This is a genomic window from Myceligenerans halotolerans, assembly GCF_054782975.1.
Genome location: NZ_BAAGRL010000045.1, coordinates 126,522 through 183,450 on the forward strand (window position 1 = coordinate 126,522; position 56,929 = coordinate 183,450).

A 56,929-nucleotide genomic window follows, 5' to 3' on the forward strand; every position below is an offset into this window, starting at 1 on the left:
TTGTCGGCGTGTCGCTGCGGCTCGGCGACGGAAACCGTCCTCGAGCTGCAGTTCGGCCGACACCGGCGGACTCAGAGTGCGGTTCGGGTGGAGGGAATCGTTGCGCGGCTGCGGTTGGACCCGTGGGGTCGGCATGTTGTTGCGGTTCGCCGGAAGCAGCCCGGCGTGAGGTTGCGGTTCGCGACGAACCGCAATGGACTTCCACCACGAATCTCGGGCGCAGGACACTAGGTTCCGGCGTATGACGATGCTGAGGCTGATCGAGACCACCGCAGGGAAGTTCTCGCTGCTCCTGGGCGCGGGGACGACGCCGGTGGACGCGCTGGTCGAGGAACTGGGGCACGAGCCGAACGGGTACTTCTGGGAGGGCGTCGCGCGATGGCTGGTGTCCACCGAGGCACCCAGGCTCGACGGCGGGTTCGACTACGACCCGGAGGGCGACATGTTCTGTGCCCATGGCGCGGACCGGGCCGCGCTGGAGGCGCTGGGCGAACTGATGGAGAAGGTAGCCACGGACGGCGACCGGATGCGGAGCCTCGTGGCCGCCGCCGAGGCGGACGGGTTCGACTTCGACGACTGAGGCAGCGGCAGGCGCGGATCGTGCCTTTCAGCAGGACAATGTCGATGTCGTCGCTCCATCGGAGTACTGGTTGTACCTCGCCCCAGGATGGTGACACCCTTCTCTGGGATCACCGTCTCCGGGCGGTAGCTCGTGACCGCAATGGGGTCTCCGACCGCCCGCGGGATGTGTACGAGGTGGGGCTCGGGCACGATCGGATCGCCGGTTGAGTCGACTCAGGCGGTGGGCGTCGACGCGCCCTCGCCGCGGCGGGCATCCTGTACTCATGCCAAAGACTTTGCCCTCGGGCCCCACGGTGATCGACGACGACAGCGAGGTGCGCTTCGTCGCCGGGACCGACCAGTTCGCGATCCGTCTCAAGGACGGGCACCTCCACGTACGCGCTATCGACGCCAACGGCAGCGAGGCCCAGCTCGCCGTGATCCCGACGTCGCGCAGCACCCTCAACCTGCAGGTCGAGCACCCCATCGCACCCGGGCCGGTGGAGGTGGAAGGGCCGACGCTGCGCTGAGCGTCTCAATCTCCCGACGCTCTCACCCGGCTCGGAGCGGACGACGTCGACCAGTGAGCTGAGCGGACCGGATCATGGACCGAGCAGTGCCGCAGCGCGATCGCGTTCGATGATGAGATCGACCTCGTGGCGGCCGTCCTGTGTCCGCATGTCCGTCACGCGCGCATGGGCGGCCTGGGCGTAGGACTGGACCGACATGGCGACGAGGTGTTCGAACAAGGATCCCAGCAGTGAACCATCTCGCGGCAACTCAGACCTTGAGGACTGCCCGCGCAGGAGGCTGCGCTGATCTGCGCCCAAGAGCCGTGCGGCGATGCCCGGATCGGCCAGCAGGTGCTTCGGACCTCGCGCCAGCCGCGTGAAGTGATTCATTCCTGGGATCCACGCGTCGAGCGGGTCCAGGAGGAAGGCGCGCATCAGCACGGGCCTGGAAGCGGCCGGGCCGAGGCGACCGTTGTCACGACACCCGTCGCCCCGCGACGCTGCTCAAGGCCGCCGTGCTGGTCTGTGCACCGAATGCCGACTCGCGGGAGGATGAGGCCATGCGGAGACTGGCCTTTGGCATGAACGTGAGCCTGGACGGCTACATCGCCGCGCCGGGCGACGACATCGGCTGGAGCGTACCGAGCGACGAGTTGTTCCAGTGGTGGTCCGACCGGGTTGGTGCGACGGGCCTGGCGCTGTACGGGCGCAGACTGTGGGAGACGATGAGCTCCTACTGGCCGACCGCCGACCAGCAGCCTGGCGTCACACCGGCGGAGATCGAGTTCGCCCACCGCTGGCGGGACATGCCGAAGGTGGTGTTCTCCTCGACGACCAGCACGGTCGATGGGAACACCCGCCTGGTCACCGGCGACGCGGTCACGGAGATCACCCGGCTCAAGGCCGAGGACGGCGGCTCCATGGACATCGGCGGTGCCACACTTGCCGCGGCGGCCATGCGGGCCGGGCTGATCGACGAGTACGTGCTGGCCACCGTGCCGGTCTTGGTGGGTGGCGGCACGCCATTCTTCACGGCCCTGGACAACTGGATCACCCTGAACCTGGTGGAGACCCGGACGTTTCCCGATGGCGTGGTCCTGACCAGGTATGAGACCAGGCGCTGAGCTCCGCCGGCCATCCTGAGTCTCAACCGGTTCCGGGGTCTGGATGCCCGGCGATTGCCCGCCGGCGGTCCTCAGATCGGGGTCATGGTGCTGCCGCCTGGGACGGTCCGGATGAATCGCTATCCGTCCGCCGGAGAGCCCTCGGAGTTCAAGCCCTCAGACTCCAAAGGCCGCGGAAACCCTGAGTTTCCGCGGCCCATGAGTCGGGGCGACAGGATTCGAACCTGCGACCCTCGGCTCCCAAAGCCGATGCGCTACCAAGCTGCGCTACGCCCCGTGCGCCCGGCTGCGACCGGGCCAGAGCAAGTGTAGTGCCACTGGTCACGATGGCGAGGCCGTCGTGCCGTCTTCCCTCGTCGAGCGGGTGGGGGGTCCGACACGGTGACGGATTGCCTCCGGTCGAGGCGGCGCGAGGCGCTCCAGGTTTGCTATCGTGAGCGCGCGGTTCGACGGCGGACGGTGCGCTCGGAGGGGTTGCCCCAACCATGGCACATACCGTCGTCGGGACCCGCGCGGGCGTAGCTCAATGGTAGAGCCTCAGTCTTCCAAACTGATTACGCGGGTTCGATTCCCGTCGCCCGCTCCAAAGGGGCTCCGCCCCAGGCCAGATGCGAGTTTCTGACCTCGGGCGACCGTGGGCCACGCGCTGCTCACGGAGCTTCCGTCCCAGCCTTGGTCATGCGGTTTCTCGGCTCGCCGTGACCGGACCGGCTGCGGCGTTGCGGGAGCGTGCGCCGAGCGCCCCGGAGAGGACCACGGCGCGGCAGTCGGGCGGCACCGCTGACCCCGTGGATCTGTTCGACCAGGCTGTCGCCGCCGTCCGAGCCTGAGGCGGGGGAGAGCTGAGGCTGGTCTTCGCCTGGACGGACGCGGCATCGGCGAGCACCTCGTACTCGCCCGCCTCGGTGGCGTCGGACAATCCTGGCGATTTGCTGGCCTTGGAGTGCGAGGGTGGATAAGGTTCCCGGGACGTTGCCTGTGACCAGGAGAGACGTGCCATATGGCGGAACCGTGGACGTCGCGCACGGAGATCACCCGTGTCGATGATGTGGGAGCGGCACTCGCGCTCTGTGCTGCCGCCGGCCTGCGGCCGGTGGTCGACCTGGACGCGACGCTCGTCCCGACGGGTGCGGTGGTCGGTGAGCACACGCCGACGCCGTTGGTGCTGCGTATCGCGCTGCTGGTCGACGCCGTGATCGTGACGAACCGCCGGGAGGCTCCCGCGACGTTGTGGGGCATCCCGGTCGTCGCTCGCGCGGGCAAGCCGTGGACCCCCGCGTCGCGCCTGTCCGGTTCGCCGCGGCCGACGGCGGTGATCGGTGACCAGCTGCTGACCGACGGGCTGCTGGCCCGTCGCCTCGGGGCTCGTTTCATCCGGGTGGTGCCGCTGGAGGCGAGCGCGCGGCCATGGCGCACCCGGCTGGCCGACCGGCTCCTCGCCCCGTTCTTCCGGACGGCGGCGACCGATGGCTGAGGGGGAGCAGCCGGCCGCCGGCAAGCCCGAGTACCAGCTCGCGCTGCCCGGCGACAAGGATCGTGCGAGCTGGATCGAGCACCTGGGTTCGCTCTACAGCCTCGAGTCCACGCTCGTGAACGTGGCCGTCACCATCGCCGCGGCCGCCACGCCCATCCTCATCGGGTTCGTCCTCGAGCTTCCGCTGCACTGCGAGCGGGGAGCCGACACGATCGTCGGGGAGAACGGCGAGACCGAGAGGTGTCTCCAGGACGTGCACTTCCTGGCGCTACCGATCATGCCGATCCTGGTGCTGCTGGTCTACTCGTACGTGTTCTTCAACGGCCGCGTGGTGGGCAAGTACCTCAGGGCCCTGGAGCGCAGCCTGACAGCCGGCAATCCCGGCGCCCTGCGGGACGGCAGGCGGAGCCGGAAACTTCGGTTCCCCGCGCTCGGCCGGCTCAACGGGGCCTTGTACGGCGCGGAGACGAACTCGCTGGCGCCCCTCAGGTTCCTGTATCTCGGGCTGGCCGCCACGATCTTCACGGTCAGTACGGGTTCGATCGTGTTCGTGCTGTGGCAGGTCCGTGATGAGGCCCAGCGGATCGCCGGGGTGGCCTTCTACAGCCTCCTCCTGCTGCTCATCGTCGTCTCGTTCAGCCGCGGGGCGTCCCACGCGACGTTCGACAAGCTCATCGAGGCCGTGGCCCGGCGGGACCTCGCGAAGCAGAAACCCTATGCGCCGGTACTCTCGTGGCCCCTGTTCCTCCGGTTCGCCCTTGCGCCCCGGATCCTCTCGATCTTCAAGGGGCAGGACGCGGTGGTCGTCGCGGCGCTCGTCGTCGTCCTCGGGTACTGGTCCGGCGGGGCGTGGCCGACTGCCCTCGGGCTCGTCCTGGCGTACGAGCTGATCCTGTACCAGACCCGGTACCTGCTCAACGGGCTCCGCGAGGACCCGGGCGTGCTCCCGCTCCCGGGGAACATCCGGAACGACGAAGCGCGTCCGATGACGCCGTTCCAGCAGCTCGCAGGGCTGCTCGTCGCAGCCCTGCGCGTCCTGGCCTTCGTCGTCGTCGCGCGTCAGCTCGGCATGTCCGGGGAGGCGATCACGTGGTTCACCGGTGCCCTCGGCGCGGTCTTCCTGGCCTACGAGATCCCGCGTGAGCGCTGGCGCGAGAAGTTGCGAGCCATCGCGACGGACGCGGACCCGGCCGACGTCGGCGCGCGGGTGGCCACCGAGCTCGGGCGGCGGTCGACACGGGCCGCGGGCTGGTTCCTCTTCGTGGTCGTGGGCAGCGGCTATGGGCTACGGGTGGCGTTCGCCCTCTACGTCACGGCGCCGGACATGCTCTGGTCCCCGTTCGGGGCCGGGCTGATCGCGGCGGTGTGGGCCGTCGCGTCCGCGCAGGTGGCGGCGGGCTGGATGGTCGAGCTCCAGGGCGCGCGGCACGCGGACTCGCCGGCCCTGCACGCCGGGATCCTGGCCAAACCGCACCTGTACTGGGTGGCGACCAGACTGCGCGGCAACCGGCCGGCGGGCGTGCGGGTCTTCGACCTGGAGGAGTCGCGGTGGAGGGAGAAGGTCACCAGCTGGGACACGCGCGCTCTCGTCGCGCCGTGGGAGGCGGCCTCGGTCGTCTCCGTGTGTGCTCTCCTGCTCGCGATCGTGGTGAACTACCCGTCGTGGGTGCGCGCCGGGTGCGCGGCACTCGTGGCCGTCGCGATGCTCGTTCGTGCGTGGTACCTCTCGCACCACGAGGCGTCGCGGTATCCGTCGCTGCTCGGCTGGCCTGCCGTCGCAGGCACGGGCGTCGCGATGTTTCTCCTGGTGATCGACCAGGGGTGGCGGCCGGCGACGGCGTACGGCGTCGTCGCCGCATGGCTCGTCCTCCGGCTCATGGCGTCCCGGGACGGCAGGTTCGACCGGCTCGTCGACGCGGCGAGGAACATCTGGACCAGGGCGCGCGGCGTCGCGAGGACTCTCGGCGGTGTCCTGCTGCGGATCGCCGAGTACCTGCTCGGCCACACGATCGTCAGGGCCTTCGCGGACGCCGGGAAGAAGCGCCGGAACCAGTGGCTCGGCTGGTGATGTGCGGCGTGCTCGCCGGGCGCCGCGCCCAGCCGACGAAGAGCAGGGTGAGCGGAAGGACGAGGTAGCCGGCCCGGCTCGCCGGAGCCAGGAGGTACACCGTCGTGAACGCTCCGGCGACGCGGTAGGCCAGCGCGGTGTAGTCCGTCGTCGGCCGTCGCCAGGCATGGACCACCCAGGCCAGGGCCCCGGCCGACATCAGCGCGAACGCGAGCTCCTGCCCGCCCGCGGCCGCCAGGAGCACCCCGGGAAAGGGGGACTGCGCGGGCGACTCCACGTCCTCGAGCCCCGCGGGGAAGGACACGACACTGGCCCACAGCGCCTCCGGATCCGCAACCAGGACCGGCACCACGAGCAGGCCCGCGGTCAGCGCGGCCGGCAGCAGGTACCGCAGGGAACGCCCGACGCCGTGGGTACGGAGCAACTCCACGGCCAGCAGGACCACGAGCAGTCCCATGGTGGGCTTCATCGCCGTCGCCGCGCCGGAGGCGAGGGCCGCGAGTGCCCAGTTCCGCCGGCTGACGGCGAGCACCGCGAGCGTCGCGGCGGCGGTCATCGGCAGGTCGATGGCGCTGACCGCGAGCGTCATGGCCAGGAGCGGCATCGCGAGGAACAAGGGGAGGAGAGACCTGCTGCGATCCGGAAGATCTTGCGGACCGGTCGGCCTGGCGCCCACCAGCACGCTCGCCACGAAGGCGGCGGCGATCCAGAGGCGCGGGTCGCCGAGCGGCGAGTCGAGGCCGAGGGCCCGCGGGAGCCCGAAGGCGAACAGGAGCGGCAGGTAGGGCCGGTAGTCGTCCAGGGTCCCGGGCGACGAGTGGTAGGGCGTACCGGTCGCCAGCAGGGATCGCGCCCCGTCGGACAGGACGTGTACCTCGGGTTGCGCGACGTCGCGGGCGGCCAGGATCACGAGCGGGACGGCCACCGATCCGAGTGCGGCGATCCAGCCTGCGGCAGGCCTCGCGCGGGGGATGAGCGAGACGACGAGCGCCACGACGTAGGCGCCGATGGCGGCCTGCGCCCAGGCCCGGTGCGAGACGAGCGTCGTGATCTGGAGAAACGCCACTGTCGAGACGAGGTAGGCGGCAAGAGCGTAGCGGTCACCGTTTCGGACGAGGTGGGCCCCGAGCTGCCGCATGGTGACTGATGGTAGTGCCACGATCACGGTGGCCGGTGCGTGACACCGCCCACGGGATCGAGTCCGCCGTCGGGCGGCTCACCGTACCGGAGGTCACCCGGCCGGCCTCCGGCACGGGCTCGTTCACGGGCGCGGGGCCCTCGCCGGGATCCGGGTGGTGCGCAGGATGCCCTTGCAGACGGCCAGGCCGAACTCTCCGGCGAGCTTGGCGGCCTCCTCCAGAGTGAAGTTCTGGTAGCGGCAGCTCTCGGCGGTGGTGGCCGGGGCGACGAGGAGCGCGGCCACGCCGAGCGTGGCGGCGGCCGCGAGGGAGCGCGCGTATCGGATCATGTTTTCGGATCCAAGCGTGCGACGGCCGGTCCCGCATATGACAGGACCGGATGGCCCGGGCCGCGGCTCGCGGGATCGGCAGATCGTCACCGCCCGGCGCGGCCAGCCGGTCCCGGACGACGGCGATCGTGGCGTTCCACACGCCGTTGCCGTAGGTGGGGTACGGGTGAGTGGTCCCGGCGAGGTCGGTGGCGGTCAGGCCCTTGCGGATCGCGAGGGTGACCTCGGCGAGCGATTCCCCGGCCCGGGGACCCACGACCTACGCCGTGGCCACTGATTCCACTGCTGCTGCCGGTCCGAACTGCTCGTCCGGTCAGTGCGCGGCGCCGAGCCGTCCGGAGAGGCGGTCGTAGCGGGTGGTGGTGTCGGTGTTCATGCCGATGATGGTGACGTTCTTGCCCTTGCGTTCGTACTTGGTGCGTACGGCGTCCAGGGCGGCGACGCTGGAGGCGTCCCAGACGTGGGCCTCGGTCAGGTCGATGACGATGTTTCGCGGGTCGCCGGTGTAGTCGAACTGGTAGACGAGGTCGTTGGAGGAGGCGAAGAACAGTTCGCCCTGGACGGCGTAGACGCGCTGGTCGTCGGCGTCGGAGGCGTCCAGCCGGGTGACGGTGGTGAAGTGGGCGACGCGGCGGGCGAACATGACCATGGCGACCAGGACGCCGGCGATGACGCCGTAGGCGAGGTTGTGCGTGGCGACGGTGACCACGACGGTGACGAGCATGACGGCGGTCTCGGACTTGGGCATGCGGCGCAGGGTGCCGGGCTGGATGGAGTGCCAGTCGAAGGTGCCGACCGAGACCATGATCATGACCGCGACCAGGGCGGCCATGGGGATGATGGCGACGACGTCGCCCAGGCCCACGACCAGGATGAGCAGGAACACGCCGGCCAGGAAGGTGGAGATGCGGGTGCGGGCGCCGGAGGCCTTCACGTTGATCATGGTCTGGCCGATCATGGCGCAGCCGCCCATGCCGCCGAAGAATCCGGTCACGACGTTCGCCACGCCCTGGCCCCAGGCCTCGCGGGTCTTGTTCGAGTGGGTGTCGGTGACGTCGTCGACCAGCTTCGCGGTCAGCAGGGATTCCAGGATGCCGACCAGCGCCATCGCCACGGCGTAGGGGGCGATGATGCGCAGGGTCTCGAACGTGAGCGGCACGTCGGGGAAGAAGAGGGCGGGCAGGGACTCGGGCAGCGCGCCCTCGTCGCCCACGGTCGGCACGGCGATGCCGGCGGCGATGACCACGACGGTCAGCAGCACGATGGAGACCAGGGGTGCGGGCACGATCTTGGTGAGCCGGGGGAAGAGCACCATGATCGCGATGCCGGCGGCGACCAGCGGGTAGACGGCCCAGGGCACGCCGGCCAGGTGGGGTACCTGGGACAGGAAGATCAGGATCGCCAGGGCGTTGACGAAGCCGACCATGACCGAACGCGGGATGAACCGCATCAGCTTGGCCACCCCCAGCACGCCGAACACGACCTGGATGACCCCGGCCAGGATGACGGTGGCGATGAAGTAGTCGATGCCGTGGTCCCGTGCGACCGGTGCGATGACCAGCGCGATCGCGCCGGTCGCGGCGGAGATCATGGCGGGGCGTCCGCCCACGAACGCGATCGTGACCGCCATCGTGAACGACGCGAACAACCCGATCCGCGGATCCACCCCGGCGATGATCGAGAACGCGATCGCCTCCGGAATCAGTGCCAGTGCGACGACCAGCCCGGCCAGCACCTCGGTCCGCAGCACCCGCGGGGAACGCAGGGCGGCCAGCGTGCCACGCAGGCTCCCGTCCACCTCCGGAGCGCCCGTCGACGGGGTGGGACGAGGGGCAGGATCGGGCAGGTCGGTCAGGGTCTCGTTCGACACGCAGTTCTCCGCATGATTCGGGGGACCACGCTGCCTGGAGGACGCGGCCCCAGGGACAGGTCTGGGGGCACGCGGCATTGCGTGAAACATCTGGTGAGGGGGAGCCGGGTGGTATCGCGTCCGTACGAGGCCGCAGGAACCCGGCGCCACCGAACTCTACCCTGACGTTACGGAAGAGTCGAATCGCTGCGCATCGATCCCGGCGGCCCGTCCTGGCCCATACCGCGAGGAGGGCGCGGTGTCCAGGGCGTGTCGGCAGGCGAACGACACCCTCACGCGACGTCAGAGTTGCCCGGGAGGAGGTATCGGCTGAGCCTGCTATGCAGGCGTCGTGGCGAGGTACACGGTGTTGGTGGAATCGCGCTGCTGGAGCGGGTTGTCGAACCGGATGACCTCGCACCGTGCCGTCGCGAAGACCTGTTCGAGCGTGGCGGTGAACTCCTCGTCCGGGGGGTCGTTCGACCACAGCGCGAACACGCCGCCGGGGTGCAGTCGCCCGGCCAGCCGGCGCAGACCTTCGGGCCCGTACAGGTCGGCATGGCTCGGGTGCAGGTGATGGCGGGGCGAATGGTCGACGTCGACCACGATCGCGTGCCACGACCGATCCGGCGCCGAGGTGTCCGGGTGCGGTTCGAACCTGGCTCCCGACCGCACCATCTCGAAGAAGTCGCCGGCCACGAACGAGCATCTCGGATCCGCCGTCAGTTCCTTGCCGAGCGGGATCAGGCCGCGTTCGTGCCAGTCGATCACCGTCGGCAGCGCGTCGACGACCACCAGGCGACGAACGGCCGGGTCGTCCAGGACGGCCCGGGCCGTGTAGCCGAGGCCCAGCCCGCCCACCACGACATCCGCGACCGGGACGGCCCGCTCGGCCAGCGCGAGCCGTCCCAGCTCCACCTCTGCGGCGGTGAACATGCTGGACATGAGGAACTCGTCGTTCAGCTTGATCTCGTGCACGTCCTTGCCGGTGACAGGGTCCCGCCGGCGGCGCAACGTCAGCTCGCCGAGGGGTGTGGCCTGCCAGTCGAGTTCCTCGAACCGCGCACTCATCGGCGCCTCATGTCTCGGGCTCGACGGGGGTGTCCGGCAGGTGGTCCCACAGGTCGCGCATCGTCGCGAATCTCCGGTCCGGAAGGCGCTCCAGCTCCACGAGCAACTCGGGCGGCCCTCCGCCCTTCACCGCGGCCGCGAGGATCTCGGACCGGTGAGCCCCGGATGGTCCGAACGCATCGGCGACGAGGTCCGCGACCTGGACTCGAGCCACGTTTCCCAACTTGCCTCCCCGGATGGATCACGTCGACCGCCACTCTACCGTGGCGGAAGATTCTGCCGAGAGCCCGCACGGGATTCCTCGCCGCAGAATGCTGCCATGGAGGTGCCGAGGAGGCTCTCCGAAGCGGGCGCCCAACCTTCCCTCACGTGAGGGTCGGACAATTCGCGGCGCGCCCCGACGCCGTCCAGTTGCGCCCGGTGCTCGAAGCCGCCTTCGGCGATCTCGGGCCGGACGCGACGCTTCTCGACCTCGGCGCGGGATCCGGTGTCGGTACGCGCACTCTCGCGGCATGCACGCGGGCGCGGATCATCGCCGTCGAACCGTCGCGGACGATGCGGTCGGTCCTGCTCGCGCGCATCGCCGACGACGGCGCGCTGGGCGAGCAGGTGAGCGTCATGGCCGGCGCCGTGCCCCGGGCCCTCGAGGAGTTGCCGGGTGAGGTCGCCGGTTTCGTCTGCGCGCACATGCTGGGCCACCTCACGGCGGCGCAGCGGACCGAGACGTTCGCCGTGGTGCGGTACGTGCTGGAGGTCTTCGGGCGCTGTGCGGACTGCGCGGACGTGCTGGAACGTCGTCGGTAGAGGGTGACTCTCGTGCCCGGAAACCGCGCACATCTGTGGGAGGTGTTGTCGTGGCCTGCCGGATCGGCCGTCGTCGGCCATAACCTCGACCGCAGGACGGCGGCGCCGGCAGCGGCGTCGCGCGGATCGACTGGTTCCCCCGACCATGGAGACGCATCATCACTGTGCGAGCACCGACTCAGGCCGCTGTCCTCGCGACCGCGCTGCTTCTGGCCGGCTGCAGCCCGAGCGCAGAGACGTGGCCGCCGGAGCGCGGCTTTCCACCAGCACCGCACCAGCAGGTGCCCGAGTCCGCGGTGGACGAGTCCGTCGTCGACCAGGTACCTATCGCCGAGCTGGCCCGGCCGGCCTGGCTCCGGGAGGTCTCCGAGAGTACGGAGATCCCGCCGCGCGCGCTGGCCGCCTACGCCGGCGCGTCCCTCCGGCTGGCTCGGACCGAGCCGCAGTGCGGGCTGGGATGGAACACGCTGGCAGGTATCGGCGCCGTCGAGTCGGTGCACGGCAGCTACGGCGGGGCCCGCACCGACGACGACGGGACGGTGAGCCCGCCGATCATCGGCATACCGCTGGACGGCAGCGAGGGGGTCATGGAGATCCGTGACACTGACGGCGGCGAGCTCGACGGCGACCCGGAGTGGGACCGCGCCGTCGGCCCGATGCAGTTCATCCCGACCACCTGGGAGAGCTACGCCCAGGACGGGAACCTCGACGGCGAGGCGGATCCGCATCAGATCGACGACGCGGTCCTGACCGCCGCCCGGTACCTGTGCCGGAGCGGTGGCGACGTCACGACCGACGACGGGTGGACGGCGGCGCTGGTGACCTACAACCGCTCGATGTCGTACGCCCACGAGGTGGCCGACCTCGCCGAGTCCTACGCTGCTTAGCCCGCCTGCTCCGCGACCCATGCGTCGCTCGCGCGCTGGATGTCGGCGGCGGTCACGGCGTCGTCCACCGTGACGAAGTACCAGCGGTGGCCGAACGGGCAGCGCACGGCGGCCTGCCGGAATCCCTCGAACCAGTCGGCCGGCTCGGTGAGGCTGGTCGCCCCGGCGCCGATCGCCCGCGCGTAGGCGGCGTCGGTGTCCGTGACCGGCACGGTGAAGCTCGCGTGCGTCGGCGCGCCGGGCTCCGGTGCGACGGAGTCGGGCGGGAACGCGGCGGCGACGGTGAACGTGGACTCGCCCGCGGCGGACCGCAGGACCAGGTCGGAGTGGATCACCGCGTCGCCGGCGGTGACGACGTCGAGCGTCTCGGCGCCGAGGGCCGCCTCGTAGAAGGCGATGGCCGCGCGGGCGTCGGACACGGAGATGTTGGGGTGCAGGGCTGAGTTCCTCATGTCGTCGATGCTCGCGCGGCCCGCATGTGCGAGGCTTGGAAGAATGCGACAGGTGTTCGAAGGCGGATCGCGCCCGGGAGGCGTTCTCGGCTCCGGGCCCACGCTCGGCATCGTGGACCCCGTACGCGCCCGCGACCGTTACACGCTGGTCCGGGTCCCGCCGGCCCCGGACCTCGCCGACCTGATCGACCGGCACTGGGTGATCACCTGGGACCTGCCACCCGGAGAGACCTTCACGCAGACGGTCGTGCCGCACCCCGTCGGCAACGTCGTCGCCGAGGACGCCGGCCTCCTCGCCCACGCGATGCCCGCCGGACTCTTCCTGCGCACGCTCACCGGCACCGGCAGCGTGGTCGGCACCAAGTTGCACCCCGGCGGCTACCGCGCACTCCTCGGGCTCGCGGACGCCGGCCGGCGTGGCGCCGTCGAACCGGTCGGGAATCCCGGCCCGACGGCGGCCCGCACCGTCCGCGAGGCGCTCGGCCAGGCGTCGTCCGGCAGGGCGGAGGCCGCCACCCGGACGATCACCCCACTGCTCCGCGCCGCCGCCGACCGCACCCGGACGCCGCGCTCCACCGCCGCGCTGGCCGCGCTCCGCGAGGCCTTCGCCGCGATCGCCGACGCCGCGCCGGGCGCCACCGTCGTGGCGCTCGCAGCCGGGCTGGGCACCACGCCGCGCACGCTGCAGCGCCTGTTCGCCGACTGGGTCGGAGTCAGCCCCAAGTGGGTGCTGCGGCGGCACCGGGTGCACCTCGCCGCCGAGCTGCTGGGACGGGACCCGGCGCGGGACCTGGCGGGGCTCGCGGCGGCCGTCGGCTACTACGACCAGGCGCACTTCACCGGCGACTTCACGCGCGTTGTCGGCGTCGCGCCGGGGGGGTTCGCGCGCAGGTGCGCGAGCGTCGGATCTCCTGCGGGCTCGTAGTTGCCGCTCAGTCGCGTGCGAGCAGTTCCGGCGTGTCGAGTCGTTGACAGACCGTTCCGGCCGTCCGCTACCCTCGGGCGATTCGGTGCTTCGAGAAAACGATATCGAAGCCTCGGGCCGGTACGACAGCGTCGACGCCTTCATCGCGGACCTGGAGAAGCTGAGGAAAGCCGGCATGGAGGCACCGCTGGCGCTCGGCACCACGTGGACACAGGTCCACCTCTTCGAGACCGTGCTGCTCGGCAGCCTCGGCGCCGAGGCGTACACCGGCCTCTGGGACGGCAGTACGGACTGGAACAGCCCCGAGGTGACCGCGGCGCTCGAGGACTTCAAGACCGTCCTGGGCTCCCGGCCCGCGCGGACATCGACGAGAACGAGTTCACCGAGTACCAGAAGATGGCGATCGCGTCCTTCAAGGAGGACGCGATCGTTTCCTCCATGGCTCACGGGGCGGCCGTTCCCATTGCCCACCTGAACGCGATCACGGCGGCTACGACAACGTTTGACGAAGAGGTGCTGAAGCGCGGGGGAGGCGTCGCGGCATTCCAGGCGGAACTCGCGTCCGCAGCGGGATAGGCCGCCACGGCGATCCCGGCGCGGAGCCTGACGAGGGTCCCGCGCATATAGTCCGGTAGTGCAGGAAAGTACAGGGAGTGACACGTTTCACATGGGCGCGCCCCGACGAGCTCTCCGGGCTGTGCGTGGCGAATTCCTGCCGGAAAAGGACGGCGTGCTGCCGCACGCCGTCCTTTTCCGATGAACCGCGAAATGCGCTCCGTGGCCGACCATTCCATTCCGCACGTCGTGAGGTCTACGCTCTGATCCGCGACCACCGTCGCACGTCATTTGTTCATCGCCAGATCCCGGAGATCTGCGGCCCACCGGTTCGCAGAACGATGCCTACGACGACACCGCTATCCGGAATGGAAAGGCAGAACCACATGAAACGACGATCACTTCTCCTGGCCGCTCTCGCGGCCCCCGTCGCCGGAGCCGGAGCCGCGCTCGCCACCCAGACCGCCGCCCAGGCGGCCACCTGGTGGTCCTCCGACCGCTGGGGCTCGTGGCGCACCGGCGAGTACACCCTCTACAACAACATCTGGGGCGACGGCCACGGGTCACAGACGATCTGGGCCAACTCCCACAGCAACTGGGGCGTGTGGGCCGACCACCCGAACACCGGCGGCATCAAGTCCTACCCGAACGTGTCCTACACCCTCGGACGCGACGTGTGGGGCATGGGCGACGTCAACAGCTCCGCCGACGTCGCCGTCCCCTCCGGCTCCGGACTGGCCTACAACACCGCCTACGACGTGTGGGGCAACGGTCACGACCACGAGATCATGATCTGGACGCAGTGGACGTCCAACGTCGGCCCGATCGGCAACTACCGTGCCACCGTCGACCTCGGGGGGCGCCGATGGCGGTACTACCAGGGCCACAACGGCGGTAACCACGTCTACAGCTTCCTCGCCGAAGCCCAGAGCACCAACGCGTGGGTGAACATCACCGCCCACTGTCAGTGGCTGGTCAGCGGGGGCTACATGCCGCGGGTCCGGATCGACCAGATCCAGTTCGGCTGGGAGATCACCTCGTCCTCGGGCGGCCGTGACTTCCGCGTGAACTCCTACTCGCTCAACCGATAGATCGTCCACCACCCTCCCGGTGGGATCCGCCCCGGCGCGGCCGGGGCGGATCCTGCCATGGGTGAGGGATGGCACAGTGGAATCGTGAGTGTCGAGGTGCGCCCGGCCACCGTGTTCGAGGACGTCCGGACGCTCGTCGGCCCGAAACGCCCGGACGCCAGCGTGTGCTGGTGCCTGAGCTACCGGATCGGGTCGGCGCTGAACGCGCAGTTGCGTGGTCCGGCCCGGGGCGAGTGCGTCGCCGAGCTGATGCGCGACGGGCCGCTCGGCGTCCTCGCCTACGACGATGGCGAGCCGGCCGGCTGGGCCGCCGTCGCGCCCCGGGCGGCGACGTCGTTCGCGCGGAGCCGGAAGATCCCGCACCTCGACGACCTGCCGGTGTGGTCGCTCTGGTGCATCCGGGTCCGCCCCGGCCACCGGGGGCGCGGACTGTCCCACGCGTTGATCGCCGGGGCGGTCGACCACGCACGCGACCAGGGCGCGCCGGCCGTGGAGGCGTACCCGGTCGACAACCGCGGTGAGAAGGTCGACCTGACCATGGCCTATGTGGGCACCCGCAGGGCGTTCGAGGCCGCGGGATTCGAGCACGCGGCGGACACCACGTCGGTGCTGGCCGGCTTCCCGCGCGTCCTCATGCGGCTCGACCTGCGCTGAGCAGGCTGGGCGCCGGTCCACTCCACGAGGGTCCGGGTCGGGTCGGTCCTGCGGTGCGACGCGTGGTCGGCCGGTTGTCGCACGGTCGGTCCGATGTCGTGAAATCGGTCGCTCGAAGGACCGACCTCGCGACATCGGACCGACCTCGCGGCAGCCGAGCGTCAGGAGAGTCTGATGCTGTCCAGCTCCGCGTAGCCGGTGCCGCCCTCGAAGTAGGGGGAGCCCTTGGCGAGGCGGATCATGTTGTACCCGGCGTCGAGATCGACGGTGACGTCGACCTCTGCGAACTGCGCCCATCCCGCCGTCGGCGGGTAGGAGACGGTGGACCAGGCGCCGCCGTTGTACGCGAGCCCGTGGGTCGACGTCGCACCGGTACCGTTCGCGTAGCGGATCGTCATCGTGTAGCTGCGGGCGGTCGGCACGTCGACCGCGAAGTCGACGAAGCTGTCCGAGCGCATGTCGGCCGAGCCGTCGATGCCGCCGACGTAGTAACCGTTGGAAGCGCCCGCCGACGAGCGGGTCTGCGCGTTGACCACCGACGCGTTCTCCGCCTCGTAGGTCTGCTGCCAGGACGACGTCGGCCCGCCCGCCGGGGTGATCTCCACCTGGTAGGCGCCCTCGGCGGTCATGCCGTTGACGGGAACGGTGACGCTGCCGCCGGAGACGGGCATCGTGGAGGCGGACATGACGGTCGGGGACGGGACGTGGGTGTGGCGGCCGGAGCCCGGCACGGACCGGACGGTCACGTCGACCGAGGAACCGAACGACGACAGGCCGTCGACCCGTACCGCGTTGTCGCCGCTGTCGCCGCCGAGGACCACGTTGACGATCTGGCGGCTCGAGTCGTAGGACGCGACGCCGTCGAGCCAGCTCTGCGGCGTGGTCCGCACGACGTTGCCGGCCATTGCGCCGTACCAGCGGTAGGCCCAGTACGACGCCGTGGGCTCGCCCTCGAGAGTGAACAGCCCGTCGAAGGTGCCCGCCTCGAACCAGTAGGCGCGGTGCGCCTCCCGCGCGCCGTACCGCTCGAAGACCGACATCCAGTGCACGGCGACGCTGGGGATGTCCATCTGGTTGTACGAGTTGTACTCGTTGATCGCGATCGGGCGCGGGCTGATACCGAGCTGGTTCTCGATCGCCCGGTAGTCGGCGACGTGGTCGTCGAACGAGTTCCAGTCCATGTCACCCAGCTCGTGCCAGACGATCACGTCCGGAAGCGTGTTCGTGTCCCGCGCGTGCGTCAGGAACGACAGCATCCGGTCGTGGCTGTAGTGGGAGTCGCCGGGGCCGACGATCGGTGTCACCGTGTCCATGGTCCGGATGAGCCGGTGGGTGCGGGTCCAGCCGTCGTGCCAGCTACCCGCCGCGGTGTCCCAGGTCCAGTCCGGTTCGTTCCAGATCTCCCAGCCCTGGATGTTCGTCGCCCACGTGGCGTCCAGGCGGTCCTGGACCATCGTGCGGACCTTGTCCTCCCAGTCCGCCCAGCCCTGCCACTGGTAGGGGAACGACGGGTAGATGTCCGGCATCCGGATGAACTGCTGCGCGCCGGCGCGGGTGATGTTGCCGGCCACGTCGAGGGCGTCGCAGCACGGCTCGGTGGCTCCGTTGCCCAGGTGCGTGGTGCCGGGCGGGGGCTGCGTGAAGCTGATCGGGCTGAGCGGCAGCAGCTGGTCGGTGGTCGGCTTCGAGTCCGAGCCGACGCCGTACAGGCCGCCCGCCGCGACGTGCGTGACGGGCCGGACGACGTCGCCGACGTCCACGGTGAGCGTGTTGCCCGCGGCCGACGCCGGCAGCGCGGGGGTCAGGGAGGCGCCCACCACCAGGGCGAGCGCGCAGGCTCGGGACAGGATTCTTCGCATGGCATCTCCTCGTCGAGAATGGGCAGAGCGGATGTGAACCGGTTCGACTCGCGCGGCTCGATCCGTGACGCTAGCTTCGAACGCCGTTCGCTGCAATACCCCGGATTCCCGCGGTTGAGGGTGTCCGGGGAGGGAGCTGATCGAGGAGATCCCCGAACCGATTCACATCAGAATGTGGCCGGCTCTTGTGCGTCATGAGGTTGATTACGGGAATGGCCCTCCGGGCGTAAGGAACCTCCTGGCTCGACGGCTGCCACGTAGCTGCCTTGGGTTGCCTGCGCCGTCGGGGAATAGCTCGCGCCTCTTCGTGGCTCCGGTTCATGTGGACTGGGAGATGACGGCGCTGCGGCGCGAGCGGCTGCCCGCGGAGGCGGTCCTGGACCGGCCCGGAGCGCTCTGGGCCCTGGTCGTGTCCGGCGCAGTGACGCTCGAGACGGCGAACGACCGGCGGACGGTGCTGCCCGGCGACGCGCTGCTGGTCGACGCCCGCACGGCGCACCGCCTCACGGCCGACGTCGAGACCGACCTCGTGCACGGGGACCTGCGGCGGACCGTCCCGGCCATGCCGCTGCCGGGACCGCTGGTTCTGCGCGGTTTCGGCGAGGAGCATGGCGGCATCGTCGCGCTCGTGACGACTTGCCCGCTCACGGTGCAGTGCAAAGCCGACCTGTTCGCGGCGGCCTACGCGAGCCTCATCGGTGCGGCGATCTCGTCGGTGTGGCACTCGGCCGAAGGGCTCGGCGGCCGGGCCGACGGACCCGACGGGCCTGCCGGCCCGGGCGCGGAGACCGGCGCTCCGGCCGATGACGCGCAGGTCGCCGAGGTGGTCGCCGCCCTCGCCGCCGAGCCGGGCGCGCGGTGGACTCTCGACCGGATGGCGGGCCTGGTGCACCTGTCGCGTTCCTCGCTGACCGAGCGCTTCCGCCGCGCGACCGGGCACAGCCCGATGCGGATGCTGCGCGAGGTGCGGATGAACCGGGCCCGCACGCTGCTCACCCAGCAGTGCCTGCCGGTGACGCGGGTCGCGTTCGAGGTGGGGTACGGCTCCCTGGCCGCGTTCAGCCGGGCGTTCGCCGCGGACCACGGCGTCCCGCCGCTCACGTGGCGTGCCGCACCCGACGCCGGACCGGGGCCGTCAGCCGCGGGGTATCCGCAGCAGCGCCCAGCCGATCCCCGCCGCCACCGCGGCTCCCGCCCCGACCACGAGCAGCGGCCCGACGCCGTACCGGTCCAGTAGCGTCCCGCCCAGCGTGGCGCCGACGGTGATCGCCACCTGGAACGCCGTGACGGTGAGCGCCATGGCCGACTCCGTTCGCTCGGGCTCGACCCGCGCACCCCAGAGCTGGACGATCACCGGGACCATGTTGAACGTGAAGCCCCACAGGACCACCGCGACCGCCAGCACCGGCACGGAACCCGCGGTCGCCGTGAGCACCAGCGCGGCGCCGAGACCGATCGGCGCGACCGCGGCCAGCGGCCGCAGCCGGCGCGCGAGCATCCCGGCGACGACGGTCCCCGCGACGGCGCCCGCGCCCCACGCCAGCAGCATCCACGTCGCGGCACCCGGCTCGACCCGCTCGATCGCGATGCGGATGTACGGGTAGGCGGCGAAGTTGCCGAACGCGACGAGGACCACGCAGCCGATGCCGGCCATCAGCCGCCGGTTGCGCAGTGCCTCGCGCAGCATCCGCAGGCCCGCCGTCGGGTGGGCCGGGACGGCGGGGAAGGTCGCCGCGAGCGCGACGGCGCTGAGCGCGCAGAGTGCGGCCGCGCCCCCGAACGCCGTCCGCCAGCCGACGGCGTCGCCCACGAGCGACCCGAGCGGGACGCCGAGCACCGTCGCGATGCTGACGCCGAACGAGATGGCCGACGACACCACGCGGTCCCTCCCGGGGACGGCGTGCGTGCCGGCGCTGAAGGCGAACGACCAGTATCCGGCGATGGCGACGCCGAGCAGGAGCCGGCCGACCAGCAGCACGGCGAAGCTGGGTGCGACGGCGACCGCCAGGTTCGACAGCGCCGCGGCGGCGAGCAGGCCGAGGAGCACGGTGCGCCGGTCGGTCCGGGGGAGCAGCACCGCGATGCTCGGCGCCGTGAACGCCCCGGCGATCGCCGTCGCGGCCACGGCCAGTCCCGCGGTGCCCTCGCTGACGCCGATGTCGGCAGCCAGCGCGGGCAGGACACTGGCGGGCAGGAACTCGCTGGCGACGAGGATCGCGATGCCGGAGGCGAGTGCGATCACCGGCGTCCAGGTCGCGCGGGGCGGGACGGTGGGTGGGGCGCTGGTCGGGGCACCCGGCGGGGAGGTTCGTGCGGGTGCGCCGGCCGGGGTGGTGCTCTGTGCTGACATGTCCCCAGCCTCGGCGGGGGCCGGGCGCGGTGGTTGATCGTGCGGCGGGCGTTGTTGATCGTCCGGCCGCGCGGCCGTTCATGCCGCGGCGGATCACGCCTCGGGTCGGTCCACCACGCGCGACATCACGATCGAGGTGCGGGTCTTGACGACGTGCGCGGCGGCCCGGATCCGTTCCACGGTGCGCTCGATGCCGGCCATGTCGGCGGCGACGACGTGCACCATGGCGTCGGCGTCGCCGGTCACCGTGGCGACCCGGACCACCTCCGGGATCGGCGACAGGTCGCGTCGCAGCACGGCCGGGGCGACGATCCCGTCGCAGAAGATCTCGACGTAGCCCTCCAGGGTCCAGCCCATCGCCGCGGGTGTGACGTGCACGGTGAAGCCGGCGATCTCCCCGCGCGCGAGCATGAGGTCGACCCGCCGCTTCACCGCCGGGGCCGACAGCCCCACCGCGTTCCCGACCTCCTGGTACGTGGCGCGCCCGTCGCGCAGCAGGCGCTCGACGATCGCCCGGTTCAGCTCGTCCATGTGCGCATCGTGTGCCGCTCCGGGGGAGCGTGCAAACCCGCTGCCGTCGTCGCATTCGGCAGGAGACGCCGTGAGGCGTAAGATAATCGGGATTGCCGTGCATCTGTCGCACGATTCTGCATCCCCGCGCCCGCCAGGTGGCTCCTGCCGTCGTGAGTTCCTCACGTCCCAGGTACCGGGTGAGCGCACCCCCGATCATCTGGAGACCAACGAAGTGAAGAGCGCCGTCGAGACCCTGGACCCCACCAAGGTCAAGCTGACTGTCGAGGTGGACTACGACGAGCTCAGGCCGAGCATCGACCACGCCTACAAGCACATCGCGGAGCAGGTGAACATTCCCGGCTTCCGCAAGGGCAAGGTCCCCCCGCGCATCATCGACCAGCGGGTCGGCTGGGGCGCCGTCGTGGAGCACGCCGTGAACGACGGCCTCAACGACTTCTACCGCCAGGCGCTCACCGACAACGAGCTGCGCCCGCTCGCGCAGCCGTCCGTGGACGTCACCGAGGTCCCGGCCAAGGCCGGCGAGGGCCAGCTGAAGTTCACGGCCGATGTCGAGATCCGGCCGGAGCTGGACCTCCCCGAGCTGAACACGCTCGACCTGATCGTCGACCCGGCCGAGGTCACGGACGAGGACGTCACCGAGCGTCTCGATGCGCTCCGCGAGCGTTTCGGCACCCTGGTCGGCGTGGACCGTCCGGCCGCCGAGGGCGACTACGTCGTCATCGACCTGAACGCCAAGATCGGTGACGAGGAGGTCGACTCCGTCTCCGGCGTCTCTTACCAGATCGGCTCGGGCAACATGCTTGAGGGTCTGGACGAGGCCCTGACCGGCCTGTCTGCCGAGGAGACGACGACGTTCCGCGCCCCGCTCGCCGGCGGTGACCACGAGGGTGAGGACGCGGACGTCACCGTCACCGCCACGAGCGTGAAGCAGCGGGACCTGCCCGAGGCGGACGACGACTTCGCGCAGCTCGCCTCCGAGTTCGACACGCTCGACGAGCTCAAGGAGGACCTGCGGTCGCAGGCCGCCCAGGGCAAGGGATCGGACCAGGCCGTCGCCGCGCGTGACGAACTCCTGGAGAAGCTCCTGGAGGCCGTCGAGGTGCCCGTGCCGTCCGGTGTGGTCGAGGCCGAGGTGCACCGTCACCTCGAGCAGGAGAGCCGCCTGGAGGACGACGAGCACCGCGCCGAGGTCACCCAGGACGCCACGAAGGCGCTGCGGAACCAGATCCTGCTGGACACGCTCGCCGAGAAGCTCGAGGTCAAGGTCGGCCAGGGCGAGCTCGTGGAGTACCTGGTCAGCATGTCGCGCCAGTACGGCATGGAGCCGGGGGAGTTCATCCAGACGCTGGAGCAGGGCGGCCAGATCCCGCAGATGGTCGGCGAGGTCGCGCGTTCCAAGGCGCTGGCCGTGGCGCTGCGCCAGATCGAGGTCAAGGACTCGGCCGGCGCCGTCGTCGACCTGAGCGAGTTCATCGGCTCGGACGAGGTCGACGAGCAGCAGTCGGCGCTGGAGCAGGCCGTGGCCGACGCCCAGGCCGCCGCCGGCGAGGCGGACGGGACCGCGGACACGCAGGAGCCCGCCAAGGCCTGATCCGGCCACAGGCTGGTTCAGGGACGACGACGGCGCCCGGGGTGGCCTTCCGAACGGAGGGTTCCCTGGGCGCCGTCGTCTCTTCCCGTTACGCCGAGGGCAGCGCCCGTGCGCTGTCGGCGAAACGAGGCCCCACGAGGGAGTTCCGGCGGCTGCGGGCGCGTTAGGGTCGATCGACAAGCTTGCAGGAACCTGCCGGACACTGAGGAGTGAGACGTGAACGATCTGCGGACAGACGCTGGGCCGGTAGCACGGTCGGAGGGGTCGAACCTCGGCCTCAACGACTCGATCTACAACCGGCTTCTCAGGGAACGCATCATCTGGCTCGGCTCGGAGGTGCGTGACGAGAACGCCAACGCGATCTGCGCCCAGATGATGCTTCTCGCGGCGGAGGACCCGACCAAGGACATCTGGCTCTACATCAACAGCCCCGGCGGCTCGATCACCGCGGGGATGGCGATCTACGACACGATGCAGTTCGTCCAGCCGGACGTGGCGACCGTGGCGATGGGTATGGCGGCCTCGATGGGCCAGTTCCTGCTCAGCTCGGGCGCGAAGGGCAAGCGCTACGCGACCCCGCACGCCCGGGTGATGATGCACCAGCCCTCCGGCGGCATCGGCGGCACCGCCACCGACGTGCGGATCAACGCCGAGCTCATCATGCACATGAAGAGGGTGCTCGCGGGGCTCACGGCCGAGCAGACCGGCCACACGCTGGAGGAGGTCGTCAAGGACAGCGACCGGGACAAGTGGTTCACGGCGCCCGAGGCGCTCGACTACGGCTTCATCGACCACGTCGTCGAGCACGCGGCCCTCGCCGGCGGCGGCGGCATGAACACCGCGTCCTGACGACGCCCGCATACTTCGAGGATCGAGGAGATCACAGTGAGCCCTGAAGCCCAGTTCATGGCGGCGGCCGAACGCCTCGCCGGGTCGTACGCCCGGCCCGGCGGCATCGGACTGCCGCACGGCGCGCCGTCGAGCCGCTACGTGCTGCCCCAGTTCGAGGAGCGCACCGCCTACGGATTCAAGCGCCAGGACCCGTACACCAAGCTGTTCGAGGACCGCATCATCTTCCTGGGCGTCCAGGTGGACGACGCGTCCGCCGACGACGTCATGGCGCAGTTGCTCGTCCTGGAGTCCCAGGACCCGGACCGCGACATCATCCTGTACATCAACAGCCCCGGCGGCTCGTTCACCGCGATGACGGCGCTGTACGACACGATGCAGTACATCAAGCCGCAGCTCCAGACGGTCTGCCTGGGGCAGGCAGCCTCCGCGGCGGCGGTGCTCCTCGCGGCGGGCCAGCCGGGCAAGCGGCTGGCGCTCCCGAACGCCCGCGTGCTCATCCACCAGCCCGCGATGGAGGGCGGCGGCTACGCGCAGGCGTCGGACATCGAGATCCACGCCAACGAGCTCATCCGGATGCGTGAGTGGCTGGAGGACACCCTGTCGCGGCACTCGGGCAAGACGGTCGAGGAGGTGCGCGACGACATCGAGCGCGACAAGATCCTCACGGCGGCCGAGGCCAAGGACTACGGCCTGGTGGACCAGGTCCTGGAGTCGCGCAAGATGCAGGTCGTGCCGGCCTCCTGAGCGGACGGCCCTCCTGTGCGACGGACGCCGGGGTAGCGGGTGACGAGCAGGATCCCGCTGCCCCGGCCGCCTGGGCGGTCCGGACGGCGCCGGACCGCCGGAAAAACGAGACACGCCGTTGAAATCATGGCAATCTTGCCAGTGCTGGCGAGAATCACACCTGGACGACCCGCCGTGCGACCGGCTGACAACCCGGCCCCCGGTGGTGTGCAATGGGAGACAGAATCGCCCGACCAGAGCCCGACCGCTCGGAAGAGCGCAGGAGCGAGGAGACGAATACGTGGCGCGTATCGGTGACGGCGCTGAGCTGCTGAAGTGCAACTTCTGCGGCAAGTCCCAGAAGCAGGTCATCAAGCTGATCGCGGGCCCGGGCGTCTATATCTGCAACGAGTGCATCGAGCTCTGCAACGAGATCATCGACGAGGAGATGAACGAAGCGGCCGAGGTCGGGCTCACCGACCTGCCCAAGCCGCGCGAGATCTTCGAGTTCCTCGAGCAGTACATCATCGGCCAGGAGCCCGCCAAGCGGGCCCTGGCCGTCGCGGTCTACAACCACTACAAGCGGATCCAGGCGAGCGGGGGCCCCAAGGCGCCCGGCAGCCAGGAGGACGCGGACCAGGTGGAGATCGCGAAGTCGAACATCCTGCTGATCGGGCCCACGGGCACGGGCAAGACGTATCTCGCCCAGACGCTCGCCAAGATGCTCAACGTCCCGTTCGCCATCGCGGACGCCACGGCCCTCACGGAGGCCGGGTACGTGGGCGAGGACGTCGAGAACATCCTGCTCAAGCTCATCCAGGCCGCGGACTTCGACGTCAAGAAGGCCGAGACCGGGATCATCTATATCGACGAGGTCGACAAGGTCGCCCGCAAGGCGGAGAACCCCTCGATCACCCGTGACGTGTCCGGGGAAGGGGTGCAGCAGGCGCTCCTGAAGATCATCGAGGGGACGAGCGCGTCGGTCCCGCCGCAAGGCGGCCGCAAGCACCCGCACCAGGAGTTCATCCAGATCGACACCACGAACGTGCTGTTCATCGTCGCCGGCGCGTTCGCGGGGCTCGACGACATCGTGGCCTCGCGATCCCGCAAGCGCGGCATCGGGTTCGCCGCGCCGATGGAGACCGGCGGCGACGAGGACCTGTTCGCCGAGGTCCGTCCCGAGGATCTGCAGAAGTACGGCCTGATCCCCGAGTTCATCGGGCGCCTGCCGGTCGTCGCGTCGGTGTCGCCGCTCGACCGGGGCGCGCTGGTCCGCATTCTCACCGAGCCGCGGAACGCGCTCGTGAAGCAGTACAAGCGGATGTTCCAGATCGACGGCGTCGAGCTCGACTTCGAGGACGGCGCCGTGCAGGCGATCGCCGACCAGGCGCTGCTCCGGGGCACCGGCGCGCGTGGCCTGCGCGCCATCATGGAAGAGGTGCTGCAGCAGGTCATGTTCGACGTCCCCAGCCGCGACGACGTCGAACGCGTGGTGATCAGCCGGGACGTCGTGCTGGAGAACGTCAACCCGACGGTCGTCCCCCGCCGCACCGCGGTCCGGGGCCGTCAGCCGCGCGAGAAGTCGGCCTGACGGCCGAGGCGCCCCGCGCGGCGCCGGGAGACGGTCACGCCGGGGCGGTGGCCGGGTTCCTCTCGGCGTAGAGCTCGTCGACCACGTGGGCGAAGTCGGCGATCACCTTCGCGCGCTTCACCTTGATCGAGGGCGTGAGATAGCCGTTCTGCTCGGTGAAGTCGACGTCGAGCACGCTGACCTTGCGGATCGACTCGGCCTTGGACACGGCCTCGTTCGCGTGCTGCACGGCGGTGTCCAGCGCCTTGAGCACCGCGGGGTGCACCCGCGCCTCGGGAATGCTCAGGTTCGGCAGCCCGCGGCTCGCGCACCAGCCCGGGAGCATCTCCGCGTCGAGGGTGACGAGCGCGCCGATGAACGGGCGCTGGTCGCCGACCACCACGACCTGGCTCACGATCGGGTGCGCGCGCAGCCGGTCCTCCAGGAAAGCCGGGGCGACGTTCTTGCCGCCGGCGGTCACGATGATCTCCTTCTTGCGCCCGGTGATGCGCAGAAACCCGTCCTCGTCGACCGAGCCGAGATCACCCGTGCGGAACCACCCGCCGGCCAGGGCCTCCTCGGTCAGCTGCGGCTGATGGTGATATCCCCGGAAGATGTGCGGCCCGTGGAGCAGCACCTCGCCGTCGTCGGCGATGGCGATCGACGTGCCGGGCAGCGCCGTGCCGACGGTCCCGATCTTCGTGTGACCCGGCCGGTTGACCGACGTCGGCGCCGTGGTCTCGGTGAGCCCGTAGCCTTCGAGGATCGTGACGCCCACCCCGCGGAAGAAGTGCCCGAGCCGCTCGCCGAGCGGCGCGCCGCCGGAGACCGCCCACTGCAGGTGTCCGCCCATGGCGCCGCGAAGCTGGGCGTAGACCAGCTTGTCGGCGACCTTGTGCGCCAGGCGCAGCCCCGTGCCCGGCCCGGAGGCCGTGTCCACGGCCCGGGAGTGCGCGACGGCGACATCGGCAGCCCACGCGAAGATCCGGCGCTTCAGGCCGGAGCCCGACGCCTTCGCCTCGGCGGAGTTGAACACCTTCTCGAACACGCGCGGCACGGCGAGCAGGTAGGTGGGCGCGAACGTGCCGAGGTCGGCGGCGAGGTTCTTGATGTCCGGCGCGTGGCCGAGGACGGAGTTCCCGGCGAACACGGCGACCTCCACGAAGCGCGCGAAGACGTGCGCGAGGGGGAGGAACAGGAGCGTGCGTGACCCCGGGGTGCCGAGCATCTCGGGGATCGCCACGGCGGCGTTCATCGTCAGGTGCGCGAAGTTGCCGTGCGTGAGCTCGACGCCCTTGGGGCGGCCGGTGGAGCCGGACGTGTAGATGATCGTGGCGACGTCGTCCCGGCGGACGGCGTCCCGCCGCTCCGTGACGGCCAGCAGCGGCAGGTGCGAGCCGGCGGTGCGCAGCCCGGTCACGGCGCCGGCGTCGATGACGAGCACGTCCTCCAGCGCGGGGAGCGCGTGCCGCGTCCGCCCGATCGTCTCGGCGTGCGCCGCCGTCTCGGCGAAGATCAGCCGGACCCCGGCGTCGGAGCAGATCCACTGGACCTGGTCGGCGGACGACGTCTCGTACACCGGCACGGGGACGGCCCCGGCCGCCCAGATCGCGAAGTCGAGCAGCGTCCACTCGTAGCGCGTACGGGACATGATGCCGACCCGGTCGCCGGGTCCGATGCCGTGGGCGATCAGGCCGCGGGCCACCGCCAGGACGTCCGCCTCGAACGCGGCGGCGGAGACCGGGATCCAGGGCCCGTCGGGCGTGTCGCGGCGCTCGATCAGCGTCTCGCCTCCGGCCCGGGAGACACGGTCCCGCAAGATCGTGTTGATGCTGGTGCCCTCGGGCACATCCACCAGGACCGGCGTGGAGACGACTGTCATTGTGCTGAGCTCCGAGTATCCGAGGGGACGGGACTCGGAGACTGTACCCCCGCCGCCGTGCGTGACAGAATTCGCGTACCTGTCACTGTCGGCAGGCCGGCGGCGCCCACCGGGTTAGCCTCGTGTCCATGACCTCGGATCCTGCTGCCTCCGCGATGCCTTCGGCGATCCTGCGCCTGCGCGAGAGCATCGACAACATCGATGCCGCCCTGGTGCATCTCCTGGCAGAACGTTTCAAGCTGACCCGCCAGGTGGGAGAGCTCAAGGCGATCGGCCACATGCCGCCCGCCGACCCGACGCGCGACGCCCAGCAGATCGAGCGCCTCACGGCGATCGCCGAGGCGTCGGGTCTCGACCCGGACTTCGCCGTGCAGTTCCGGCAGTTCATCGTCAGCGAGGTCATCAGGCGTCACGAGCTGATCGCGCGCGAGCACGCGGGCGAGACCCTGCCGGAGCTCGACACCTACGCTTGAAGGGATGTCTTCTGACCGGGCGGCAGGTGGCGCAGGCCTTCCCGGTCGTGGTCTTGAGGATTCCGGGAGGGAATCCTGGTCCAGGGGTGGCGTTCGCCAGGGATTCGTCGGAGGCTGGAGGGATCGAGCAGCACCCTCGGAACCGGAGGCGGGAATGAAGATTGACTGGCTCAGGCCACTCCTCGGACATCCAGGACCATTCGCCACCGTGTATCTCGACGCGACCCCGTCCGACAAGGCGGTCGCCGACCGCGATGTCGCGAACCGGTGGCGGGCGGCGCGCAAGTCGCTGGCGGCGCAAGGCGCTCCGGACGACGTCCTGGACGGCATGGCGGAGGCGGCCCAGCGGCCCACGTGGGAGCAGGGCCTGCATGGCAGGGTCGTCATCGCCGACGACACCGGGGTCCTGGTGGACCGGGTGCTGCACGAGGCGCCGACGGCGGACCTGGCCTCGTGGTCGAACGTGCCCGAACTGCTCCAGGCGGTGCGTGCCGCGGACGAGTCGGTGGAACTGCTGGTGGTCGTGACCGACCGGAAGGGCGCGGACTTCACGCGGACCGGCGTCGGCGGCCGGGAGTACGAGGAGTACACGGCGCCGGACGACGAGATCGCGAAGACCGGGTCGACCGGCGTCAAACGTGCCCGGATCGAGTCGCGCGCCGAGGACTCGTGGGGGCGGAACGCGACGGCGATCGCGGCCGAGGTGGAGCGTTGGGTGGACGAGTCCGCTCCCGAGCTCGTGGTGCTCACGGGTGACGTGCGCACGGTGCCGGCGGTGCGGGAGGGCATCGGCCGGCCGGTCGCGGAGATCTGCGTCGAGATTCCCGGCGGGGTGCGGGGCGCACCGGCGGAGGTCGGCGGCGCGTTCGCCGACCGGGTCGCGGAGGCGCTCGACAGCTACCGCGAGCGGCGGCGCGAGCGCGTGCTCGCCGCGTTGCGCCAGAGCCTCGGGCGGGACGAGGGCGCGGTGTCGTCGGTGGACGACGTCGTCGCCGTGCTCAGCCGGGCCCAGGTGGCCGAGCTCGTGCTGTCCGAGGAGTACGGGACGGGCAACGGGCAGGCGAACGGCCGCACGCTCTGGATCGGGCCCGACCCGGTGCACATCGCGGCCGACCGGGCCGACCTGGAGGCGCTGGGCGTGCGGGACGGGCTCGAGGAGCTCCCGGCGGCGGTGGCGCTGGTGCGGGCCGCGATCGCCCAGGACGCCGGGCTCACCTTCGCCCCCGAGGGGTCGGTCCGTGTCGGCGCGGGCGGCCTCGTCGACGGCGTGGCGGCGACGCTGCGCTGGCACGACGGGCACACCCCGCACGAGTTCGCCGCCACCATGTCGGGGGACGACGTCCGGCTTCGCGGCGAGCGGATCCGCGGCTGACAGCCGCCTGACCGGTTGGTCCGGTGTGCGTCCTGTGAAGGTGATTCGCAAACGAACCCGCATGTTACGACCTTGTAAAGTCTGTCGGCGTTCAGAGGTGGTGCGGTTGGGTCTGTTCGTTATGCCCGACCCACCGGGCGACGGGAGTCGCTAGCGTGCCCGGCCATGGGGAATCACGAGGGGTACCGGCCGAGCCTCACCGCGGCGCTGAGCGGAGTCCACTGCGAATACGCACGACTCGGCGCGGACGACGCGGTCAGGGCAGCAGACGACGACGACTGGGCGGCTTCGCACGTCGAAGCTCTCGCCGACGACTGGGTGGAGCGCGACGTGCCGCCCGGCGAGGCGCAGTACTTCACCATCGGCCTCGCATGGGGCGGGCTGCACGGACTCCTGCGGGAGCACGGCGGCCTGGCGGTCGACGTCGTCCAGGGGGGTGAAGCACTGGGCGTGCCGGGGGCCATCGGGCACGCCCGCCTGCTCCCGTCCGCCGACGTCGCCACCGCGGCGGCGTTCCTGACGGGGACGCCGTTCGAGGAGCTGGCGCCGCTGTACGACGCCGCCGTCTGCGACGGATGCCCCGACCCGACCGAGCACCCGCCGGAGGAGCGCCTCGACACGCTCGCCGACGCCTACGAGGAACTCGGGCGGTTCCTCACCGGCGCCGCCGACGCGGGTGACTCGGTCGTCCTGATGCTCAACTGAGATGTCGGTGCTGCCCCGGTCACGCCACGATGACGTGGTGTGACCGGGGCGCCGGGCGGCGACGTCGGTCAGCGCCGGGCGACGTCGGTCAGGAAGTCCGTCGTCGCTCCGACGAACTCGGGGGGAGCATCGCGGCGCACGAAGTGGTCGGCGCCCGGTACGACGACGAGGCGGGCGCCGCTGTCGACGATCACCCGGCGGGATCCCGGCCGGGGTGCTCCGACCGGCCCCGGGCGACGAGGCCCGACAGGGTCATCGCCTGCCGGTCGAGCAGGTCGCGGTGCCCTCGCACCGCCACCGCCCGGTCCTGGTGGCGCGTCACCGGGAGCCGCCAGAACGGGTCCTCGAGCACGACCGCACGGACGCGGTCCGCGCGCCGGGCGGCTGCCGCCGCGGCCACCCCGCCGCCCGCCGAGTGTCCGAACAGCACGAGCGGGCCGTTGCCGTCCGCGCCGGTCGGCTGCTCGTCGAGCAGTTCGACGACGTCTCGCGTGAGCCGGTCGCCGGCGTGCAGCGCGTCCGCGGGGTCCCAGCGCGGGGAGCGGCCGTGCCCGCGGAGGTCGGGAGCGATGACGGACCATCCGGAGGCTGCCCACGCGTCGGCCGCCGACCGGAGGGTGGGCCCGCTCTCCATCATGCCGTGGACCGCGAGGATCGTGCCTCGGGCCGGGGGGTGCGCCGCGGTGCGCGTGACGTGCAGGGTGCTCACGGCGGGCAGGCTACACGCGCCGTGAAAAGTTTGGCAACGCCGTGAAACGAGTTCCGGATCTCGACGGGAGTACCGTTGCCGCCAAGACGGAACGCGCTTTCAAAAGTTTCTTGACAGCGACCGGACGAGCCCCATAGCCTCCCGGTCAGCGCCAGCACCCGCCAGCCTTCGACGACGAAGAGAGCCCGCCGTGGAACCACGTGAGCACGACACCGCGTCGCCGCTCCGCCTCCGGTCAGGAGGGGAGCGCGGATGACCACAGAGCTCGGCACCGCGAGTGAGGACCTCGCGGACACCGGCACCACCTCCCGCCGGAGCGGGAGGCGGCGCACGCCCACCTGGCGCGGGCGGGACTACGGCCTCGTGATCCTCGCCGCCCCCGCCGTCGTCCTGCTCGTGATCTTCGCCTACGGCCCGATGGCCGGGCTGGTGGTCGCCTTCCAGGACTTCAACGTCGCCGACGGCGTCTTCGGCTCCCCGTGGGCCGGCCTGAGCAACTTCGAGTTCTTCTTCACGTCCGGCAACGCCGGCCGCATCATGTGGAACACGCTGTTCCTCAACGTGCTGTTCCTGGCGGCGACCCTCGGGGCGGGCATCCTGCTCGCACTGATGCTCAACGAGATCCGCGGGCGCGTGACGAAGCGCTTCTTCCAGTCGGTGATCTTCATCCCGTACTTCGTCTCGCCGATCGTGGTGAGCATCTTCCTGCAGGCGTTCCTCGCCGGACCGGGCGGCCGGGGCGGCCTGGTCAACGACTTCCTCGGCACGTTCGGGCTGCCGGAGCTCGCCTGGTACACCGAGCCCGGCCCCTGGCCGTGGATCCTCACGGTCGTCAAGGTGTGGCAGCTCGGCGGCTACATGAGCGTCATCTTCCTCGCCGCCATCACCGCGATCCCCGAGGAGGTCTACGAGGCCGGGGTCATCGACGGTGCCAGCCGGGCCCAGATGGCGCTGCGCATCACCACCCCGCTGCTCAAGCCCACCGCCGCGATCCTGCTCGTCCTCGGCGTCGGGCGGATCTTCTACGGCGACTTCGGCACCATCTACGCGATCGTCGGCGACAACGGCACCCTCTTCGCGACGACGGACGTCATCGACACGTACGTCTTCCGCGCGCTGCGCACGTTCGGGGACTTCGGGACCACCGCCGCCATCGGGCTGTTCCAGTCGGTGGTGGGGTTCGTCCTCGTCGTCATCGCCACCCTGGTCCAGCGGCGCTATGCGAGGGAGACATCGATCCTGTGACCACCACCGAGAGCCCCCGCGTGAGCACCCCGCGCCTGCCCGACCTGCCGCGCCGGCCGGCCGACGTCCGGCGGCGCAAGGCCCCGCGCCCCGAGCCGTTCACCGTGGCCAGCTACATCGGCGTCGGTGCGTTCGGCCTCATCTGCCTGATCCCGTTCTGGATGGTCATCGCGGGTTCGCTCACCGCCGAGTCCGTGCTCTCCCAGCGCGGCTACTCCTTCTGGCCCGAGCCCATCTCCGTCGACGCGTACACGACGATCTTCGCGGGATCGCGCGTCTGGCTCTCCTACGGCGCGACGATCTTCATCACCGCCGTGGGCACCACGATCGCCGTCGCGGCCACGTCGGGCATCGCCTGGGTGATCGCCCGCGGCCTGCCGTGGGTGAGCCGGCCGCTCGCGATCTTCGCCTACATCCCCATGCTGTTCACCGGCGGCCTGGTGCCGATGTACATCCTCATCACCCAGGTGCTGCAGCTGCGGAACTCGCTGTTCGCGGTCATCCTGCCGCTGGTCATCGCGCCGTTCCTGGTCTTCGTGCAGGTGAGCTTCTTCCGGGGCACGCCTCAGGAGATCCTCGACGCCGCCCGCATCGACGGTGCCGGCGAGCTGCGCATCTTCTTCCAGATCGTGCTGCCGCTGTCGAAGCCGGTGATCGCGGTCATCGCCCTGTTCTACGCGGTGACGTTCTGGAACGAGTGGTTCCATGCCCTGCTGTTCATCAGCGAGCCCACGAGATACCCGCTGCAGCTCGTCCTGCAGAACCTGATCACGAGCGTCGCCAACGCGGCAGACCTCGGCACGACGGCGGCGGCCCCGGTCTACCAGATCCGGCTGGCCATGACCGTCATCACCATCGGACCGATTCTCCTGGCCTACCCGTTCGCCCAGCGCTACTTCGTCAAGGGACTCACGCTCGGCGCCTCGAAGGGCTGACGGCGCCCGCTACGGGCCACCCGTCCATCACGATCCGACCTGAAAGGAAACACCATGGCACAGCTCATCGACGCCGCTGGACTGTCATCGCCATTCTCCCGCCGAGGATTTCTCGCCGGGGCGGGGGTGCTGTTCGGCACTGCCACCCTCGCCGCCTGTGCCCCCGGCGGGGGAGGGCCGAGCGGCGGCAGCGCCACCTACAGCCTCCTGCTGCCCGGCGACGTCCCGGCGCAGTGGGACCGCGTCCGCGCCGCGGTCAACGCCAAGCTCAAGGCCGACCTCGGCTTCGAGTTCCGGCCCGAGTTCATCAACTGGACCAACTACGGCTCGCAGTCACTGCTGAAGTTCACCGCGCAGGAGGACTTCCAGACCGCGCTGTCCGCCCGCTGGCTGAACATCGCGCAGCTCATCGAGTCCGGCGCGCTCCAGCCGCTCGACGAGGCGCTGGAGAGCGGCAGGTACGAGAACCTCGTCGCGACCGTGGACCAGAGCGCCTTCGACGCCAACCGCTGGCCCGACGGCTCGCTCTACGGCATCCCCGCCGTCAACAGCGCGGCCCGCATCCACCACCTCATCGCCCGCGGCGACCTCGTCGACAAGCACGCACCCGGGGGCATCGAGACCTTCGACCAGCTCGAGCAGTTCTGGTACGACGTGCAGCAGAAGGAAGGACTGCCCGGGTACGTGAACCGGAACTCGCCGTTCGACGTGCTCGGCGCCCCCACCGGCGCGCTCTACGCCCAGGGCTGGGAGACGCCCGACTTCCTCCCGCTGTACTTCTCCAGCGACTCCCTCCTGTTCGTCCCGTCCCGGGGCGCCGCGTCGACCGGCTCGACCGACGCCGTGCCGTTCTGGGAGTACGAGCCCTACCTGGAGTCGTTGCACCGGGTCCGGAAGTACTACGAGGACGGCATCGTCAACGCCGACCGGCTCAACGCGGACCCGAACACCATCAAGGCGCTGTTCGACGGCGGCGGCGCCGCGACCTGCTGGGGCATCACCGACGGCGGTGACACGTCGTCGCACCTCGACGTCCTGGAGAAGGCGGTCCCGGGCGCGTCCCTGGTCAGCCTCCTGCCGTTCCGCGACGGCCGGGCGGCGAAGCCGAACCAGACGTTCCAGGCCGACAACCTCGTGGTCGTCAACGCCGGTGCGGCCGACGCGGACGCCGCCATGCAGCTCCTGGACTGGGTCTCGATCCGGGAGAACCACGACCTGCTCCAGTACGGCGAGGAGGGCACCGACTGGACGGCCGTCGGGGACGACGCCTACGAGCCCATCGGCGAGTACGCCAACTTCCCGGGCTTCGCGCTGAGCTGGCGCATCCCGCTCGAGCGCAGGTACTCGCGCATGAGCGAGAGCGAGACCGACTGGTTCGAGTGGTCGAAGGACTACGAGAACTTCACGCTCGACCCGTTCGCCTCGTTCATCCCCGACCTCAGCGAGATCGAGACGGAGCACGCCCAGATCACGGCCGCCGTGACCGAGTTCGGCAACCCGCTCTTCGCCGGCGCCGTCGCGGTGGAGGAGGGGCTGGACAAGCTGAAGCAGGCCGTCGACCAGGCGGGCCTCGCAAAGGTCCAGGAGGAGCTCAACAAGCAGGCGGACGCCTACCTGGCGGCGCAGTAGTCGGCGCGGCGAGATACCGCTGCCGAGCAGTCGGCCGGTTCGTTTCGTTGCCGTGACGCATGGCATCACTGACTGGTCGGCAGCGAGGTCCGGAACCGGATGACGGTTCGGCCGGCCCTCGCCCGTGCTGTCACCACCCTGGAAGGAGCATTGTGATCGAGTACGCAGTGGCGGTCGGATCCGACCGATTGGCCGAGCGGCTGTTCGGCCCGGAGCTCGAGGCCCTGGCCGACGTCCCCGCAGTGCGGGTCGGCGGCGTTCTCACCGAGTTCGGGTCCGACGCCGCTCGCAGCGCGCTGTCCCGGGCCGAGGTGCTGGTCACCGGCTGGGAGACACCGCGGCTGCCCGCGCCGGTGCTGCGCCGCGTGCCGCGGCTGCGCCACGTGATCCACGCGGGCGGTGACGCCCTCGGGCTGTTCCCGGACGGCGCGGACGGGATCTCCTTCGCGGATTGCGGCGTGGCCAACGCGATCCCGGTCGCCGAGTTCACGCTCGCCATGATCGTCCTGGCGAACAACGATGCGTTCCGGTCGCGTGACCTGCTCCGGGAGCGCCGTGCGTTCATCGACCGCGAGGAAGAGTTCGTGACGGCGGGGAACTACGACCGGACCGTCGGGCTCGTGAGCGCGTCCCGTACGGGCCGCGCCGTCATCGAACTCCTGCGCCCGTTCCCCAGCCTGCGGGTCCTGGTCCACGACCCGTTCCTCACGGAGCAGGAGGCGGCGTCCTTGGGGGTCGAGAAGGTGGACCTGCCCCACCTGATGCGGCACAGCGACGTGGTCAGCCTCCACGCGCCGGTGGTCCCGGAGACGATCGGCCTGCTCGACGCCGCGTTGCTGGGTCTCATGTCCGACGGCGCTACGCTGATCAACACGGCCCGCGGCGTGATCGTCGATGCGGCCGCGCTGGAGAAGGAGCTGGTCAGCGGCCGGATCAACGCGATCCTCGACGTCACGGACCCCGAGCCGCTGCCTCCCGCGTCGCCGCTGTACGACCTGCCGAACGTGTTCCTGACGCCGCACATCGCCGGCTCCATGGGCACCGAGCTGCGACGGATGGGCGACGTCGTCGCCGCGGACCTCGCCCGCTTCGCCCGGGAGGCGGCGGACGGTGCGGGCACGTGAGTGCCCGCAGGCCAGGGGATCGGGGGCCCCGATACGATTTCGTGCACGACCAGGGAGGCGAACGACGAGATGAGTGACCCGGAACGGCCCGCACGGCTGGCCGATGTGGCGCAGCTCGCGGGCGTCTCCGCCGCGACGGCGTCACGCGCGCTGAACGGTAGCGACCGCGGTGTTCGTGAGGCCAACCGGGAGCGGGTGCTCAAGGCGGCGAAGGCGCTCGGGTACACGACCAACATCGCGGCGCAGGCGGTGGCACGGGGCCGGTCGCGCGGTGTGACGCTCCTGGTCAAGGGGCTGCCGGACGACTACGCGAACCCGATCGTCGCGGGCGCGGTGGCGGCCACGCAGCGGCGCGGCCTGCCCTTCACCATGATCTCGGCCGGCACCGACCCGGCCGACCTCGTCGAGGGGGTCAATCTCGCGCGCGGCAACCGCGCGGAGATCCTCATGATCACGGGCGGGCGGGCGACGGACGACGTGACGATCCCGGACCTCGTCGAGGCGCTGCAGCGGTACGAGGCGGAGGGCGGACGCGTCGTGCTCGTCACCCAGGAGGGGCTTCCGTTCGACACCGTTGCGTACGCCAACCGCGAGGGCGGGTACGAGATGGCGACGACTCTCGTGGGGCTCGGCTACCGGGACTTCGCGGTGATCTCCGGTATGAGGCACGGCATGACGCAGCGGGACCGGACGGAGGGATTCGTCGCGGGTCTGGCCGACGCGGGCATCGAGCTGCCCGCCGACCGCATCCTCATCGGCGACTTCAACCGCGACGCGGCATACGCGCTGACGGGGGACCTGCTGCGCCGCAACGTCGCCGTGGACGCGATCTTCGCCGTCAACGACTCGATGGCCCTCGGCGTGCTGACCTTCCTGCGCGACACGGGGGACCCTCGCCGGGTGGCCGTCGCCGGGTTCGACGACATCAAGGCGCTGCGCGACGTCACGCCGTCGCTCACCACCGTGCACCTCTCCTGGGAGCAGGTGGCGGAGGAGGCGCTGACGCTCGCGGTCAGCCCGCGGACCGAGGGGCTCCGGACCCGGGTGGTCAAGGGGCACGTCATCGTGCGCGAGAGCACGCCTGCCGTGGCCCGCTGACGGGGCCCGGCACGGTTGCCGGCCGGGAAACGGGTGCGTTGCGGGGCCCGTCGTCGGCAGCAGACACCTTCCGCGCAAGGTGCCCCACCCGCCCGCGCGCGCGGAGGGTCGCTTCTCATGACGTACGGCAAGCGCGTTCCGTAGGATGCCGTGTTCTTGTCGCGCGGAGTCGGCCTGTCGGGCAGCCCTTCCTGAAAATCAGGCCTTTTCCGGCCTGATGCCCCTCTGCTACGTTGACGGCAATCGCTTTCCGTTTGTGAATGCACCCAAGGAGATCGCAATGTCGCGACCCATCCGGTTGTCTGCCGCACCCCACCAACCACCGCCTCGCCGACGGGCAGGTCCGGCGCCGCTGGTCGGAATGGCGCTCACTCTCGCTGCCGTCGCGGGAGGCCTCGTCGTGCCAACCGCGCACGCCGACGTGCCGTCGGCCGTGGCCGTGGATGCGCCCGCCGGGGCCCTCGACCACCTGGCGCTCGGCGACCCGGCGTCGGAGGACGCGCACCGCCTCGATGCCGACGGTTCGTCCGTGATCACCGGAGAGGGCGACCGACCCGCGCGCGTCGCGGAGCCCACCGACCCGCCCTCGCGGTACCTGGCCGACCTGACGTTCGAGATGACGGTCGACCCGGCGGAGCAGAACTACCTGTCGCTCACGCTGTACGGCGGTGACGCGTCGTCGTACAAGACGATGCTGCTCGTCGACGGCGAGCAGGCGCAGTACCAGAACTCCGGCGACTACCAGGCCCTGGACACCGGGACCCGGGGCGGGCTGCCCGGCAGGTTCTTCCGCACCACCACGATGCTCCCCCTGGTCTCCACGCAGGGCCACGACCGCGTGCAGGTCACGCTGCGGACCTACCACCCGAGCGTGGGGGCGACGGCGTCCACTTCGTCGCGGCCGTACCACGCCGTGACGACCCATCTCGAGCCGGAGCTGCTCCCGCGGACCGCCGACGGCGAGCTGGACACGGGCTACGCGGTGACGACGCAGGCCCGCGCGCCGATCGGCGCCGACGAGCAGCAGGCGAAGATCGACGCCTACCGGGACCGGCAGATCGCGGACTTCGACGCCCTGACCGCCAAGGCGGACGCGTCCCCCACCGCCGTGCTCTCGATCACGAGGTACGTCGAGGAACTGCGGTTCTACGCCGAGTGCCTGTCGATGGACTGGTGCCCGGCGGACACGCCGGCGGAGAAGCGCGCGGCGATCGACCGCATCCTGCGCTCGGTCGACAACTTCACGCGCCAGTACTACGGCGACGTCCGCAGCCTCGCGTCGGGCGGCCACCAGTCCGACTGGGGTGGCTACTACCGCGCGCTCGGCGAGGCGCTCTACATCGTGGAGCCGCTGCTCGCGGACCCGGAGATCATGGGGCCGGACGCGTTCGAGGCGTTCCTCGACGAGCCCTTCGTCACGAGCACCACCGACACGGCGAACAGCATCGCCGGCGTCGACCGGTCCGGCGGCGAGCTCTCCCGCCGCGAGGCGTACGAGCGGGTGCTCAAGGCGAACTACGACTTCGCGCGCTCGCGCCTGTCGTACATCTCGAACCAGGTCTACTACACCTACGAGGGCGCCTGGGAGGCGCACGAGGGACTGCGTGTCATCGGCTCGAAGTTCTTCGAGGGCACGGAGCGGAGCCACCAGATCCTCGGTGAGGCGCTCGGCATACGCCCGTTCCGCGGCGAGGAGGTGCTCGTCGGGCCCGACGGCGAGGACCTCGATCTCTACCACTCGCTGTTCTTCCACGACGGCACCGCCCAGCTCACCGACGACTACCTGCAGGTCGTGATGCGCGGCCTGGCGCGGAGCAAACTCGGCGCGGACGGTACCGTCGAGCGCCGGCTGCCCTACGGCGAGCACTACCCGATCGTCACCGCGGCCGGCCTCTACCGCGAGAACGGCTACGTCGGCAGCTACGGCGAGACGCCGAACTACAACCCGTCGTGGTTCTGGCGGCTCGCCGACCATCCCGCCGACGCGGAGTTCCGTGACGAGCTGCTCAGGCTCGCGCTGCGCAACCTGCACGCCCGCGGCCAGACCCGGTACCAGGGGACGGACGCTCAGGGGAACCGCGTGATGACGATGGACCAGGTCGTCGACTGGCGTAACCCCGCCTACCCCGGCAAGGTCGCCTACTCGACCGAACCGAACACGCCCCAGATCTTCGCGTACGCGGGCCTGGAGAAGTACCTCGCCGAGAACGCCGAGGACTACTCCGGCGACGAGTGGGAAGCCACCTGGGAGCACGCCCGCGAGGCCACCGGCTGGCTGCAGCAGGCGCTGGTGGACAACCAGGTCTTCCCCTACTTCGACGAGATCCTCTCGGAGCGCAGGTACGACCTGCGGCTGAGCGAGGAGTACGCGTTCGTCACGGGTGGCCGCGCGGACCACGAGGCGCTCGGCGAGGCCGCCGCCGGCCGGGTCCTGCCCAGCACGGAGCTCGACCGCTACACGGACGAGGAACTCGCGGCCCTCGGCGTCGACCGCGCGAGCACGCCGGACTACGCGTGGGTGGATGTCGACAACCTGTTCGTCGCGTTCCGCGACGGCGACACCCAGGTGAGCGGCACGCTCAACTTCCGGAACATGGGTGTGACCTCCTCGGCGCGGCTGCATGCCCGGACTCCGGCCACGGCGCAGCACACGCAGGTGCGCACCGAATCCGTGGTCGCGTACGAGGACACGTTCCTGCGGCCGCACAGTGTCGAGGACACGATCTTCCAGGACCGCTACACGGCGACCGGCGATCAGGTGCTCGCGATGACGGGCGAGCTGTCGCCGGTGAGCCACCAGCCCGGCGTCGGCCCGATGAACCGCGACAACTTCGCCGTGGATACGCCGTTCAGCAACTATCCCGACGTCGTCACCGCCCGCTACGGCCCGTACCTGATCGCGGTGAACACCACCCGGGAGGAGTACGGCAATGCCGCCCGGCACCGGATTGCCCTGCCCGACGACGTCGACGGGAGGGTGCGGGACCTCGTGTCCGGCAGGGACGTCAAGGTCGTCCGTGGGAGCTACGGGCTGCGGCCCTCCTCCGCCGTCGTGCTCGACCTGGGCACCGCCGCCGGCCGTCCCGAGCCCGGCCGGGTCCTGGCGATCGACGCGACGTCGGGCGCAGGCGTCGTCGGTCTCACGTGGGGCCGTTCGGCCGGGGCCACGTCGTTCGACGTGTTCCGCGGCAGCACCGCGGCGATGACCGACGCCGTCCCGGTCGCGTCCGGCGTGACCGGGCAGTCCCTCGTCGACCCGGTCCCGGAGCCCGGGCGCTACTACTACGCGGTGCTGGCGCGGAACGAGCACGGCTATGCGGGCGCGGCGCGGAACGAGCGCGGTCACGCGGGCGCGGTGCCGGATGAGCGCGGGCAACCGGGCGGTGCGGCCCGGGGCAGGTGGGCCGCCATGCGACACGTCGTCCCGGTGGCGGTGGAGGTGTCCGCTCCGGTGACGCGGGGACTGCCCGACGGCTGGCGTGACAACCGGGTCGGCGAGACCGCCGGGTCCGCGGCCGTGGACGGCGACACGGTCACCATCGCCGGTGCCACCGGGGCCGGGTTCGCGAGCGGGGACGAGGCGATCACGCCGCGCTGGAACGGCATCGGCCGCTACCAGCCCGACGGCCTGGTGCTCGCGAGCCGGCTGGTGGGCGGCAGCGTACTGGCCTCCGCGGACCTCGGGGCCGAGCCCGCCGCCGGCGCCGGCGTGGCGATCCGTCAGGATGCGGCTCCGACCAGCGAATACGTCTGGCTCGGCGCCGAGGACGGCAAGATCGTGCTACGCACCCGAACCCTCGACACGCGCGCCCACATCGGGGTGGGCATTCCCGGTCACAACTCGGGAGGCGGGACCAGGAGCCCGTACCGGGTGCCCGGTCCCGACCTCGACGCGGGGGAGTACCGCTACGTGAAGCTCGTGCGCACGGCGCACAGCCACCAGGTGGTTGCCTCCGCGTCTGCGGACGGCGAGACATGGACGGTCCTCGGCTCGGAGATCGTTCCCATGCTCGACGCCGTCCTGGCGGGCGTCAGCGTCGCCTCGGGCGAGTCGACGTTCGAGGACGTCACCGTCGAGGAACTGCCCGCGACGGCACAGGCGCTCTGGATCACCGAGGGCGAGCGCGGCGCGCACACCGTGCGCTGGACCAAGCCCGTCCGGGCCGTCGAGTACGACGTCTACCGGACGTCCGATGCCGCGGCCGCCGGGCTTGACCCGCAGGTCTCGCCCGACGGCTGGGAGAAGGTGACGACCACGCGCGGGCTGCGCCACGACGGCGTCGTGCTCGCGGGCAGCCTCACGTACGCCGTGGTGGCCCGCACCCTCGACGGGACGGTGACGACGTCGTCCACCGCCCGCGTCGAGGCCGCCGGGATCGAGGCCGTCATCGCGGACGCCCGGGCGCTCGACCCGGACGACCACGCGCCACGGAGCTGGGCCGCCTTCGTCGCCGAGCTGGACGCCGTCGAGGCGGCGTGGAACGAGGGCGACACCGACGAGGCGGCGCTCGTCCAGCGGGTCTACGACGCCGCCGAGCTGCTCCTGCCCGTGTTCCGGCACTCGTTCGAGGCGGACGAACCCGACGTCTGGCAGCTCGGCGGCCGTGCCCCCGGCACGTACACGTCGGGCATCGCCGACGACGGCGGGCACACCGGTGCTCGGTCGCTGCTGTTCACCAGCACCGACACCACCGGAGACGCCGCACACAACCTCTGGGCGCATTCGCGCAGGCAGGGCGGCGTGTCCGCGGTGACGGCGAAGCCGGCGACGGAGTACCGCGTGACCTTCCGGTACCAGCTCACCGACTACACGCCCGGCTTCCGCGTCGGGGCGTACGCCTTCTTCCGGTCGTTCTCCGGCGGGGCGGGGGTCGGCGTCGAGCAGCGCAACTGGCTGCCGGCATCGGCCGCGACCGCGCCGGGGGAGTGGGCCACGTTCGAGCGGGTCTACACCACGGAGGACGGCACGGTCGACAACATCGAGGTGCTCATCGGCCTGCGCGGCTCCGAAGGGGTGTTCCGCGTCGACGACGTCCGGGTCGAGCCGGTGGAGCCGCCCACGCTGGCCGATCAGATCGCCGGTGCCCGTGCGCTGGAGGCGTCCGGGTACACCCCGGAGAGCTGGGCCGCGTTCACGGCCGAGGTCGACCGGATCGAGGCCGCGGCGAACGCCGCGGACGCGGACCTCGAGACGCTGGCGGTCGAGCTGGAGGCCGCGCACAGCCTGCTGCTCAGCGTGTGGACCCACGGGTTCGAGGCCGACGACGCCGACGTGTGGCGGCTCGGTCGAACCTCGGAGACACCCGACACGTACACCCAGGAGATCGTCACGGGCGGCGCGTTCGCCGGTGCCCGCTCGCTGCTGTTCACCAGCGCGGACACCACCGGGTCGCATGCCTACCGGGTATGGGCGGACTCGCGGGAGCAGGCGGGCGTCTCGCCCGTCGCCGCGGAGCCGGCCACGACCTACCGCATCTCGTTCCGCTACCAGCTCACGGACTACACGCCCGCCGACGGCGTGGGAGCGTACGCGTTCTTCCGGTCATTCCTCGGGAGCAGCGGGGTCGGGACGGAGCAGCGCAACTGGTTCCCGGCGTCGGCCGCCACCGCACCGGGTGAGTGGAAGACGTTCGAGCGTACCTACACGACGGTGGACGGCGATATCGACAACATCGAGCTGCTGCTCGGGCTGCGGGGATCGTCGGGTACGTTCCGGGTCGACGACGTGCGCGTGGTCGAGACGGCCGGCTGAGACCGGCGCCGCGCGGCCGGTGGTCGGGCCGGCCGCGCGACCGGCTCGGGGGCCGGTCGCGCGGCGTTCGCCGTGGGCGCGCATCAGTGGGAAGGCGGGGCCTTGGTCGGACTGGTGTTTTGACCGGTCAGCGTCCGTGATCGTCATACGTGTGTGGTAGGCCCGCGTGCTAACCTGCTGCGGTCAACTGTTGAGCATCCGCCGTACCTGTGCGTGCCGATCCGGGCGGGCGGGATGCACGCAAACGCTAGCGAGAGAGTGTCAACCATCGTGGAAGAAGTGGGCCAGATTCCCGATCGCCCAACCCTCGACGGGTTGGAGACGAAGTGGGGGAGTCGGTGGCAGGAGGAGCGCACCTACGCGTTTCGACCTGGTACCGACCGTTCAGAGGTGTACTCGATCGACACACCGCCTCCCACCGTATCGGGTTCGCTCCACGTCGGGCACATCTTCAGCTACACGCACACGGATCTCATCGCCCGATTCCAGCGGATGCGTGGGAAGAACGTCTTCTATCCGATCGGATGGGATGACAACGGTCTGCCCACGGAACGCCGTGTCCAGAACTACTACGGTGTGCGGTGCGACCCCTCGTTGCCGTACGACCGTGAGTTCGTTCCGCCCGCGAAGCCTGACCGGAAGAAGCAGGTTCCCGTCAGCCGACAGAACTTCATCGAGCTGTGCGAAAAGCTGACGGCGATCGACGAGAAGGCGTTCGAGGACTTGTGGACGCAGGTCGGACTGAGCGTTGACTGGTCGTATTTGTACGCGACCATCTCTGACGAGTCGCGACGCATTTCCCAGCTTGCCTTCCTTCGCAATTTGGGGCGTGACGAGGCGTACCTTTCCGAAGCTCCGTCGCTGTGGGACGTCACGTTCCAGACCGCCGTTGCGCAGGCTGAGGTCGAGGCCCGGCCGTACCCTGGCACGTTCTTCGGGATCCGGTTCCGGGGCAAGGACGGCGCTCAGGACGTGACGATCGAGACCACCCGGCCCGAGCTTCTTCCGGCGTGCGTCGCCCTCCTGGTGAATCCTGCCGATGACCGGTTCAGCCACTTGGTCGGTAGCCGTGTCCTGTCTCCGCTGTTCGGTGTGGAGATTCCAGTCCTGGCGCACGCTGGCGTCGACATGGAGAAGGGCGCCGGCATCGCGATGTGCTGCACCTTCGGCGACATGTCCGATGTGCAATGGTGGCGCGAGCTTGCACTTCCGACTAGGACGATCATCGGGCGCAACGGCAGGCTCTCGCAAGAAGTGCCGGAGTGGATCCCGGAATCGGGGCACGAGAACTTCCTCAGCCTTGCCGGCAAGACCGTTCACTCCGCGCGAGAGACCATCGTGTCGCTCCTGACTGAGGACGGCAGCCTGGTCGGGGAGCCGCGGAATACCGAGCGGATGGCGAACTTCTTCGAGAAGGGCGACAAGCCCCTTGAGATCGTGTCGTCGCGGCAGTGGTACATCCGGAACGGTGGAACGGACCCGGAGCTGCGGAAGAAGTACCTCGACCTCGGTTCGGAAATGGAGTGGTCGCCGCCCTTCATGCAGCAGCGCTACGCGAGCTGGGTCGAAGGCCTCAACGGCGACTGGTTGGTCTCACGGCAGCGCTACTTCGGGGTTCCGTTCCCGATCTGGTACGCCGTCGACGAATTCGGTGAACTCAAGTACGACCAGGTTCTGACGCCGAGCGAGGACAGGCTTCCGATCGATCCCACCATCGATGTGCCGGAGGGCTACACCGCTGAGCAGCGGGGCAAGCCCGGCGGGTTCAGTGCCGACCCCGACGTGATGGACACGTGGGCCACGTCGGCAATGACCCCACAGATCGTCACCGGCTGGGAGCGCGACCCGGAACTCTTCGCGAGTACGTTCCCGATGGACCTGAACACTCATGCGCACGACATTATCCGGACCTGGCTTTTTGGACGGGTCGTCCGCTCAGTTCAGGAGAACGGGGTGCTCCCGTGGAAGCACCACATGATCTCGGGTTTCGTCGTGGACCCGGACCGCAAGAAGATGGCGAAGTCCGTCGGCAACGTGGTGGTGCCGTCTGAGGCGCTCGACAAGTTCGGTGCGGATGCTGTCCGCTGGCGTGCTGCGATGGCGCGCCCCGGCCTGGACTCTCCGTTCGACGAGTCGCAGATGAAGGTCGGCCGCAGGCTGGCGGTCAAGATCCTGAACGCGGCGAAGTTCGTGCTGACGATGAGTGCGGGTGCGAGTGGACGAGTCACCGAGCCGCTGGACCGCTCCATGCTGGCCGGGCTCCGGGCGACGATCCAGGAATCCACCGCGGCATTCGAGGCCTACGACTACACGACGGCCCTCGAGCGCGCCGAAAGGTTCTTCTGGACCTTCTGCGACGACTACCTCGAGTTGGTGAAGGAGCGCGCCTACAGCTCCCGACCGGAGGCCGATTCGGCGCGGAGCGCCCTGGCAATCGCGCTTGACGTACACGTCCGGCTCCTCGCGCCGTTCATGCCCTACGTGACGGAAGAGGTGTGGTCCTGGTCGCACGACGGCTCGGTCCACCTGGCCTCCTGGCCGACTCCGGACGAGGTCGGTGAGGCTCTGGAGGACCCCGAGCTGTTCTCGGCTGCAGGCGTCGTTCTCAGCGGGATCCGTGGCGTCAAGTCGCGGGCCAAGGTGTCCATGAAGACTGAACTTACGGAGGTCCGGGTTCAGGGCCCCGCGAAGACGCTCGTCCTTGCCAAGCAGGCAGGGGGCGATCTGGAAGAGTCCGGTCGGGTCATCGAAGGCATCGAGTGGATGGAGATCGAGTCCACTGAGATCGACGTCCAGGGATCACCGGCTGTTCCTGCCGAGGTCTCGCAGCAGGGAGAAACGGCATAGCGACCTCTGTGCCAGATCTCAAAGCGTCAACGCCCTGGGGCGGCGAAACTTCGACGGTTTCGTTCGCTCCAGGGCCGACCATGCTTCCGGCTTCGGTGAAGGAACATTTCGCGGAGTCTGTTGCCAGCTTCCGAGGTCTGAAGGTGGGCGTCCTTGAGGTTCCCCACAGGTCTGAGGCCTTCTTGGAAGAGATGGCTGACGTCCGAGCGCTCTTCAAGGACCTGCTGGCAATCCCCTCCAGCCACGAGGTGCTGATGCTGCACGGCGGCGCGCGTCGCCAGTTCGCAATGATCCCGCAGTACTTCCTCCCTCCGGGCGAAGGGATTGCCAGCTACATCTCCAGCGGCCACTTTTCCGAGTACGCGATCGCCGAAGCGAGAACCTTTGGCAGGGTCGACGTACCGGCCTCGGGCGCGGCGGACGCGTACGGAAAGCTGCCAGACGTCGAGAACCTCCAGGCTGCGGCTGGCACGCGCTACGTGCACTACACCTCGAACAACACCGAGTTCGGAACGCAGTTCGCTCATGCCCCCGCACCGTCGGATGGTGCATGGCTCGTGAGCGACGCGTCCAGCGACCTCCTGACGCGTCCTGTCGACTGGGTGTCGCACGATCTCGTGTACTCGACGACGCATAAGAATCTGGGGACGCCAGGTTTGGCGGTCGTCGTCGTTCGCCGAGATCTTCCGGATCCGGTCCGACCTGTGCCTCAAGTCGACGACTACAGGGTCCACCTCGCCACGGAGTCGCGTCACAACACGCCACCGCTGGCGACCGTCCACGTGCTGCGACTGATGCTGGAGTGGAGCGTCGACCAAGGCGGGCTCGAGGTCCTTGCCCAGCGCTCGACGCAGAGGTCTGCGGCGTTGTACGACCTGATCGACCGGTCAGAAGGGTTCTATCGGGGTCTTGCCGCTCCAGGGTCCCGATCTGCGGTGAATGTCACCTTCGCGCTGGCGACTCCCGAACTGGAGCGGCGTTTCGTGGTGGAGGCGGAGGCGTGCGGCATGGTCGGTCTCCTTGGCTACCGGAGGGTTGGCCATCTGAGAGCGTCTCTCTTCAACCCTGTCCCTCAAGCCGGCGTGGACCGGCTTATCAACTTCATGAAGGAGTTCCGCCGGGACCATGGATGAGCGTCGGAGGACGAACCAAGTGTCTAGCTCGGCTCAAACACATCCCCCGACGAGAGGAGCGCAGCTCCCTCCCGGGCTCCGGGTTTCGGAGATGCTCGAAACGCGAGTGGTCGATCCAGAAATGGTACGGGAGCTGACTCGCGCTTTTTCTCCTGTGCCGGCCGCGATCGGCGCAGTATTGATGGGAAGTCGGTCGCGGGGCTACGTGCATCGCAACAGCAATGCAGATGTTGTTCTGTTGCTTGACAAGCTGACGGAAGATGCAGCGGTCGCCATCCAACGCGCGCGCGACTCCGCGCAGCAGGTTTTGGGATACCCCATCAGCGTCAACTGTCATACGCTCGGTGACGCCGATCCGTCACTGGCGGACGATCATCTCTTCATGCACAAGAATAGGGCTTCGCTCTACATCTTGCAGGCCAGCCGCACTGCGATACCGCTCTTTGGGCGAAACATCTTCAGCGAGTTTCCTGAGCCTGAACCGCGCGAGACGCGTGCCGAAGCCATCAGGGTCGTGGCATCCTTCCTTTACCTGATGCGCAAGTTTGTCTTTGACGAAAAACTCGCACCGCATGGTAAGGCGGAGTTCGTACGCGGACCACTCATCTGCATGGAGTATGTCGCCATCTTCTATGGCTTCTTGGCGTTGGGGTGGCGCGATGCACTGGACTTTCTTACGGAGCGGGCGCTATTGCCGCACGAGACGCTCACGCTCCTCGAACAGCTCGGCGAGCGGAAGAGGGCGTCCGCCTACGCGGACCTGACTGTCACCGACGTCGTCCAGGGGATCAGTGCGATGGAGGGGATCCACCAGCAACTCGTCGACGACTATCGGACCTCGGGCCGGACCGACATCCGTTGGGTCGATGGACATGCTGGCCTGCACTGGGACCTGGCAGCCCCGCGCGTAGGCATGGTCCTCAGCGACACGGGAAGGATCTTCCTGAGGCCGCACGGTGAAGTGCAAGCCTCGCAAGAACGGATGAGCCTGGTCTTGGGCTTCGCCGAGTCAGCTGACCTGAGCGTGAACGCAGCGAAATTCGCCGTGGAACACGGGGCGGCCGGACGCGTCGTGATACCCCGAGCTGAGCCGATTCTTGTCGGGGGCGGCGCATATCTGATCTGCGACACCGAAGACGGGGCGTCGAGTCCGTCTCGATTCGAGTGTATCGACCCTCGCGAAATCGCCGGGCGCACTGACATTGACGCTGAGAGCAAGGAGATCATCGAGGCGCTCGTTCCGATGCTGCGCGCTATGCAGAAGGAGTAGCCGGCATCGTCAGACCCTCTTCCTGATGATCCAGCTACGGGAGCGTACATGAATTCATCTGTACCGATCTTCGTTGTCGGCAGCCCACGGTCCGGCACTTCCATGATGGGTGCATTGCTCGGCAGCGCATCGAACGTTCACCATCTGGGTGAGCTGGCCGGTGTCTATCTGGTGTGGAACAAATTGAGGTGGGGTCGTTCACTCGCACCGGCGAAAGCGGACTATCAGCGGTTCCTAGCGCAATCCACGGCAGAGTTCTATCGAACGACGAGCCCGGCCCAATTCTGCTGCGACTCAGACCCCTGGAATCTTCTTGCGGTCGATGATATCTTGGAGGTGCTGCCCGAGGCGCGCTTTCTTCTGTGTTTCAGGGAATTGCCTGGAGTGTGTGCGAGTTTGGAGCGCTCCTATGGCCAGGGGTTTGCGTGGGCAGGTCCCAATACTTCGGACCGTGTCGATTTGTGGATCCGCTTCTACCGCAACCTCGAGAAGCTGCCGGCTGAGAGCACCCGTGTTTTCCGCTACGACGAATTTGCCGCCGACCCAGCAGGGGGCTGGCCAGCCCTGAGATCCTCGCTCACATCGTTGGGCGTCTCTGGTGTGGACCCGACCGTCCTGACCGTCTCGCATGCCACCGGGGAAGCAACGCGCCCGACGTTCGCGGAGCGGAGCGCTTCGGGCAGTGTTGAGTTCCGATCCGACTCGCGGGAGTCCGTGCCAGCACTGACTCTGCGCGAAGATCGGGAGGAAGCCGTCGCCGAAGTCCATGCTGCGCTTGCCCTACTCGACGCAGACGACGGTGGGAATGGACGCCGCGGTGGCCGGTGGCGGTGAGGCAAGGCGGGCGGGTCTGTTCAGTCCTCTCTTACTGGGCCACCTACCGGACAGAACCTCTGCGGGCGGGTCGCGCCTCCCTCGTCCGGGTGCTTGGCCGCCTGCAGTCCGTGCCTGGGCCCTCCGCGGAAGTTAGTGGCATCCGGGTGTGGGTCGGCCGACAAGAGGCGCTCAACAGGGCCGTGGCCGTATCCTGCCTACTGTGACCTGTGGTGACGCGCGAGAATTGAACTCCTGGGGCTGCCCTCTACGAGCGCGGCGAATGCTGGCGGAACAGGTATGAGGCTGATGTGGCGGCGTTTCAACTTGCCGTGGGAAGGATCCGACTTCGCACCAGAGCGCCCCGAGCTGGACGGCACCTCACTGATGAGTGTCCGTTGGCCTGAACTCCTCAAGGCGGCGATCACGGTCGGGCGGGAAGCGAACTACCTGCACCATCCGCGGACGTTGTCGATAGCGGACATGGTGCATCGCGTGTCGTGCATGATCGCGTACTTCGAGACCGACAATGACCGGCTCACACCGACAGTTGCGTTCAGGAATCTCGACTCAACCGAGCAGGGCAACGTGTCCTACTACTTGGGCATGGCACTGACGAGCGTTTGGGCGAAAAAGATCGTTCGGGTGCCGTGGTTGACCCACGTCAGCAAAATGCAAAAGGTGCACGACGTCACTTTCGCCAGCAAGAAGAGGCCGGATCTCCTGGGGCTTCGCCTGAACGGACCAAAACGTGGGGCGGCCGCCGGAACAGATTGGCTCGTTGCGGAAGCGAAAGGACGGAAGGACGTAAAGCAGGCACTTCTAAATAATGTTCGATCTCAGAAGTCTGCTGTCACGGCGATCGACGGGCACCCGCCGTGGCTTACCGTTGGCTGCATCAGCCACTATCGCAGCGACGGCGTACATCTCAATGTCGTCGACCCCGAACCGGATGCAGAGGGCCTGCGGTGGGAAGTCGGTGCATTGCCGTTCCTCGCCGCCTACTACGCCCCGATCGTGAACCTCTTCGAGCGGTTCCCGCGCGGAACCGATCAGGAGGGTGCCCTCCAGATCGCGGAGCTACCCGGCACGGGGGTACACGTCACGGCCCGCGACGACTTGCTGGGCAAGGCGGTGGAGATACGCGAGCTCACGCGCGGTACTCCGGTAGCTTCCTGGTCCGAGCACGTTGAATGGTTCACCGGCGAGGCTCGTCTCGGCTACCGAGAGCGGACCTCACCCGACGGCATCGACGTCGACTTCGATGCACTTGGGTAAGCGAGACCAGGGCCACGCTCTGCGTATGGAATATCACGACCTTCGTTCGTTAGCGAATCGAGGAGCCTTACTACGTCTATCGCTCGGTGATTCTCATCGATGTTCCTTCTCACGACTCGGTCGGCGAATGCTTCGACGACACGTGCAAGTGGTTCTCGCTCTTCTGCACGCCAGGCGATCCGGGAGCCACGATTGGTGACTGCGATGGTCCGTGCGATGTAGTCGACCACGATCGATCCGCTCTCACCTTCAAGCCTGAGGTCGCGCACACGTTCGGGTGAATTGCAGCTCACGTGGAACTCGCCAACCAGATCGGTGTCGTGGGTGATGGTTCCGCGGAACTCGACAGCGTTGCCTTCTCCCTGTATGAAGGATGGTTCTCCCTGGACTGTCCGGGCTTTCCCCCTTCCCAAGTTCAGGATTAGTGCGATGTCGTGTGGAGCGAGATTCCAGAGCGCGTCGATGTCCGGACGGCGCTTTCCTGGAGCCAAGCGGCGGGAAGTGATCCGTCGTATCTTTCCGACCGCTCCGGACCGTGAAAGGTTCCTTGCGATCGACGTCAGATCACTGTGGAGAAACGTGTGGTCGACCATGACGACCCGGCCGAGGCGCTCCGCTCGATCGATGACGTCGCGAGCCTCCGCCAGGCTCAGAGCGAGTGGCTTCTCGACCAGTACGTCGAGCCCCAGTTCCATGGCTGCGATGGCAAGATTGCCATGGGTCGCGGGTGGGGATGCGATGGCAACCGCGTCGATGGTGTCTCTGGCTCGACCAAGTTCGGAGATATTCTCCAGCACGGCGGTGCCAGGATATGCTCTTCGGGCTGCATCTCTGTGATTGCCATCGGGTTCAATGATCGCGGACAACGTCGTGCGGTCGCCCTGGTCGATAGTGCGAGCGAGGTTGCGCCCCCAGTATCCGAATCCGATCAGCGAGATTGATATATTTCTCACGCGGGAACCAATCGTTGGCCGATCTTTTCAAGTGTCGCACCTGTCAGAACTTCTGTTGCGCTGGCCATGGCATTGAGAACCCCGAAGCTGTTGTAGCCACCGTTTGCCTGGCAACGCGGGATGACATCGCGCGAGGCATGCATCACCAACGCGCTGAGGGCGGCAACGATCCGGTTCGGGGCGCCATTTTGAAGCTCCTCGTCAACGCGAAGTACGTGCTCACCCATCATGGTTCCGACATCGATTACTCCCGGAGGGCGGTGTCGCCTCAGATAGTTGTCGACGTGGCTGAGCTTGATGATCAGTCTCCGTGCCTCCGCGATACGGAGCGCTGCTTGGTCCGTGTCACGAGCCTCGGGAGCCCCCAAGAGTGCCCATCGCATCGCTGCGATCTCGATCGGATCGGTCACTGTCGGCCGCTGCGCGCCTGCGCGGCGGGACACCTTGCGCCCGTGCGTCAAGATCAGGCCGTGAGCGAACACGCGGTCGATCGGAGACCTCCCCGTCGTCATCGCCCACAGGGTGAGATGGAGCTTTCGGAGGATGTCGACTCCGCTGACGAGTGTGATGGGAGCGTCAATCCCTAGCTGGCTGAGCGCCAGGGGATGGCCCGCTGCGACGACACGTGCATCGAGCCTTTCGTTCGGGTCGAGAGGCGACGTCGGTCCGACTGTCAGCCCTGCCTGGGAGATGCGCAGCCACTCATAGCCGTCTCTCAGTGCAAGGAATCGGGATCGTGCACTGGTCGACGACCACTGCCACTCGTCGATGCGCTCCATGATTGCGCGCCGGTCGATGTGGAGATACCAGGCCGGCGTGTTGTCAGCCAGGATCTGTCCGCCACACTGGAAGCACGTCTCGTGCTTGGTCAGTGGCATCGTCAGGTCGCATCGGGAGCAGCGGTGCTGTGGCCGGGCGAGGAGCTGGATTCGGCCCTGTTCGGCCAGCTCCGAGACCTGGGTCCGCAGTGCGGCTGACACGCGTGGTTCGTCGTGGCGGAGTGTCGGTAGCGGCGTCGGTGCGATTTCCCATGACTCAGTGCTGGCGCGACCGCTCTGGATTGCCTGCTGGATGAATTCATCCTCCGAGAGGCCGGATGTCGCGTATAGGGCCTCAAATTTGCGGCCTGCCAGACTCCACGCCTCCGCTCGGAGCCCGTGACCGCCGGCTGCCGTGTGCGCGCGGGCCAGGGCATCGACCACGACCATCGAGCGGATCGTGCCGATGTGCAATGCCGTAGGCGCCGTGGCCGGGCTCATGAATATGCGGGTGCCGTTGCTCACTGTCACTTGCCGGCGCCCATTCGTTGGCCCGCGTAGTTCTCAAGGACGAGGCGTGCTTCGGGCGTCAGGGCCATCTGAAGTGCGTCACGTAGAGGCACGAGCGAGTACGCGGAGTGCTCTGAAATGCGTACGTCGTCTGTTTCACTGATGCGGCTGACGAACGGGAAGGCGGCCAGGCGATCGGAAAGGATCGGCCGACCGTCGCCCATCGCGCGGATCTCCCGTGAAGTTCCGGTCTCCTCCAAGACTTCTCTCGGTGCTGCGTCTTCGGGTCGCTCGCCCACCTCGAGGTATCCACCCGGGATGGTCCACAACCCGGGGTACAGGTAGTCGGAGGCAGGGCGGCGGAGCAGCAGGATCCGTTCACCGACCTCGGTAATGGTCATCGCGGAGGACTGCGGGAGGCTCAGGTCCCAGCTCGGCGTGTTGGCAGTTCCGTTCCAGCGCACCTCACCGATGCCCCGGCGAGCGTAGGTCGTAGCCGCCCGCTCCCATATGCCAGCTACGACGGCTGCAGTATGTGCTGCGCTGACACCGAGCCCAGGTTCTTCACCGGCTGCCAGGGCGCGGAGACAGGCACCCTCTTCCGGGGAGAGCTGATTGAGGTCGCGCAGTACGCCCAGAGCATCCTCCACGCTCGCTGACAGAACTCCGTGGAACAGGGAAAGCCTTCGGATGGCAGCGACCGACTGCTCCGTGAGGTCGGAAGCGACGCCGGATCCGGTCAATGCCAGGCCGCTGGTCATCGCTGTGAGCTGTCGCCCGACCGATATCGCCTCTGCTCTGGAGGCGCGGCTGCCCGGCGCCGGAAGGTTCGCAAACGGCAACTCGCCTATCACTGAGACCGCAGTCTTCGACAGCCAAAGATCCTCCAGTGCAGACCCGTCAGGCCGTGCGACGAGTGATCGGGTCGCAGTGCGGTGTGCTGCTCCTTCCCCCTGCACTACAAGAGTGCCGACGGCTCGTCCGGTCTCGCTGGACAGCGACTCGACGGCTTCCCGAATAGTGCGTCGCGCGTCCTCGCTCAGGATGGCTCCCGCGGCCACGCTCAAGATCAGCCATCCTCGGATCTTGCTTTCGGTGCCGCCGAACGCCGGCAGCCAGCCGACAGCATCGACGTAGGGAACCGAGGCGAGGAGCTCGGGCCCAAATGGCGGTTGTCTCAGATCCTGCAGCGCCGTGCTGAGCGTAGGGCCGGCCGTCGGGATGGGGGATGGTGTCACTGCGTTGCGACCTCGATCATCGAGCTCAAGCGTAGAGCGAATTTTTGGGACAGTACGGCTTATTTTTCCTACATGCGAACTCGCGAAGCGTATTTCGAATACAGCAAGGGTGCGGAGTACCGCGCTGGGCTCAGAGCGATCGCGACGTGAAGGGCCGTCCGTCGACTACGTCGAGTGGCGCTGGGGCGTCACGACGCAGCACTGGGTGCTTCAGGGTGTGGTGATCGGTGTGAACTCCCGATCGCACCAGAGGGTTGCCTCGGCGGGCTACAGCACGCCGGCATCCTCCGCGAGGCGTTGCACTTCCTGTCGTCGCCCCTTCGGGGGCTTGGCGAGCATTTCTCGTAGTGTTTCGCGGATCAGTACGTGGTACCGCAGTTCCTCGGGCGACTCCTGCTCGATCGTCAACAACGACTCCAGTGCTGCGTCCCAGTCACGGGTGAGCCGCGCTGCCTGCGTCTGTTCGACGCGGTACCGGGTCAGGCGCTCCAGCGGCACGCCGTCCAGCAAGGTCACGTCTCGTGCGGCCCGGAACGCCTCAGCAGCCTCGCCGCACTCGACGTAAAGGTGTACCGCGTGCATGGCCACGTTCGTGGTGTTGAAGTACGCCTTGGTGTGGTTCGCCCCGTCGGGTAGGGCTTGAGCAATCTTGGCAGCACCGTGGAGAAGGTTCCAGGCACGCGACTCCTGACCGACCCGTGCGGCTGCGATGAGCGCTGTCAGGTGTAGCGCTCCATATGCGGACAACGCCACCGGCGTCGGTTCGTCCTGGACGTGCGCGCGCAGACGCTCCATGGTCTGCAGGTTCATCTCGAGTGCTTGCCCGACATGCGGCGAGCCGAGCAGGGGCCCGGAGACGTTCCAGGCCGCGGTTGCGATCAGCAGCGGGTCTCCGACGTCCTCCGCGGTCAACATGGAGCGGTCGGCCGCGACGCGGGCGAGGTTCCGTTCTCCGAGGCGTCGGACGAACATCTGGATCAGGTGATAAGTGGACACGAGTTGGCGTAGGGCAGCCTTCTGCTCCAGCTCGTCCGAGACAGTGCGGGATGTGCGGATGGCGTCGGCCAGGAGCCCGGGTAGCTCCGGCCCGAGGATGGCGTACCGCCTGCGAGCCGTCTCGTACATCGTCCAAGCGCGGGCCACGCGGTCGGTCAGCTCGCTGACGGACAACGGCGCGCCAGGAGCTGTGGACGCAAGCAGAGACGGCGGCCTCGACAGGGCGAGCCTGATCCCGGCTACGGCGTCATGCTCGGGGAGCCCGTCGGGCGCGAGGCTGAACGACTTGCCTGTGAGATCACTGAGGTCCCTGAGATGCAGTGCTCGGGCGAGGTCGATCAGGACTGACAACCGGTCGACCGGGATCTCGTCACGCTCGACCTTGGACAGCCAGTTCGGGGTACGTCCCACGAGACCGGCAAGAACGGCCTGAGACCGGCCAGATCCCTGGCGGTACCAGCGGATACGTTCGCCGATCGTCGCTTCTGGAGCGATCCCGGTGCTCATGGTGTCCCTCTCTCGCGGGTGCCGAGGAATTCAGCCTGTCTGAATCGTCCTCCAGAAACAAGGATCACAGAACCCGACGCGACGAGTTGGAAAGAAATTCCAACTGGAAGGAATTTCCATCGTCCGGTGAGCGGCCTCGGTCAGTCTCGATGGGCGCCGTAACTCGGCGTCTTCGAGCATCAGCGGCACGGCCATGTGCCGGCCGCACCGAGCATCTGGGGAGACCGGTCGATGAAGAACACCACCAACCTGACCGACCGAGTGAGCGGCCGGTCCGCGTGAACGGCCCGACGTTCCCACCCCAGCGCGCGGGCACTCATGCATCCCGCCAACCGAGCCTCGCATCGTGGCTCGGCCCTGAACCTCTCCCGGTCCGGGTGGTCCCAGACGAGGCCCGGGCCGGGAGAGCCCCACACTCGAGTGCCTCGACCCCGGTGGTTGTGGCGCGGGCGATGGACGTGGCCCGCAGGATCGTGGTCGATATCGCTCCCGGGCTCCTGGTAGAGCATCTGACGACGATCGTCAGTGAGACGGGCGTGGTGCGTATCCGTCCCCGTGTGCTGGACGACGGCGTGAGGCTGGCGGGCCATCTGGGCCTGACCGGATCATTGCTCCACCTGCACGTGATCCCACCCGAGCAGGAACTGACCGGCCTGGTCGACGGCGTCGAGGTCCACGTCCATGCCACTGCCTGCTCCGTCGGCGTGGACACCCGATGAACTCGCGCGGGGAGAACCCCGCGAATCGCGGAGAGGGTCCGTGAACCGGGCCGTCAACACGTTTGAACCGTTCACGAGAAGCCAGTCACGACGAAGGGACCTGAGTAATGCAGCCGACAGCTCTGCCTGAGGCGCCATCCCTGGCGCTGACGGACCTGTGCGACGCCGTCGAGGTGATCACGCGCGCCGGAATCGACCTGGCCGGGCTGGGCGTGACGCCTACGTCGACCATCGGCACCGACGGACTCACTGTCCCTGCTGTGCGATTCATGGTGGCGGCTACGGACATCATCTCGGCGCAGGTTCTGGCCGACGATCTGGGCCTGGAGCGGCGCGCGGGGAGCTTGTGGACCTGGGCCGGATGGATCCGCCCGCGCAACGGTGTGCTGCCGATCGAGTGCATCGTGTACCTCCAGTTGACCGCGGAGTTCCGAGACGTGCTGGCAGGACCGGACCCGACGGAGGACGCATCATGAGCATCGACACGGGAGACACGCCGTTGACGGCCACGGCTCGTCTGGCGGGTTCCGATTCGTGGATGGTCGGTATGGACATCGACAACACGCTCGTCCACGAGGGTGCGATAGAGATCCCGGAGAAGGTGGTCGACGCCGTGGCCCGGGTGCGCGCGGCCGGACATCACGCCGTGCTTGCCTCGGGCCGGTCCGTGGCCGGGATCTTGCCGGTCGCGGCACGGCTCGGACTCCACCAGGAGTGGGTGATCGCATCCAACGGCGCGGTGATCGCCCGCCTGGACCCCGACGCTACGGGCGGGTTCCAGGTTGTCGAGCAGCACACGCTGGACGTGGGGCTGGTGGCGCACGCGGTGATGCCCGGCGTGCAGATCGCCGTGGAGCGAGTCGGCTGGGGTTACTGGGTCACGGAGAGGTTTCCAGCGGGCACCCTCAACGGTGACCAGGAGGTCGTCATGCTCGACACGCTGGCCGCGCGCCGGAGTCCCCGGATGATCCTGCGCGGCCCAGACGTCGCCCTCCGGCTCACCGACCGGGTGCGAGCACTCGGGGTCACGGTCAGCCAGGCCAGCCCTGGTCAGATCGACATCACACCCGCTGCGGTCACGAAAGCTACCGCAGCGCAGATCGTCGCCGACCGGCTCGGGATACTCCGGGACCATGCCGTGTTCGTGGGCGACGCCGCTAACGACATCGAAGCCCTGCTCTGGGCCGGGAGAGGCGTGGCTATGGGGCAGGCCGGACCCCGAGTGAAGGCAGCGGCCGACGAAGTCACCGGCAGCATCGCCGACCTTGGCGTCGTCGACGTCCTGAACTCCTTGCCCTCGGTCCAAGACGCGGCGGCAGCCCGGCCGGACGCAGGCAGGCCTCACGCGCCGCTCCCACAGGAAACGGTGGCGCTGGCACGCATGCTGGCGGTGGCGGTGGAGCGGTGGCACACCTCGGGCTCGTCGACGGCCGTAAGGGTCAGGTTCGCCGGGACCGGCCCTGCGCTGGCGGACTGTCAGGTCTGGGCCGAAACTCCAGGGACCGACTGGGCCCGCCGCGCGAGCATCGACCTGCCCGACGGAATCACGATGCCGGACCTCGCAAACGCCGGGTACGCGTTCCCCCGCACCGCCGGCAACGAGCCTCGATGGCGTGTGGATGCCAACGGCGCCATGACGTACACCCTGGACGTACGACGAGCAGCGCGCGAGGACGTTTCATGACCTGGCTGCTGGTGGGGTACATCGTCGTGCTCGCCGCGCTACTGGGCGTGCGGCGCACGGCACGAACACGGCGATGAGAGCGGCATGACGAGCGAGACCCGACTTGACCGCCACCGTCATGGCTCCGCGACAGCGGTGCCCCGCTTCGCCGCCCCACTTCCAGCACGACCCTGGCAGGAGGACAGCCCATGCCCAAGCTTTCTCTGATCCCCGATGGCGGTGCGGCACCCGACGTGCCGGGGCCCCCGATCGCCGTCGGCTACGCTCGCGACGACTCACAACGCCGCCACGTCCAGGGCTACGCCGCCGACCGCGGCTACGTACT

Annotated in this window: 51 protein-coding genes, 2 tRNA genes and 1 pseudogene (1 of these 54 running past the window's edge); 35 read left to right on the plus strand and 19 right to left on the minus strand. The window is 69.1% G+C overall.

Going from position 1 to position 56,929, the window contains the following annotated elements:
- The first annotated feature begins 241 nt into the window (after positions 1 to 241).
- Both ACYVK5_RS22290 and ACYVK5_RS22295 read left to right on the plus strand, forming a co-directional pair.
- On the plus strand, positions 242 to 580 hold the full coding sequence (locus tag ACYVK5_RS22290; RefSeq protein ID WP_460708172.1) for an Imm51 family immunity protein: 339 nt from the start codon (positions 242 to 244) through the stop codon (positions 578 to 580).
- A gap of 265 nt (positions 581 to 845) precedes the next feature.
- Complete coding sequence (locus ACYVK5_RS22295; protein WP_460708173.1) at positions 846 to 1,091, plus strand: hypothetical protein; 246 nt, start codon at positions 846 to 848, stop codon at positions 1,089 to 1,091.
- 72 nt (positions 1,092 to 1,163) lie between these two features.
- Here the strand turns inward: ACYVK5_RS22295 and ACYVK5_RS22300 are convergent, their stop codons facing one another.
- Positions 1,164 to 1,508, minus strand: coding sequence for a DUF4143 domain-containing protein (locus ACYVK5_RS22300; protein WP_460708174.1), 345 nt, complete (start codon positions 1,506 to 1,508; stop codon positions 1,164 to 1,166).
- A gap of 125 nt (positions 1,509 to 1,633) precedes the next feature.
- Here ACYVK5_RS22300 and ACYVK5_RS22305 point away from each other — a divergent pair, with 125 nt between their 5' ends.
- Positions 1,634 to 2,197: a dihydrofolate reductase family protein gene (locus ACYVK5_RS22305; protein ID WP_460708175.1), complete on the plus strand. Its 564-nt coding sequence runs from the start codon at positions 1,634 to 1,636 to the stop codon at positions 2,195 to 2,197.
- A 203-nt stretch (positions 2,198 to 2,400) separates the two neighbouring features.
- Here the strand turns inward: ACYVK5_RS22305 and ACYVK5_RS22310 are convergent.
- A tRNA-Pro gene (locus tag ACYVK5_RS22310) sits at positions 2,401 to 2,474 on the minus strand.
- Between the two features lie 235 nt (positions 2,475 to 2,709).
- Between ACYVK5_RS22310 and ACYVK5_RS22315 the strand changes: the two genes are divergently transcribed.
- From ACYVK5_RS22315 to ACYVK5_RS22325, 3 genes are all read left to right on the plus strand, one after another.
- Positions 2,710 to 2,783, plus strand: a tRNA-Gly gene (locus ACYVK5_RS22315).
- A gap of 414 nt (positions 2,784 to 3,197) precedes the next feature.
- Positions 3,198 to 3,671 (plus strand): hypothetical protein, encoded by a 474-nt coding sequence (locus ACYVK5_RS22320; protein WP_460708176.1) that lies wholly within the window; start codon positions 3,198 to 3,200, stop codon positions 3,669 to 3,671.
- Entirely contained in the window at positions 3,664 to 5,739 is a 2,076-nt protein-coding gene (locus ACYVK5_RS22325) for a hypothetical protein (RefSeq protein ID WP_460708177.1), read from the plus strand. The genes ACYVK5_RS22320 and ACYVK5_RS22325 overlap by 8 nt, the downstream gene beginning before the upstream one ends.
- Here the strand turns inward: ACYVK5_RS22325 and ACYVK5_RS22330 are convergent.
- The 6 genes and pseudogenes from ACYVK5_RS22330 to ACYVK5_RS22355 form a co-directional block, all read right to left on the minus strand.
- Positions 5,684 to 6,877: a glycosyltransferase 87 family protein gene (locus tag ACYVK5_RS22330; protein ID WP_460708178.1), complete on the minus strand. Its 1,194-nt coding sequence runs from the start codon at positions 6,875 to 6,877 to the stop codon at positions 5,684 to 5,686. The genes ACYVK5_RS22325 and ACYVK5_RS22330 overlap by 56 nt on opposite strands.
- Before the next feature lie 123 nt (positions 6,878 to 7,000).
- The gene (locus ACYVK5_RS22335) at positions 7,001 to 7,207 is read right to left on the minus strand and encodes a hypothetical protein (protein WP_460708307.1); all 207 of its coding nucleotides are present in this window, start codon (positions 7,205 to 7,207) and stop codon (positions 7,001 to 7,003) included.
- 145 nt (positions 7,208 to 7,352) lie between these two features.
- Positions 7,353 to 7,463 (minus strand): annotated as a pseudogene (locus ACYVK5_RS22340) (hypothetical protein); the annotation flags it as partial.
- Positions 7,464 to 7,520: 57 nt separating this feature from the next.
- Positions 7,521 to 9,077, minus strand: coding sequence for a SulP family inorganic anion transporter (locus tag ACYVK5_RS22345; protein WP_460708179.1), 1,557 nt, complete (start codon positions 9,075 to 9,077; stop codon positions 7,521 to 7,523).
- Between the two features lie 318 nt (positions 9,078 to 9,395).
- A complete protein-coding gene (locus tag ACYVK5_RS22350) occupies positions 9,396 to 10,127 on the minus strand; it encodes a polyamine aminopropyltransferase (RefSeq protein WP_460708180.1) in 732 nt (243 codons plus the stop codon).
- A 7-nt stretch (positions 10,128 to 10,134) separates the two neighbouring features.
- Positions 10,135 to 10,341, minus strand: a complete 207-nt coding sequence (locus ACYVK5_RS22355; RefSeq protein ID WP_460708181.1) for a DUF2795 domain-containing protein — start codon at positions 10,339 to 10,341, stop codon at positions 10,135 to 10,137.
- Positions 10,342 to 10,496: 155 nt separating this feature from the next.
- On the opposite strand from ACYVK5_RS22355, the gene ACYVK5_RS22360 reads away from it, so the two are divergent.
- Positions 10,497 to 10,931 (plus strand): class I SAM-dependent methyltransferase, encoded by a 435-nt coding sequence (locus ACYVK5_RS22360; RefSeq protein ID WP_460708182.1) that lies wholly within the window; start codon positions 10,497 to 10,499, stop codon positions 10,929 to 10,931.
- 164 nt (positions 10,932 to 11,095) lie between these two features.
- On the plus strand, positions 11,096 to 11,818 hold the full coding sequence (locus ACYVK5_RS22365; RefSeq protein ID WP_460708183.1) for a lytic transglycosylase domain-containing protein: 723 nt from the start codon (positions 11,096 to 11,098) through the stop codon (positions 11,816 to 11,818).
- On the opposite strand, the gene ACYVK5_RS22370 is transcribed toward ACYVK5_RS22365, so the two are convergent.
- Positions 11,815 to 12,270, minus strand: coding sequence for a VOC family protein (locus ACYVK5_RS22370; protein ID WP_460708184.1), 456 nt, complete (start codon positions 12,268 to 12,270; stop codon positions 11,815 to 11,817). The genes ACYVK5_RS22365 and ACYVK5_RS22370 overlap by 4 nt on opposite strands.
- Before the next feature lie 43 nt (positions 12,271 to 12,313).
- On the opposite strand from ACYVK5_RS22370, the gene ACYVK5_RS22375 reads away from it, so the two are divergent.
- From ACYVK5_RS22375 to ACYVK5_RS22390, 4 genes are all read left to right on the plus strand, one after another.
- Positions 12,314 to 13,195 carry a helix-turn-helix domain-containing protein gene (locus ACYVK5_RS22375; protein WP_460708185.1) on the plus strand — a complete coding sequence of 294 codons (882 nt, stop codon included), beginning with the start codon at positions 12,314 to 12,316 and terminating at the stop codon, positions 13,193 to 13,195.
- A gap of 85 nt (positions 13,196 to 13,280) precedes the next feature.
- Positions 13,281 to 13,670 carry a hypothetical protein gene (locus ACYVK5_RS22380; RefSeq protein ID WP_460708186.1) on the plus strand — a complete coding sequence of 130 codons (390 nt, stop codon included), beginning with the start codon at positions 13,281 to 13,283 and terminating at the stop codon, positions 13,668 to 13,670.
- Positions 13,671 to 14,136: 466 nt separating this feature from the next.
- Entirely contained in the window at positions 14,137 to 14,841 is a 705-nt protein-coding gene (locus ACYVK5_RS22385) for a GH12 family glycosyl hydrolase domain-containing protein (RefSeq protein ID WP_460708187.1), read from the plus strand.
- Between the two features lie 84 nt (positions 14,842 to 14,925).
- On the plus strand, positions 14,926 to 15,495 hold the full coding sequence (locus ACYVK5_RS22390) for a GNAT family N-acetyltransferase (RefSeq protein ID WP_460708188.1): 570 nt from the start codon (positions 14,926 to 14,928) through the stop codon (positions 15,493 to 15,495).
- Positions 15,496 to 15,656: 161 nt separating this feature from the next.
- Here ACYVK5_RS22390 and ACYVK5_RS22395 read toward each other — a convergent pair whose 3' ends face one another.
- On the minus strand, positions 15,657 to 17,354 hold the full coding sequence (locus ACYVK5_RS22395; protein WP_460708189.1) for a CBM35 domain-containing protein: 1,698 nt from the start codon (positions 17,352 to 17,354) through the stop codon (positions 15,657 to 15,659).
- A gap of 307 nt (positions 17,355 to 17,661) precedes the next feature.
- On the opposite strand from ACYVK5_RS22395, the gene ACYVK5_RS22400 reads away from it, so the two are divergent.
- Positions 17,662 to 18,591: a helix-turn-helix domain-containing protein gene (locus tag ACYVK5_RS22400; RefSeq protein ID WP_460708190.1), complete on the plus strand. Its 930-nt coding sequence runs from the start codon at positions 17,662 to 17,664 to the stop codon at positions 18,589 to 18,591.
- Here ACYVK5_RS22400 and ACYVK5_RS22405 read toward each other — a convergent pair.
- Together ACYVK5_RS22405 and ACYVK5_RS22410 are read right to left on the minus strand one after the other, a co-directional pair.
- Positions 18,490 to 19,704: an MFS transporter gene (locus tag ACYVK5_RS22405; RefSeq protein ID WP_460708191.1), complete on the minus strand. Its 1,215-nt coding sequence runs from the start codon at positions 19,702 to 19,704 to the stop codon at positions 18,490 to 18,492. The two genes, ACYVK5_RS22400 and ACYVK5_RS22405, sit on opposite strands and share 102 nt — an antisense overlap.
- Positions 19,705 to 19,797: 93 nt before the next feature.
- The gene (locus ACYVK5_RS22410) at positions 19,798 to 20,235 is read right to left on the minus strand and encodes an Lrp/AsnC family transcriptional regulator (RefSeq protein ID WP_460708192.1); all 438 of its coding nucleotides are present in this window, start codon (positions 20,233 to 20,235) and stop codon (positions 19,798 to 19,800) included.
- Between the two features lie 214 nt (positions 20,236 to 20,449).
- On the opposite strand from ACYVK5_RS22410, the gene tig reads away from it, so the two are divergent.
- The 4 genes from tig to clpX all read left to right on the plus strand — a co-directional run bounded on the left by tig (position 20,450) and on the right by clpX (position 24,995).
- Positions 20,450 to 21,829: a trigger factor gene (gene tig / locus ACYVK5_RS22415; protein WP_460708303.1), complete on the plus strand. Its 1,380-nt coding sequence runs from the start codon at positions 20,450 to 20,452 to the stop codon at positions 21,827 to 21,829.
- A 216-nt stretch (positions 21,830 to 22,045) separates the two neighbouring features.
- Positions 22,046 to 22,678 carry an ATP-dependent Clp protease proteolytic subunit gene (locus ACYVK5_RS22420; protein ID WP_460708193.1) on the plus strand — a complete coding sequence of 211 codons (633 nt, stop codon included), beginning with the start codon at positions 22,046 to 22,048 and terminating at the stop codon, positions 22,676 to 22,678.
- A gap of 36 nt (positions 22,679 to 22,714) precedes the next feature.
- Positions 22,715 to 23,425, plus strand: a complete 711-nt coding sequence (locus ACYVK5_RS22425; RefSeq protein ID WP_460708194.1) for an ATP-dependent Clp protease proteolytic subunit — start codon at positions 22,715 to 22,717, stop codon at positions 23,423 to 23,425.
- Between the two features lie 280 nt (positions 23,426 to 23,705).
- Positions 23,706 to 24,995 (plus strand): ATP-dependent Clp protease ATP-binding subunit ClpX, encoded by a 1,290-nt coding sequence (gene clpX / locus ACYVK5_RS22430; RefSeq protein WP_460708195.1) that lies wholly within the window; start codon positions 23,706 to 23,708, stop codon positions 24,993 to 24,995.
- A 34-nt stretch (positions 24,996 to 25,029) separates the two neighbouring features.
- Here the strand turns inward: clpX and ACYVK5_RS22435 are convergent, their stop codons facing one another.
- Complete coding sequence (locus ACYVK5_RS22435; protein WP_460708196.1) at positions 25,030 to 26,856, minus strand: AMP-dependent synthetase/ligase; 1,827 nt, start codon at positions 26,854 to 26,856, stop codon at positions 25,030 to 25,032.
- A 128-nt stretch (positions 26,857 to 26,984) separates the two neighbouring features.
- Between ACYVK5_RS22435 and ACYVK5_RS22440 the strand changes: the two genes are divergently transcribed.
- The 3 genes from ACYVK5_RS22440 to ACYVK5_RS22450 all read left to right on the plus strand — a co-directional run bounded on the left by ACYVK5_RS22440 (position 26,985) and on the right by ACYVK5_RS22450 (position 29,406).
- On the plus strand, positions 26,985 to 27,329 hold the full coding sequence (locus tag ACYVK5_RS22440; RefSeq protein ID WP_460708197.1) for a chorismate mutase: 345 nt from the start codon (positions 26,985 to 26,987) through the stop codon (positions 27,327 to 27,329).
- A gap of 208 nt (positions 27,330 to 27,537) precedes the next feature.
- Complete coding sequence (locus ACYVK5_RS22445; RefSeq protein ID WP_460708198.1) at positions 27,538 to 28,701, plus strand: baeRF2 domain-containing protein; 1,164 nt, start codon at positions 27,538 to 27,540, stop codon at positions 28,699 to 28,701.
- A 165-nt stretch (positions 28,702 to 28,866) separates the two neighbouring features.
- On the plus strand, positions 28,867 to 29,406 hold the full coding sequence (locus ACYVK5_RS22450; protein WP_460708199.1) for a DUF1877 family protein: 540 nt from the start codon (positions 28,867 to 28,869) through the stop codon (positions 29,404 to 29,406).
- 68 nt (positions 29,407 to 29,474) lie between these two features.
- Here ACYVK5_RS22450 and ACYVK5_RS22455 read toward each other — a convergent pair whose 3' ends face one another.
- Together ACYVK5_RS22455 and ACYVK5_RS22460 are read right to left on the minus strand one after the other, a co-directional pair.
- Positions 29,475 to 29,600: a hypothetical protein gene (locus tag ACYVK5_RS22455; protein ID WP_460708200.1), complete on the minus strand. Its 126-nt coding sequence runs from the start codon at positions 29,598 to 29,600 to the stop codon at positions 29,475 to 29,477.
- Positions 29,597 to 30,115 carry an alpha/beta hydrolase gene (locus ACYVK5_RS22460; protein ID WP_460708201.1) on the minus strand — a complete coding sequence of 173 codons (519 nt, stop codon included), beginning with the start codon at positions 30,113 to 30,115 and terminating at the stop codon, positions 29,597 to 29,599. The genes ACYVK5_RS22455 and ACYVK5_RS22460 overlap by 4 nt, the downstream gene beginning before the upstream one ends.
- A gap of 252 nt (positions 30,116 to 30,367) precedes the next feature.
- On the opposite strand from ACYVK5_RS22460, the gene ACYVK5_RS22465 reads away from it, so the two are divergent.
- From ACYVK5_RS22465 to ACYVK5_RS22515, 11 genes are all read left to right on the plus strand, one after another.
- On the plus strand, positions 30,368 to 31,360 hold the full coding sequence (locus ACYVK5_RS22465; protein ID WP_460708202.1) for an ABC transporter permease: 993 nt from the start codon (positions 30,368 to 30,370) through the stop codon (positions 31,358 to 31,360).
- Positions 31,357 to 32,295, plus strand: coding sequence for a carbohydrate ABC transporter permease (locus tag ACYVK5_RS22470; RefSeq protein ID WP_460708203.1), 939 nt, complete (start codon positions 31,357 to 31,359; stop codon positions 32,293 to 32,295). Before ACYVK5_RS22465 ends, ACYVK5_RS22470 begins: the two co-directional genes overlap by 4 nt.
- A gap of 54 nt (positions 32,296 to 32,349) precedes the next feature.
- A complete protein-coding gene (locus ACYVK5_RS22475) occupies positions 32,350 to 33,924 on the plus strand; it encodes an extracellular solute-binding protein (protein ID WP_460708204.1) in 1,575 nt (524 codons plus the stop codon).
- 152 nt (positions 33,925 to 34,076) lie between these two features.
- Positions 34,077 to 35,048 carry a hydroxyacid dehydrogenase gene (locus ACYVK5_RS22480; RefSeq protein WP_460708205.1) on the plus strand — a complete coding sequence of 324 codons (972 nt, stop codon included), beginning with the start codon at positions 34,077 to 34,079 and terminating at the stop codon, positions 35,046 to 35,048.
- Positions 35,049 to 35,117: 69 nt separating this feature from the next.
- Positions 35,118 to 36,146, plus strand: coding sequence for a LacI family DNA-binding transcriptional regulator (locus ACYVK5_RS22485; protein ID WP_460708206.1), 1,029 nt, complete (start codon positions 35,118 to 35,120; stop codon positions 36,144 to 36,146).
- Between the two features lie 361 nt (positions 36,147 to 36,507).
- Positions 36,508 to 41,898, plus strand: a complete 5,391-nt coding sequence (locus tag ACYVK5_RS22490; protein WP_460708207.1) for a hypothetical protein — start codon at positions 36,508 to 36,510, stop codon at positions 41,896 to 41,898.
- Positions 41,899 to 42,132: 234 nt separating this feature from the next.
- Positions 42,133 to 44,745, plus strand: coding sequence for a valine--tRNA ligase (gene valS / locus ACYVK5_RS22495; RefSeq protein ID WP_460708304.1), 2,613 nt, complete (start codon positions 42,133 to 42,135; stop codon positions 44,743 to 44,745).
- A gap of 8 nt (positions 44,746 to 44,753) precedes the next feature.
- Positions 44,754 to 45,878, plus strand: a complete 1,125-nt coding sequence (gene serC, locus ACYVK5_RS22500; protein WP_460708208.1) for a 3-phosphoserine/phosphohydroxythreonine transaminase — start codon at positions 44,754 to 44,756, stop codon at positions 45,876 to 45,878.
- 91 nt (positions 45,879 to 45,969) lie between these two features.
- Positions 45,970 to 47,148 (plus strand): hypothetical protein, encoded by a 1,179-nt coding sequence (locus tag ACYVK5_RS22505; protein ID WP_460708209.1) that lies wholly within the window; start codon positions 45,970 to 45,972, stop codon positions 47,146 to 47,148.
- 48 nt (positions 47,149 to 47,196) lie between these two features.
- Positions 47,197 to 47,982: a sulfotransferase family protein gene (locus ACYVK5_RS22510; protein ID WP_460708210.1), complete on the plus strand. Its 786-nt coding sequence runs from the start codon at positions 47,197 to 47,199 to the stop codon at positions 47,980 to 47,982.
- Between the two features lie 279 nt (positions 47,983 to 48,261).
- Positions 48,262 to 49,239 carry a hypothetical protein gene (locus ACYVK5_RS22515; protein WP_460708211.1) on the plus strand — a complete coding sequence of 326 codons (978 nt, stop codon included), beginning with the start codon at positions 48,262 to 48,264 and terminating at the stop codon, positions 49,237 to 49,239.
- Here the strand turns inward: ACYVK5_RS22515 and ACYVK5_RS22520 are convergent.
- The 4 genes from ACYVK5_RS22520 to ACYVK5_RS22535 all read right to left on the minus strand — a co-directional run bounded on the left by ACYVK5_RS22520 (position 49,182) and on the right by ACYVK5_RS22535 (position 54,201).
- Positions 49,182 to 50,192: a Gfo/Idh/MocA family protein gene (locus tag ACYVK5_RS22520; RefSeq protein ID WP_460708212.1), complete on the minus strand. Its 1,011-nt coding sequence runs from the start codon at positions 50,190 to 50,192 to the stop codon at positions 49,182 to 49,184. The two genes, ACYVK5_RS22515 and ACYVK5_RS22520, sit on opposite strands and share 58 nt — an antisense overlap.
- Positions 50,189 to 51,475: a hypothetical protein gene (locus ACYVK5_RS22525; protein WP_460708213.1), complete on the minus strand. Its 1,287-nt coding sequence runs from the start codon at positions 51,473 to 51,475 to the stop codon at positions 50,189 to 50,191. The genes ACYVK5_RS22520 and ACYVK5_RS22525 overlap by 4 nt, the downstream gene beginning before the upstream one ends.
- Positions 51,476 to 51,477: 2 nt before the next feature.
- Complete coding sequence (locus ACYVK5_RS22530) at positions 51,478 to 52,698, minus strand: NUDIX hydrolase (RefSeq protein ID WP_460708214.1); 1,221 nt, start codon at positions 52,696 to 52,698, stop codon at positions 51,478 to 51,480.
- A gap of 267 nt (positions 52,699 to 52,965) precedes the next feature.
- Positions 52,966 to 54,201 carry a helix-turn-helix domain-containing protein gene (locus tag ACYVK5_RS22535; RefSeq protein WP_460708215.1) on the minus strand — a complete coding sequence of 412 codons (1,236 nt, stop codon included), beginning with the start codon at positions 54,199 to 54,201 and terminating at the stop codon, positions 52,966 to 52,968.
- Positions 54,202 to 54,659: 458 nt separating this feature from the next.
- On the opposite strand from ACYVK5_RS22535, the gene ACYVK5_RS22540 reads away from it, so the two are divergent.
- The 4 genes from ACYVK5_RS22540 to ACYVK5_RS22555 form a co-directional block, all read left to right on the plus strand.
- Entirely contained in the window at positions 54,660 to 54,920 is a 261-nt protein-coding gene (locus tag ACYVK5_RS22540; protein WP_460708216.1) for a hypothetical protein, read from the plus strand.
- 107 nt (positions 54,921 to 55,027) lie between these two features.
- Positions 55,028 to 55,396, plus strand: a complete 369-nt coding sequence (locus ACYVK5_RS22545; protein WP_460708217.1) for a hypothetical protein — start codon at positions 55,028 to 55,030, stop codon at positions 55,394 to 55,396.
- On the plus strand, positions 55,393 to 56,604 hold the full coding sequence (locus ACYVK5_RS22550) for an HAD family hydrolase (RefSeq protein ID WP_460708218.1): 1,212 nt from the start codon (positions 55,393 to 55,395) through the stop codon (positions 56,602 to 56,604). Before ACYVK5_RS22545 ends, ACYVK5_RS22550 begins: the two co-directional genes overlap by 4 nt.
- A 188-nt stretch (positions 56,605 to 56,792) precedes the next feature.
- A protein-coding gene (locus tag ACYVK5_RS22555; protein WP_460708219.1) for a hypothetical protein crosses the window boundary here: on the plus strand, positions 56,793 to 56,929 show its 5' portion. Its footprint extends 295 nt past the window's final position; 137 of the gene's 432 nt are visible here — the first part of the coding sequence; its start codon is at positions 56,793 to 56,795; the stop codon falls past the right edge of the window.

What these genes read in the sequence shown, in the direction of transcription:
- ACYVK5_RS22505 (WP_460708209.1), top strand. Translation starts at nt 45,970, where the DNA reads ATGCTCGAAACGCGAGTGGTCGATCCAGAAATGGTACGGGAGCTGACT.
- ACYVK5_RS22300 (WP_460708174.1), bottom strand. Translation starts at nt 1,508, where the DNA reads ATGCGCGCCTTCCTCCTGGACCCGCTCGACGCGTGGATCCCAGGAATG.
- valS (WP_460708304.1), top strand. Translation starts at nt 42,133, where the DNA reads ATGCACGCAAACGCTAGCGAGAGAGTGTCAACCATCGTGGAAGAAGTG.
- ACYVK5_RS22320 (WP_460708176.1), top strand. Translation starts at nt 3,198, where the DNA reads ATGGCGGAACCGTGGACGTCGCGCACGGAGATCACCCGTGTCGATGAT.
- ACYVK5_RS22295 (WP_460708173.1), top strand. Translation starts at nt 846, where the DNA reads ATGCCAAAGACTTTGCCCTCGGGCCCCACGGTGATCGACGACGACAGC.
- ACYVK5_RS22435 (WP_460708196.1), bottom strand. Translation starts at nt 26,856, where the DNA reads ATGACAGTCGTCTCCACGCCGGTCCTGGTGGATGTGCCCGAGGGCACC.
- ACYVK5_RS22450 (WP_460708199.1), top strand. Translation starts at nt 28,867, where the DNA reads ATGGGGAATCACGAGGGGTACCGGCCGAGCCTCACCGCGGCGCTGAGC.
- ACYVK5_RS22490 (WP_460708207.1), top strand. Translation starts at nt 36,508, where the DNA reads ATGGCGCTCACTCTCGCTGCCGTCGCGGGAGGCCTCGTCGTGCCAACC.
- ACYVK5_RS22385 (WP_460708187.1), top strand. Translation starts at nt 14,137, where the DNA reads ATGAAACGACGATCACTTCTCCTGGCCGCTCTCGCGGCCCCCGTCGCC.
- ACYVK5_RS22510 (WP_460708210.1), top strand. Translation starts at nt 47,197, where the DNA reads ATGAATTCATCTGTACCGATCTTCGTTGTCGGCAGCCCACGGTCCGGC.
- ACYVK5_RS22545 (WP_460708217.1), top strand. Translation starts at nt 55,028, where the DNA reads ATGCAGCCGACAGCTCTGCCTGAGGCGCCATCCCTGGCGCTGACGGAC.
- ACYVK5_RS22410 (WP_460708192.1), bottom strand. Translation starts at nt 20,235, where the DNA reads ATGGACGAGCTGAACCGGGCGATCGTCGAGCGCCTGCTGCGCGACGGG.
- ACYVK5_RS22325 (WP_460708177.1), top strand. Translation starts at nt 3,664, where the DNA reads ATGGCTGAGGGGGAGCAGCCGGCCGCCGGCAAGCCCGAGTACCAGCTC.
- ACYVK5_RS22405 (WP_460708191.1), bottom strand. Translation starts at nt 19,704, where the DNA reads ATGTCAGCACAGAGCACCACCCCGGCCGGCGCACCCGCACGAACCTCC.
- ACYVK5_RS22395 (WP_460708189.1), bottom strand. Translation starts at nt 17,354, where the DNA reads ATGCGAAGAATCCTGTCCCGAGCCTGCGCGCTCGCCCTGGTGGTGGGC.
- ACYVK5_RS22485 (WP_460708206.1), top strand. Translation starts at nt 35,118, where the DNA reads ATGAGTGACCCGGAACGGCCCGCACGGCTGGCCGATGTGGCGCAGCTC.
- ACYVK5_RS22305 (WP_460708175.1), top strand. Translation starts at nt 1,634, where the DNA reads ATGCGGAGACTGGCCTTTGGCATGAACGTGAGCCTGGACGGCTACATC.
- ACYVK5_RS22290 (WP_460708172.1), top strand. Translation starts at nt 242, where the DNA reads ATGACGATGCTGAGGCTGATCGAGACCACCGCAGGGAAGTTCTCGCTG.
- ACYVK5_RS22335 (WP_460708307.1), bottom strand. Translation starts at nt 7,207, where the DNA reads ATGATCCGATACGCGCGCTCCCTCGCGGCCGCCGCCACGCTCGGCGTG.
- ACYVK5_RS22475 (WP_460708204.1), top strand. Translation starts at nt 32,350, where the DNA reads ATGGCACAGCTCATCGACGCCGCTGGACTGTCATCGCCATTCTCCCGC.
- ACYVK5_RS22375 (WP_460708185.1), top strand. Translation starts at nt 12,314, where the DNA reads ATGCGACAGGTGTTCGAAGGCGGATCGCGCCCGGGAGGCGTTCTCGGC.
- ACYVK5_RS22550 (WP_460708218.1), top strand. Translation starts at nt 55,393, where the DNA reads ATGAGCATCGACACGGGAGACACGCCGTTGACGGCCACGGCTCGTCTG.
- ACYVK5_RS22440 (WP_460708197.1), top strand. Translation starts at nt 26,985, where the DNA reads ATGACCTCGGATCCTGCTGCCTCCGCGATGCCTTCGGCGATCCTGCGC.
- ACYVK5_RS22350 (WP_460708180.1), bottom strand. Translation starts at nt 10,127, where the DNA reads ATGAGTGCGCGGTTCGAGGAACTCGACTGGCAGGCCACACCCCTCGGC.
- ACYVK5_RS22370 (WP_460708184.1), bottom strand. Translation starts at nt 12,270, where the DNA reads ATGAGGAACTCAGCCCTGCACCCCAACATCTCCGTGTCCGACGCCCGC.
- ACYVK5_RS22465 (WP_460708202.1), top strand. Translation starts at nt 30,368, where the DNA reads ATGACCACAGAGCTCGGCACCGCGAGTGAGGACCTCGCGGACACCGGC.
- ACYVK5_RS22535 (WP_460708215.1), bottom strand. Translation starts at nt 54,201, where the DNA reads ATGAGCACCGGGATCGCTCCAGAAGCGACGATCGGCGAACGTATCCGC.
- ACYVK5_RS22515 (WP_460708211.1), top strand. Translation starts at nt 48,262, where the DNA reads ATGAGGCTGATGTGGCGGCGTTTCAACTTGCCGTGGGAAGGATCCGAC.
- ACYVK5_RS22330 (WP_460708178.1), bottom strand. Translation starts at nt 6,877, where the DNA reads ATGCGGCAGCTCGGGGCCCACCTCGTCCGAAACGGTGACCGCTACGCT.